This window comes from Streptomyces cavernae (genome assembly GCF_004023625.1).
Taxonomy (GTDB): Bacteria; Actinomycetota; Actinomycetes; order Streptomycetales; family Streptomycetaceae; genus Streptomyces; species Streptomyces cavernae.
In genome coordinates, this window is record NZ_RPDJ01000005.1 from 1 (window position 1) to 55,071 (window position 55,071).

The following is a 55,071-nucleotide window of genomic DNA, read 5'->3' on the forward strand; positions in this document are numbered from 1 at the left end:
CGCGATCAACGGCCCCAGCTACCGGCTCAAGAACCGCCTCAAAGCCATCGAACGGGACACCAACGTGGCCTGACCATTGGCCGCGTTCAAACGTACCGGCCCGGCCGCATCGGAGAGTACGCGGACAGCAGGGTTCGGAGCACCAGCGGAACGGGCGGTTGCGGCGGACGATGGTGCCGCAGCCAGCGCAGGGCGCGGACCGGAGAGGGTGGCGGGGAGTGCCCTGACGCGAGCGCGGGACGCGCTGGCGGTAGGCGATCAGGCGACACTGGCTGGAACACCACAGTGCTGCTCGGCCCTTGGCTCTTCGGGGGCGAAGGGGCTGGTAGCAGATGCTGCATCGCGTGTCGGTGAGCGCTCGTTGCAGGTCAGCAAGCGGGCGCCCGGTGACCAAAGCCAGTTTCTCGATGTCGGGAGGACCACCGGAGCCGGCTGCGCAGAGGTCAGAACGCAGATCAGCGGGCGGGAGGTGGTTGGCGTGCGCGAGACGGCGAATGTAGGAGTCGACGGTGTCGCCGTGGGCGGGACGAACATAGATCGGCAGACGCGGCGGCGGGACCTCGTTCATCGCCGGGCAGCAGTCTTTGGGGCAGGGCGGGCCGATTCGGCCGCGTAGTCCAGCGGGATGGCGTCGAGCCCTTCCTTGGTGACACGCTCACTGCCGTCCAGGATCGCGTCGATCGCGGCGCCTCGGATGGCGTGAGACAGCGCCCCGATCATCCCGTCGGTCCGGTTGTGCAGGTAGCGGTCCAGCTTGACCAGGCTGCGTGGCGGATGGTTGTGCAGGATCAGAGTGTCTTCCATGGTCGCGATCAGGCCCTTCCACTCGTCGCCGTAAGGAAACGGGCCCGTGGGCACAAGCGTGAAACGGCCCGCGATCTGGGCGCCCCGTCGGCCGACCAGCAGTTCACTGGTCTCCAGATCGATGCCCGCGTAGACGAACGTGGCGGGGATGCGCTCGGAGAAGTACTTCAAGGTGTCGGAGACTTCGGCGCCGGCCTGAGTCCTCTGCGAGATGTTGTGGATCTCGTCGACGAGCACGAGGCCGGTGCGGGTATCCGTGCGATCGTCCAGGGCCCCAGCAACTCGACGGCCAACCCCTCGGTGACCAGCTCCTGCCGCCACATCAGGTGAAACAGCACCGGCAACGTCACCAGCCGGTCCCCGGTCGCGTCAGCTCCAGCCATCAGGGATCGAGCACTCCGGAAGGACTCCCGAAGCCGCAGCGCAACAGAGGCGTTCCAGCATCGGGGATGCCGGTAGCGCGACAGCCATCGGACATTCGCCAACATCACCCGGTCTGGCTCGCCGATCCGTTCGAAGTCCCAACCAGCCTGAACGCAGGCCAGGCGTGTTACCTCGAACGCTTCGGCGTCCTTCGGCTTGTTTTCGACAGGTGATTTGGGCGCCAGTCGGGCGGTGAGCTTGGGCGCCACTTGGTTGGTTTTGATGCTGTGCGGGGCGGGTGGGGTTTCATGATCGGCAATGGGATTGGGCTCCACCCCGATCGGGTGAGATTTGGTCGTGTGCGTGCGTGGTGGGGGTGTTTCGTCCTCGGTGGTGGTGGCGGCTCGATAGGTTGGCTGTCCCGGGTCCCCTCGGGCCGGTCCCTGACAGGCTCGGCGCGGGAGGACCCGGCTCTTTTTCGATGCTGAGCTGAGGGATCGTGGGAGACTCGGGCCGCCTATTTCCCGAGTTGCTGCGGAGGACGTCTTGCGCCGTGTCGAACCCCAGGTCCGTCTCATCGCCCGGCCGGAGCTGGACTATGACGAGGTCGCCGACTACCTGGCCGAGGTCGGCGGGGAGAGCTGGCTGGAGCGGGTGGACCGTGGTGACCTGGATAATGCGCAGAACCTCGCTGAGTTCGCGGGCCGTATCTGTTACCGGTCCTGGGAACCGGGCCTGAACCCGAACGTGACGCGGATCCGGTCCGATCAGGGTGAGTACCTGCGCAACATTCTGGCCAGCGCGCATGGCTCGGTCCTGGAGCACGTGAGCTTCTCGTTTGTGCTGCATAACGTCAGCCGGGTTGCCACTCATGAGCTTGTCCGGCACCGCGCCGGCGCTGCGGTCTCGCAGGAGTCGCTGCGTTTCGTGCGCCTGGACGATCTGCCGTTCTGGTTCCCGCAGTGGGCCGAGCAGGACACCGAGCTGATGGAGCGTGCCACGGTTCTGCTGGAGCAGATGGAAGCCTTCCAGGGCTGGATGGCCGGGCACTTCGGTCTGGAGGAGGAAGGCGTGCGCTTCAGCGAGAAGAAGGCCAAGACCTCGTTCATGCGCCGGTTTGCTCCCGAGGGTGTCGCCACCGGCCTGGTGTGGACGGCCAATGTGCGCACCCTGCGGCATGTCATTGAGAACCGGACAGCGCCTGGGGCGGAGGAGGAGATCCGTCTGCTCTTCGGCAAGGTCGGTGAGCTGATGGCCAAGGAGGCCCCGGCGCTGTTCGGGGACTATCAGGTCCAGGACGGTGCCTGGATTCCGGGTTGGCGCAAGGTCTGAGCAGGGGGGGGCGGGAGCTGACACGGCGGCTGATGCCCCCTCAGTGCCCGGGGTCCCGGTGGGGCGTCAAAGCGACAGTGGTCGTTTCGACGCCCCCGGGACTGAGCGGGTTTCAAACGTTTCTGGCCTGCTCGGCTTCGGTGGTGGCGAGGCGATAGGAGTCGGTGCCGGTCTCGATGAGGGTGCACTTGAAGGTGAGGCGGTCGGCGACGGCCGCGCAGAGCCGCGGGTCGGTGAACGTCTTGTCCCACTCGCCGAACGGCGCGTTCGAGGCGACCGCGGTGGCCTTGCGTTCCTCGCGTTCGGTGAAGATCTGGAACAGCAGTTTGGCGCCCTTCTTGTCCAGGGTCAGGTAGCCGAATTCGTCCAGGCAGAGAAGATCGACTTTGGTGTATCGGGCGATGGTGGAGGACAGGTGCCGGCCCGCCTCGGCTTCGGCGAGTTCGTTCACCAGCGCTGCGGTGGTGGTGTAGCGGACGCTGAGCCCGGCCTCGGCCATCGCGGTGCCCACCCCGATCAGCAGGTGGGACTTGCCGGTGCCGGAGTCGCCGATCAGTACCAGGGGCCGGCCCTCCAGAGCCCAGGCGGTGCTCTTGAGCGAGCCGATGATCTCGGGCGTGACGTTGGGGTTGGCGTCGAAGTCGAAGTCCTCCAGCCGTTTGGGGCGGGGGAACCGGGCGGCCCGCACCAGCCGCTGTTTGCGGCGGACGTCGCGGTCCTGGCACTCGACGTCCAGCAGGTCGGCCAGGAACTGCTTGTAGGAGAACTGGTCCCGGCGGGCGGAGACCGTCAGCTCCTCGTAGCGGGCGCGGATGGTGGGCAGCCGCAGGGTCTTGCATGCCTCGTCGATCAGCGCGTCCTCGGGGTCGAGGTCCGGCAGCGGCATCCGGGGAGTGGGCGGCTGCGTCGCGGTGATGGTCATGCCGTGCCTTCCTTGCTTTCCTTGGCGGTGCTGGTGCGCTTGAGCAGCCGGTCGTACTTCGACACCGACGGTGGAGGCCGACGGTCGGAGGGCAGCGTGCGCCGTGTGAGCAGGGAGATCACCTGTCCGCCCTCCTCACCGCCTGGTGCCGGAGGCAGCGCGTCCTCCTCCGCGGCCGGTTCATCGGCATCCAGCGGACCGGGGCCTGTTGCGATCCCCGGCCGGCCATCGCTGTCGCTCTCCATGGCCTTGCGGGCCTCGATCGCGACCAGCTCAGCACTGCACGATTTCGCCCGCAGCACCGTCTCGATGCCCGCGACGACGGCAGCGGCGGGCAGTTGGCGGTGCAGCAGCAGGACCTCGATCAGGGCCCGGGTTCCCTCTCGCTCGCCGTGAGCGGTGCGGGCCGCAGCCCAGAGCGCCTCATGCGCGCTGGTGAACGTGCCCTCCTCGCGGGCCTGGGCCAGGGCGGCGGCCCCTGCGAACGCCCCGGGCTTGACCAGCAGGACTTCCAGGTAGTGATCGAGGATGTCGTGGTAGGTGTAGCGGCGGGTCAGCCTGGGGTGCCGGGCGACCACGGTGCGGCCGTCGAAGACCAGCACCTCGTTCGCCCGCAGCGACACCCTCACCTGCATCCCGATGAACCGGGCCGGGACCGAGTAGTAGCTCTGCCGCACCGTGATCCGCCCGTTGCGGTGGACCGTGGGCGTCAGGTCCTGCCCGCAGTCGTAGCCGTCGGCCGGGAGTGGGTTCATGTGCTCGCGCTCGGCCGCGAAGTCGAAGCCGATGCTGGTCGGGCGGCCCTGGACATGCCGGGTGTCCTCCGCCTCGTCGATCTCCGCGAGCGTGGCGTTCAGCTCCGCCAGCGAGTCGACCTGCGGAGGCGGAACCAGGTACTTGCGGCGGAACCGGCCGCCCTCGTGCTCGACGCCGCCCTTCTCATGGGCGCCCTCCTCGCCGGGCGTGCAGTAAAACGGCGTGACCCCGAACCACGACCGGAAACTCACCCACCGGGTCGACTCGTGCCGGTTGCGACCGAAGCACACCTGCTTCACCGCCGGCCGCAGGTTGTCGTAGCGGATGTGCCGGGACGGCACCGCTCCCAGCACCCCGAACGCCTCCAGATGCCCCTCCAGGAATGCCTCCTGCGAGGCACCGGCATAGACCCGGTGCACCGCCTTGCCCGAGTACGACATCCGCAAGGTGAACATCACACACTTCGTGCGCTGCCCGGCCAGGTCCACCCATACGTCCGCGAAGTCGACCTCAGCCTCTTCACCAGGACGTTTCTGCTGCGGCACCATGCCCTCCAGATGGCGTCGGCCTTCCTTGGCCTCCAGCACGAGCTGTGGGCGGCGTTCACGCACGTAGTCCCGGATCGTCGAGTACGACGCGAGATCGAAGTCGTACTCGACCGCCAGCCGCGTCTTGATCCGGTCAATGGTGTGCTTCTGCTTGCGCGGAGCCTCGATGTCCGACCGCAGCATCGCGTCGATTTCCGCCGCTACCGGGGTCAGTACCGACGCCCTCGGCGGCGGCTTCTTCCGCTCCGGTGGCACCGGCATCGCCAGCGCGTCCCGGACCGTCCGACGGCTCACCCCGTACCGCTTGGCCAGCGCCCGGCCCGACACCGACGCATCAGCACGCCGGTCACGACGAATCTGCTCAAACAGCCACGCACGCGACTTACCCACCCGGCCTCCTGACACGACCGTGGATTACCGGGCACAGACTGACGCGGCCAACCGGAGCAGTCGATCACATTGCTCCGAACGTGGCGTGTCGCGGCATCACCCGCCAAGTGGCGCCCAAACTCATTGCCCAAAACCGGCGCCCAAAGTCACCGCCGGAGCGGCCCCCAAATCACCTGTCAAAAACATTCGGCTCGATCCGCTCATCGTGACGGACATCGACCACCACCGCCGAGCCGTCCGTGCGGCGGACAAAATAGTCCGGGGTATGCCGACGCTCTCGCGCGCCGTCATGCCAGTGCAGCCAGAACGGCTGCGACGCAAGACCCTCCACCGTCGGATCGAAGTCCATCAGCAGGATCCGGTCCCGCTCCAACCACGATTCGAAGCCGACGTGCTGCTGAGTCGTGGCAGCCCAGTACCAGCCCGCAAAGCTCTTCTGGCCCCGAGGCCAGCGAAACGGCCGCACAGGCACGACGTGCTCGAAGCGGGCCGTCACGCATTCCCCCAGGGGACGCCGCTGGGGCCCATGGACCGCGTCCACGTAGGACAGCTCCAGATGGAGCCTCGGACCTTCCATTCCAGCCAGTACTGCCATCCTCCACCCCCAGCATCGTCGACCTGCACGCCTAGGTTCGGTGGCAAGAACCTGTGGAGGGCTGGGTTCGCTGTCAAACGACTCGATTGAGTGACAGCGGACACAAGTGCTGGACCGGAAGGGGTTGCCATACGAACAGTACCGATATATCGTTGACGCATCGCGACAGATCAACGATGGGATGGAGTGATTGCGATGCGTTCCCATGGACAGGAATTCGAGCCGGGCTTCGGGCCCGGACGTGGACATGGTCACGGCGGCCCCGGCCATCGGGGGCGAGGCGGCTTCGAAGGGCGACGGGCGTTCGGCCCCTTCGGTCCGGGCCCCGGGCCCGGCGGAATGTGGGGCGGACCCGGCTTCGGCCCGGGCCCCTGGGGTGGGCGCGGCCGGGGCGGACCGCGGGGCAGGGCGCGGCGCGGCGACGTACGTGCGTCGATCCTGGCGCTGCTGAAGGAACGGCCCATGCACGGCTACGAGATGATCCAGGAGATCGCCGAGCGTAGCGGCGGGGCGTGGAAACCCAGCCCGGGCTCGGTCTACCCGACCCTGCAGATGCTGGAGGACGAAGGCCTGATCGCCAGCTCTACCGAGGGCGGCAAGAAGCTGTTCTCGCTCACCGACTCCGGCCGCGAGGCTGCCGACCAGGGCGCGGACGCGCCGTGGGAGGAAGCCGGCCGAGGCATCGACTGGGAGGCGCTGAGCGAGATCCGGCAGGCCGGGTTCGGTCTGATGGAGGCGTTCGGGCAGGTCTGGAAGACGGGTAGCGCGGAGCAGCGCGAGAAGGCGCTTGCTGTCATCAATGAGGCCCGGAAGAAGCTGTATCTGATTCTGGCCGACGAGGACTGATGGCTTGGTCCAGCCCCGGGTCTGGCCCCGGCCTCGGGTCTGGCCCCGGCCCCGGGTCTGGCTTCGGCCTCGGGTCTGGCTTCGGCCTCGGGTCTGGCCCCGACCCCGGCCTCGGGTCTGGCCCCGACCCCGGCCTCGGGGCTGGCCCCGGCCCGGGTCTGGCTACGGCCTTGGATCTGGGCCCGGACTCGGATCTGGGCCCGGCGTCGGGTCCGGCCCCGACCAGCTCAGGGTCTGGCCCCGGCCTCGGGTCTGGTTTCGGCCTGACGGTGGCGGTGGGCCAGGTTGCTCCGGCTCTGGCCCTGGCGGTCCGGCCTCGGGTCTGGTTTCGGCCTGATGGTGGCGGTGAGCCGGCCGCCCCGGCTTCGGCTTCGGCCTGACGGTGGCGGTCAGCTGCCGCTTCGGCCCCGGCGCCCCGGCCACGGCTCTGGTTCCGGCTCCCGACTGACGGTGGTGGTGAGCCGGTCGCCCCGGCTCCGGCGCCCCGGCCCGGGCTCCCGCCTTTTGGTTCCGGGCCCCTGCTTCGGCTTCGGCCCGGTCGTGGGTTTCGGGTCGGGCTGGGTGCCGCGTGACGCCCTCGTGGGTTTCCGCGGGGGCGTTGTCGTGTGTCCGAGGTGGGGTAGCGGCTGGGCGTGAAGGGACGTGGGGTCAGGTCACCAGGCCGCCCAGTTTGCGGAGGGACTCGTTGAGTGCGGCCGTTGCCGAGTCCTTGAGCTTTCCTGCCATCAGCGACACGGCCGCACCCGTGAACTCGCCGTCGATGCGGACCGTCGTGGCCTCGCCCTCGGGGCTCAGCGTGTAGCGCGTCGCGACGTTCACCGACATCGGGCCCTTGCCCCGGATGGCCAGCGTACGGGCCGGCTCGAGCTCCTCGATGGTCCAGTTGACCTCTGCCGGGAAGCCCATCAGTTTCATGTTCTCCTCGAAGGTGCCCCCCACCTCGAGGGTGGCGGGGCCGCCCTTGGGGAAGCTGGTGTGCGTCGAGTTCCACTCCCCGTACGAGGAGAAGTCCGTCAGCTGCGCCCAGACCTTCTCGGCAGGCGCCTCGATGCGTGCTTCCGCGCTGACCTCGGCCATCCGTCCACCCCTTCACGTCGGGTGCTGCGCGCGGGCGCAGCATGCGGTGTCGCGGAACGTAGCCGCAGAGGCCGCAACATTCAATACTGATGAACCGTCAGGAAGTTTGGAAGCAGGGTTGGAGCAAGGCGGCGCGCCCCAAAGAGGGATAAATGCGGGATCTCCTTCGCAGGGATGAGGAACCGAGCGAGTAAGCACACCCTGCGTCGGACGCGAAGATGCTTCCGTACGCGGATGCGGCGGTGCGCCGGGGCTGATGGGGTGGGAGATGTGCGACCCCGTATTCCCCGTCAGCAGGACTCCGATCGTGGCTGGACGCCCGCGGAACCCGACGCCGGCCTCACTGACGAGCTGGCCTCGGTGGTCGCCGGTGCGCGTCGGCGGGCTATGCGGGACGGGGACCGGCAGATCGACACGGCCCATCTGCTGCACAGTCTGCTGGAGTCGGATCCGGAGGTGCGCGCGGCCTTCGACGGTGGACCGCATCTCGCACGGCTGCTCGGCTATCTCGTGCAGCGCAGCATCGGTTACGGACTGAGCTGGCAGGGCACGGTCGAGGACTCTGGGGCCCTGCCGGTGGTGACGGCGGATGCGGCGGGCTGGTCGCCCACGGCCGCCCGTGCGATGGAAGGCGCCCGTGATCGGGCCGTACGACGTGGCGGCGGGCCCGCCCGAGGTGTCGACCTGTTCGCCGAGGTGGTCGCGGACCGGGAGTCGCGGGCCGTCGAGGTGCTGCACCGGGCGGGGGTCGACGTGGGGGAGCTGACGGGGCGGATCGAGGGCTGACGCGGGAGCCGGCGCAACAAGGATCCGGTCCACCTGGCAAGACAGGTGTCATAGGGGATGACGCTACTGACGTCTGCTGGCATGATGTGGGCGGTGCGTACCTCTCGGAGCAACATGGGTCTGGGGCTGGCCCTGACGTCGGCCGTGGCGTTCGGCGGGTCCGGGGTCGCGGCCAAGCCGTTGATCGAGGCGGGGCTCGACCCGCTGCATGTGGTGTGGTTGCGGGTGGCCGGTGCCGCACTCGTGATGCTGCCGCTCGCCGTACGCCACCGCGCCCTGCTGCGCCGTCGTCCCGCGCTGCTCGCCGGGTTCGGTCTGCTCGCCGTGGCCGGCGTTCAGGCCTGCTACTTCGCCGCGATCTCCCGCCTTCCGGTGGGCGTCGCCCTGCTCGTCGAGTATCTCGGGCCCGCGCTCGTGCTCGGCTGGGTCCGGTTCGTGCAGCGGCGGCCGGTGAGCCGTGCAGCCGCCCTCGGGGTCGTCCTCGCCGTCAGTGGTCTGGCATGTGTCGTCGAGGTCTGGTCGGGGCTCGGCTTCGATGCGCTCGGCCTGCTGCTCGCCCTCGGTGCCGCCTGCTGCCAGGCCGGATACTTCGTCCTTGCCGACCACGGCAGCGACGCGGGTGAGGACGCGCCCGACCCGCTGGGCGTGATCGCGTACGGACTGCTCATCGGCGCGCTCGTGCTCAGCGTCGTCGCCCGGCCCTGGACCATGGACTGGTCGGTGCTCGGTGGCACCGCCGACGCGAACGGGACCGCGGTCGCCGCCTGGGTCCTGTTGGGGTGGGTCGTGCTGATCGCGACAGTCCTCGCCTACGTCACCGGGGTGATCTCGGTGCGGCGGCTCTCGCCGCAGGTGGCGGGTGTCGTGGCCTGCCTCGAAGCCGTGATCGCGACCGTGCTGGCGTGGGTCGTGCTCGGTGAACACCTCTCGGCGCCCCAGCTCGTGGGCGGAGCCGTGGTGCTGGTCGGTGCCTTCATCGCGCAGTCGTCGACGCCCGCGAAGGCCCCGGCGGAACCGGTCGTCGCGGGGAGCGCAGGGATGGGGAACGCGCAGGTGCGTGGGGAGGCGAACTTGTCCCGGGAGGTGAACGTGTCCGAGGCGAACGTGTCCCGGGAGGCGAGCGTGTCCGAGGACGCCCAGGCCGAAACGCGGTTGTCCGCCCGCCGCGGTTCCGCCTAGGCTGCCGATCATGCCTTCGACGCTCGTTCTTCCGCCTCCGGCCGCCTGAGGCGGGCCCTGCGCGATCCACGTCCGGCGCGATATCCCCGTGCGCGAGCCGCGCATAACTGGGCCTCGCGTGCGCGACCTTCGTGTGCGTGAGTTTCGCGTGCGCGACCTTCGCGTGCGCGAGCTGCGCGTGCCGGGCGACGAGCGGTGCTGCCCGCAGACGAAGTCCAAGGACCCTTCCGTACGCCCGAAATGACGGCCGTACGACGTGGTCCCTCCTGAACTTCTGCGTATCTGCGGAGAGAACACGTGTCGAACGCATCATTCGGCCAGCCCGTCGGGCGAGGCCTTGTCTGTCTGATCGTCGCCGGTGCCGCCTGGGGCACCGCCGGCGCCGCCGGCTCACTGGTCTACTGGACCAGCGACATGGGGCCGGTCGCCCTCTCCTTCTGGCGCTGTGCGGCGGGACTCGTCCTGCTGCTCGTCGTGCACCATCTCCTCCGGCGGATCCGGCCCTCCCGGCCCTCCCGGCCCGCCCGGCGCACCGGAGCGGTCCGGTCTGACCGGCCCGGCCGCAGGGCGCTGCGGGCCGGAGTCAGCGGTCTGGCACTGGCCCTCTTCCAGACCGCCTACTTCGCCGCCGTGGAAGCGACCGGGCTCGCGGTCGCCACCGTGATCACGCTCGGTGCGGGGCCCGTGCTCATGGCGCTCGGGGCACGGGCGGGCCTGGGAGAGCGGCTCGGCCGCGGTGGAGCCGCCGCCGTGGCCGGGGCCCTCGCCGGGCTGACCGTCCTGGGACTGGGCAGCGGAGCTGCGACAGTACGTCCGTGGGGTGTACTGCTCGCGCTCCTCTCCGCGGCCGGATACTCCGCGATGACACTGCTGACCCGCTGGTGGGGACGCAGCGGTGAGGTGGACGCGTCTGGCACGACCGTGGGGGCGTTCGCCGTGACCGCACTGTGTCTGCTGCCGCCGGCGCTGGTCGAGGGGCTGGTGCCGAACACGGCCCAACCCGCCCTGCTCATCGGTTTGTTGGCGTACATCGCCGCGGTTCCCACGGCCCTCGCCTATCTCCTGTACTTCGCGGGCGCGGCCGTGGTCCGGTCCGCGACCGTCTCGGTGATCATGCTGCTGGAGCCGGTGAGCGCGGCGGTCCTCGCGGTGACCGTACTCGGCGAACGCCTCACCTGGGCCACCGTCCTCGGCACCCTGCTGATGCTGGGCTCGGCCGCCGGACTGGCGGTGACCGAGGCCCGCCGGGCGCGCTGCTCACGACAGACGGTCACCGGGCGGATGGCGCGAGCCGCCGTCAGGCCCGGCCCCGGCGCAGCACATGCTCCCGAGCCGTCGTGTCGCGCGGGCCGCCCCGTGTCATGAGGCCCGCCACGATCCGGTCCCGAACCTCCTGAGGTCGATGGCCCGCGTACTTGAACTTCGCCTGGACTTCCGTCACTTCGAGGCGGAGACCGCGAATGCCGGTCAGGAGCCGGCCGTACGGGGCCTGGTCCGGCGCGGCCGGTGGCGAGCCGACCTCGGGCTGGAAGTGGGCGAGTTGCCGGTTGAGCAGGTCCGCCTTCTCCGTCGGCTCGTCGACCACTCGCGCGACGCAGTGGAGTTGGACCGCCGCGTAGAAGCTGGTGGGCACACCGTCCTCGGGCGGGGTGCCCACGGGCGCCTGCCAGAGACCGGGGACGAACACGTAGTCGTCGACCACGCTCAGCAGCACCGTCGGGTCAGCTTCCAGGGCGGGCCACAGCGGGTTGGGGCGTGCCAGGTGTGCGATCACCTCGCCCCGCGGACCGCCGGCCGGGTCGTAGCAGAAGTGCAGCGGCTGGACGTAAGGAGGGCCTCCCGGCAGCCCGTTGACGGCGAGCTGCCCGAAGTCGTGCGCGCTGAGCCTTCTCTGCACTAGCAACGTGCGCGCCCAACGAGACCGAAGGATTGGGTCGGGGCGGAGGAGTGGCCGCCAATCACGGTTCAGGGAACGGAACGTGCTCACTCCTCCATGCCGTGGGCTGGGTTCGCTCAGACGGGGAAGTGCCTGAGCAGAAATCGCATCGCACCCGTCAGGAGCCGTCCCAGACGCCCTGGATCAGGGTGTTTCCGTCCTTCTCCGGCAGGGGCTCTTCGGAGGCGGACAGCGGTTGTGCAGTCCTCGGGGCCAGCGCGCGGATGGAGGGGGTGGCGACCATGGCGAGGGTGGCGAGGAGGATGAGCGCGGCTGCCGCGTAGAGGGTGGCATGAAGGCCGAGGAGGAGTACGGCGGGTCCGGCGGCGAACTGGGCGAGCGGGAGCGCGAGGTAGGAGCCAAGATCGTCGTAGGCGTAGACGCGTGCAAGGCGGTCCTCGGGGATCTGCTCGTTGAGGGTCGAGTACCAGGCGACGCCGGCCTGTTCTACGCCCACGCCCGCCACGAAGTTGGCCACGACCAGCGCCCAGGTATACGGGGCGAGCGCGAGCAGCAGCGGGGTTGTCGCCGTCAGGCCCATCAGCGCGCAGCCGACCAGGATCGCGCGCCGGGGCTGCCAGCGCAGCGACAATATGCCGCCGGCGACCGCGCCGAGCGAGGATGCGGCGACGGCCAGGCCCCAGCCGGTGCGGCCGATGCCGGTGGTGTCGGCGACTGCCGGGCCGAGGACGGTGAACGAGGCGGTGATGCCGGCGTTGAGGAAGCAGAAGGCCACCACGATCACCCACACCCAGGTACGGGAGGTGAACTCTCGCCAGCCGACGCGCAGTTCATGCACCACTCCGGGGCTGGGCGCGGGCAGTGCGACCTGGACGCGGACCAGCGCGAAGGACGAGGCGGCGAGCGCGAAGCTGAGCGCGTCGACGGCCAGGCCCCAGCCGGGGCCGATCGCGGCGACCAGTACGCCGCCCAGCGAGGCGCCCACGATCGTCGCGCTGCTGCCCGCGATTCGGGAGAGTGCGAGGGCGGCGCGGCGGGACTCGGCGGGCACGGTCTGGGGCAGCAGGGCCTGGGCGGCGGGCTGGTAGCAGGAACTTGACGCTCCGTTGACCGCGGCGAGCACCATGAGTAGGGGGATGGCGGCGCTGTGGGTGAGGACCAGAGCGGCGACCACTGCCTGGCTCGCGGCGCTGACCACACTGCTGCCGACCAGCAGCGGGCCGCGCGGCAGCCGGTCCGCCAACACCCCGCCGTACAGAAGGAAGAGGATGCCGGTGAGGGAGTGGGCGCCGACCACCAACCCGAGCGAGCCGACCGAGCCAGTGGCGTCGAGCACGGCGAAGGCCAGTGCGATCGGCGCCACCCCATTGCCGAGCAGGTTGGCCGTCGTCCCGATGAAGAGGTGACGGAACGGGCGGTGACGCAGAGGCGCCAGGGCGGCAGACATGCGCCTGATCGTCGGGACTGGGCGGCACGGCCGTCAACGGGTTTTAGGACTGGCACCGGGCCAGGTGTGCGGCTGCCCACTCATTGGCACCCTGGCCGACGCCTCTGCGCGGGGAACCCTGGGATGCCCAGGGAAACGGGGCCGACTCGCTCGAAGCGCGTGGTCTGCTGACGTTTGCTGCGGAGGAAGGTCAGGGTCAGGTCGATGCCTTCGATCCGGTACCAGCGCAGCAGGTCGTAGCCGTAGCTGCGGCAGGTGAGCGGGCTGACGTCGCCGAGCGTGAGGTCCCGCAGATAGCTGCTGACCGGCTGGATCTCCCGGTCCGCGGCATCCATGACATACCACGGCAACGATGGCGTCGTACCCGCTACTACCGCACCTACGCGGGGCAGTTGAGCCCGCCCGTCAATCAAATCTCGATGAATTGAAGGAGCTTCATGCACACCGGAACTCTCCCGAGACGCAGCACTCCCGTCGAACCGATCAAGGAGTTAGTGCAGTCAACGGACCAGTGTTGCCACTCTGTCTCGTCGCGTGCGCTGTCCCAGGGATGGACCAGCATCACAGGGCCGCCAGGTAGTCCGGCAGACCGATGCCGGAAGCGAGGTCAGCCGACGGGGCCGGGGTGCCGTACCCCTTGCGCAGCGGGAGCACTCCGGCCCAGTGCGGCAGGCCGAGGTCCTCGGGTTCGTCGTTGGGGCCGCCGGTCCGCAGCTTCGCGGAGACCTCGCCGAGGTCGAGGCGGAGCACGGCGGTGGCGGCAAGTTCCTTCGGGTTCCCCGGCCGGGAGTCGTGGGAGCGGCCCGGCACCACATGGTCGACCAGCGCGTCGAGTGCCTCCCGCTTCTCCTCGGGATCAGTCACCTGATGAGCGGTCCCGTGCACCACCACGGAGCGGTAGTTGATGGAGTGATGGAAGGCGGAGCGGGCCAGCACCAGGCCGTCGACGTGGGTCACGGTCAGACAGACCGGGAGTCCCGGGTCGGCCTCGCCCGCCATGCGCAGCGGGCGCGAACCCGTCGAGCCGTGCACGTACAGGCGCTCGCCGACACGGCCGTAGAGCGTGGGCAGCACGACCGGTGCGCCGTCGCGTACGAAACCGAGGTGGCAGACGTACCCCTCGTCGAGGATCGAATGCACCAACTCCCGGTCGTACGCGGCCCTTTGGCGGGCGCGGGTGGGGACGGTGCGGTCGGTGGGGGTGTAGGCGGCGGGTTCTTCGGCCGCGGCCGGCCGTGTGGACGCCCCCGGGGCGGTACGCGGGGCGGGTGGCTCCGGCGTCGGCTCGGGCACGGTGACACTCGTCGGCTCCGGCATTGCGCACTCCTATTGCACTAGTGCATAATCTGTTTTGTGCTAGGAGATTATCGGATCGCTGGGCGGCGCGCAGCCGAGATTGCCGCCAGCGTTGAGGCCGGGGTGGGTTCCGGAGCTCTGGAGCCGGGGCAACTACTGCCGCCCATGCGGGAGTTGGCGAGCCGGCTCGGAGTGAATCCCAATACCGTCGCGGCTGCCTATCGCACGCTGCGCGAGCGCGGGGTCATCGAGACGGCGGGCCGCCGGGGCAGCCGGGTACGTGCCAAGCCGGCAACCACCGGCCGTGAGCGTTTCCGCGTGGATGTGCCGGCGGGCGTCCGGGATCTGTCGAGCGGCAACCCGGATCCGGCGCTGCTGCCGCCGCTGGCCGAGGCGTTCGCGGTGGCGGCCGCGCGGGGGGACCGGGCGCCGGTGCTGTACGGGGAGGCCCGGGTGGAGCCGGAACTGGCGCGGATCGCCCGGGCGGAACTGGAGGCGGACGGAGTGCCGGAGAGCCCCGTCGTGGTGACGTCCGGAGCGCTCGACGCCATCGAGCGGGTGCTGGCGGCCCACCTCAAGCCCGGTGACGCGGTCGCCGTCGAGGACCCCGGCTGGGGGAGTGTGCTCGATCTGGTCCCGGCGCTGGGGCTGCGCATCGTGCCCGTCGGGGTCGACGACGAGGGTCCGCTGCCGGACGACGTGGCCCGGGCCCTGACGGCCGGGGCGCGGGCGCTCGTCGTCACCTGCCGGGCGCAGAACCCGACCGGGGCCGCGATCGGGGCGGCACGCGCGCGTGCCCTGAAGGCCGTGCTCGCGGAGCACCCGGGGACGCTGCTGATCGAGGACGATCACGGGCACCGGATCGTCGACCTCACCCTGCACCCGCTCGCCGGAGCCACCCGGCACTGGGCGTTCGTCCGCTCGGAGGCCAAGGCGTACGGGCCCGATCTGCGGTTCGCCGTGCTCACTGGGGACGCGGTGACCGCCGACAGGGTGCAGGGGCGGCAGCGGCTCGGGCCCGGCTGGGTCAGCCATCTGGTGCAGCGGGCCGTGGTGGAGCTGTGGAGCGGCGGGTCCCTGGATTCGGCGGGGGTCGCCGCCGCGTACGGACGGCGACGGGACGCGCTCATCGCCGCGCTGGCGGAGCACGGGGTCGCCGCGCGGGGACGCAGCGGGATGAACGTGTGGGTGCCCGTCCCGGACGAGACCGGTGTGGTCGCCCGGTTGCTGCACGCCGGATGGGCGGTGGCGCCCGGGGCGCGCTTCCGGATCGGGGCGGCGCCCGGGGTACGGATCACCGTCTCCCGGCTCCTCCCCGAGGAGGCGGGAGAGCTGGCGAGGGCGGTGGCTTCGGTGGTGGGACCCGGGCCGGTGCTGCGGGATGTGTGAGGTGTGGGTCAACACCCCTTCGGCCGCCGCCTCTGCTGGGTGAGCGCCGCCCCCACCAGCACCACGACCGCTCCCACCGGCGTGGACCACGTCAGCGGTTCTCCCAGGATCGCCACGCCCGCCGCCGTCGCGATCACCGGGATGAAATACGTGACCATCTGGCCCGTCGTGGGGCCGGCCTCGGCGACCAGACCGTACTGGAGAAGGACGGCGAAGCCGGTACCGAGGACGCCCAGAGCGGCGACGGCCAGCAGCGGAACGAAGGGGAAGCGGTTCGGCACCGAGGTGAACAGCGGGGTGACCACGGCCAGTTGCGCCGTGGCGAGCAGCAACTGGGCGCCCGTCATGGACAGATGGGAGTCACTGCTGTCGGCGAGGGTGCGGCGGACGTAGATCCAGCCGATCGGGTAACTGAGCGAGGCCAGCAGCGCCATCGTCGTTCCCGCGGCATCCAGCCCGTGGAAGCCCTGCCAGGCACCGAGCACGGTGAGCACGCCCAGGAAACCGACGCCGAGACCGGCCACCCGGCGGCGGGTCGGCCGGTCCTCGGAGAGGGCGACCAGCGACAGGGCCATGCCCCACAGGGGTGACGTCGCGTTGCAGATCCCGGCCAGCGTGGACGGGATCGTCAGCTCCGCGTACGAGAACAGCGAGAACGGCAGTGCGTTGAGGAGGAACGCCGCGACCGCGAGATGGGCCCAGGTGCGCGCACCGCGCGGCAGTCGCTCCCGCTTCACCACCAGTGCGGCCGCGAGCACCGCGGTGCCGAACACCAGCCGCCCGAGGGTCACTTGGAAGGGTGCGTAGGCCTGGGTGCCCACCTTGATGAGGAGGAAGCTGAACCCCCAGATCAGGGACAGCACCCCGAAGCGGACGCGCCAGTCCAGCGCCGGGCCGCGGCGGGGGGTCACAGTGGTGGGGGATCCGTGCTGCGGCGCGGTCGCTGTGCTCATGCTCATAACGATCCCGAAGCCGATCTCGTAGCACAAGCGAGACTTGTCGCCAGGTACCTCGTAGCATCACTTACATGTTGAACCTGGAGCGCCTGCGTACCCTCGACGCCCTCGCCCGGCACGGCTCGGTGAGCGGGGCGGCCGAGGGACTGCACGTGACGACGTCGGCCGTGTCCCAGCAGATGGCCAAGCTGGAGCGCGAGGTGGGGCAGCAACTGCTCGCCAAGAACGGGCGCGGAGTCCGGCTCACCGACGCGGGCCGGCTGCTGGCCGAGCACGCCGCGCGCATCCTGTCCCAGGTCGAACTCGCGGAGTCCGACCTGGAGGCGCAACGCGGGCAGGTCGTCGGCGAGCTGCGGTTGTCCGCGTTTCCGACCGCCGCGCGGGGGCTCTTCCCCACGGCGCTCGCCGCGCTGCGCGCCGAGCATCCGGCGCTGCGGGTGCGCTCGCAGGAACTGGAGCCCGAGGCCGGGATCGCCCGGGTGGTCCGGGGCGATCTCGACCTGGCGGTGGTGCTCAACTGGTACAACAAGCCGCTGGCGCTGCCCGAGGGGCTGGCGAAGGCGGCGATCCTCGACGACGTGGCCGACATCGCGATGCCCGCCGGGCACCGGCTCGCCGAGCGTGCCGAGGTGGACCTCGCCGAGTTCGCCGACGACGAGTGGATCACTTGAAGCGAGGGCGAGTTCTGCCACGAGTGGCTGATGTACACGCTGCGGACCAAGGGCGTCGAACCGTGCGTCGGCCACCGCGCCGCGGAGACGCACACCCAGCTGGCACTGGTGGCGGCGGGGCTCGGCGTGTGTGTGATGCCGCTGCTCGGGCGGGATCCCGTGCCGCCGGGTGTGGTGATGGTGCCGGTGCGGCAGCGGGTGCGGCGGCATGTGTTCGTGGTGTGGCGTGCCGATGCGGATCGACGGCCGTCGATCCGGGCGGCGGTGAAGGCGCTGCGGATGGCGGGGGAGTCGGTCGGTTCGGCACGGCCGGGCGGTGCGGTGCGGTCGAGCGAAGGAGTCGTGCGGCCGAGTGAATGAGTGGTGTGGCCGGGGGCTGTGCGGTGCGGCCGAGCCAATGAGTGGTGCGGCCCGAAGTCTGCGCGGTGCGGCCGAGCGAAGGAGTCGGGAGTTGAGTTCGGTGGGCCGCGCGGCTGGGCTGCCCTGGGCGGGCGGCTGGGCTGCCCTGGGCGGGCGGGCCGCGCAGCTTAGTCTGCCTCGGTGGCCCGTGCAGCTGAGCCGCCTTCGATGTCCCGCGCAGCGAATTTCCGGCGATGGGCCGTGCAGGGGAGTTGCCTTCCGTGGGCCGCGGATGAGTCTGCCTCGGTGGGCCGTACAGGCCAGTGTCTCCGCGGTGGGCCGCGCGGCTGGCCGTCTTCGGTGGCCCGGGCAGGCCAGTCACCTTCGGTGGCCCGGGCAGGCCAGTCGCCTTCAGTGGCCCACGCAGGCCAGTGCCCGGTGGGCCGCACAGGGAGTGAACCTCAAAGCGACGACAGCTTGCGGAAGTCCCAGGAGGCGATCGTTTTCGGGGTCAGGCGGAGCCAGGCGTGCCGGCCGTCGTGCGGCATCTCCTCGAGGCCGAAGTTCTTCCGTGCGAACAGCCGTTCAAGCGGCTGGAGTTCCGGGTCGGGCGTACCTGTCCGCGGGGTTTCGCCCACGAACTCCACGGTCCCGGACAGTTCGACGCCGCGCAGTTCCCCGTACTCCTCGCCGGCGTCGATCGCGACAGCGACCCGCGGATCACGCCGCAGTTCGGCCCACCGCTTGCTGCGCGTGGTCGAGTACAGCCACAGTGAGGTACCGTCCCAGATGAACCAGAGCGGGCTGACGTGCGGGTCGCCGTCCTCCGACACCGTCGCGACACGGCACGTGCGCTGGGTGGCCAGGAACTCGTCCAGTTCCTCCGACGTCATCATGATCTTCCGGCCACGGCGTTGGGGAGCGGGCGTGTGAGCCGCTCCCTCCTCAGCCGCTTCCTCCGCAGCCGTCTTCTCCCCAGTAGTCTTCTCCGCGACCATCGGCTCCCCCTCTCCTCGCGTCATCTGACGGGGCATCAGAAAGCATGGGCCGTCTTCCACCCGCACGCAAGGGAAGCTACGCTCGGCCGCTCGCGAGAGGGGGGTCATGCCGTCACAGGAAGAGCTCAGCGTACTCCTCGACCCAGCGACCACCGTGCTGCTCACCGTCGAGTGCCAGCAGGGGGTCGTCGGCGTGGACAGCGCCCTGCCCGAGCTCGCCAAGGAGGCCCGTGCCTCGGGTGCGCTGGCCAATGTCGCCCGGCTGGTGGCCGGTGCGCACGAGTGCGGGGTCCAGGTGATCCACGCGGTCGCCGAGCGGCGGCCCGACGGCCGGGGCGCCAATCACAACGCGCGGCTGTTCCGCGCCGCGGAGCGGCTGCCGGTGCAGCAGCTGACGGGGAGCCGGGCGGTGCGCGTGGCCCCGCCGATCGAGGTGGCCGACAGCGACCTCGTGGTGCGGCGGCTGCACGGGCTGTCGCCGCTGGCCGGCACCGACGTCGATCCGCTGCTGCGCAATCTCGGCTGCCGGACGCTGATCGTGACCGGCGTCTCGGCCAATGTTGCCGTTCCCAACGCCGTCTTCGACGCGGTGAACCACGGCTATGTCGTCGTGGTTCCCGCGGATGCCATCGCGGGGGTGCCCTCCGACTACACCCCCGCGATGGTCCGCAACACGCTCGCCCTGGTTTCGACCATCACCTCGACGGACGGCGTGCTGTCCTGTTTCCGGCGATCGCACCGGGTCAGGCGAGGGTGATCGAGTCCCCGCTGACGGTGATCTTCGCTTCGGTCAGCCCGCTGGTCGCGGGGCCCTTCTTGACACTGCCGTCCGTGACGCTGAACTGGCTGCCGTGGGCGGGGCAGGTGATGACGCCCTTGTCCACGCTGTTCACCTTCTGCTGCTGGTGAGGGCAAACCACGGAGTAGGCCTTGAACTCGCCGGCCGTCGGCTGGGTGACGACCACTCCCTGCTCGGCGAACACCTTGCCGCCGCCCTCCGGAATGTCACTGGTCTTGGCCAGCGCGGCACCGCCGGAGGAGCCGGACGATTCGGAGGCGCCGGACGAGCCCGAGGTACCCGACGAGCTGTCGTCGGAGCCTCCGCACGCGGTCAGCGTGGCGGCGATACCGACCCCGCCCAGCGCTGCCAGGATGGTGCGACGACAGAGCGCGGGCGAAGACTGCAGCGGTTCGCTGGACATAGTGGCGGTCCCTTCCACAGATGTGCTGTGCGCGTGGTTGTGCAGATGTGCGTATGCGTAGATGTGCGTTGAGCCACCAAGGGGTACGAGATCGTCACCCCGGTAGTTCAGGTGGCCCGGGAATTGAGTGACTTCTTGATGAAATCGAGATCGAGACGTAGAAGGCTGTCTATCACGCCTTCCCGAGTCACCAGGTGCGTGGCGTCCGCCAGCGGGAGCACGGTGTGCGGCCGGCCCGCCGCCAGCAGTGCCGCCGAGAGGCGCAGGGTGTGCCCCACCACCACGTTGTCGTCCGCCGTGCCGTGCACGAGCATCAGCGGCCGCGTGAGCTTGTGCGCGTGGGCCACCAGGGAGCAGCGCTCGTAGTGGTCGTGATGCACGTCCGGATGTCCCATGAAGCGCTCCTTCCAGTGGGTGTCGTACAGCCTGAGGTCGGTCGGCGGCGCACCCGCCACGGCCGCGTGGAACACGTCGGGCCGGTGGATCACCGCGCCCGCCGCGAGATAGCCGCCGAAGGACCAGCCGCGGATCGCCACCCGGCCGAGGTCCAGGTCCGGGAAGAGCGCCCCGGCGGCGCGTACGGCATCGGCCTGGTCCTCGATCGCCGGCAGCAGCTGGTCGTGGTGGATGGCCGTCTCCCACGCCCGGTCGCGCCCCGGGGTGCCGCGGCCGTCGACGCTGAGCACGGCGAAGCCCTGCTCGGCGTACCACTGGTTCACGGCGTGGTACCAGGCCCTGGTCCGCATGACCGTCTGGAGGCCGGGCCCGCCGTAGGAGTGCACGACGACCGGCACCCGCGCGGCCCCCGGCTCGTAGGAGGACGGCAGGTACAGCGCCGCCCGCAGCTCCCGCTCGCCAAGCGTCAGGAAGCGGGGCCGTGCCTCGACCACGGGGCGCTCGGCCGGCACCTCGATGCGTCCGGCGGGCTTGCCGTCACGCAGGACCGTCACCGTGTGCCCGTCAAGCGTCCTGCTGTCCAGCACGACGGTGCCGCCCCCGACGGCCGCGGTGTGCACGCCCGGCTCGTCGGTCAGCCGGACGAAGCCGTCCTCGGGGTCGTACGTCCAGACGTGCGCCTCGGTCGGGTCCTCGCTCGCGGTGAAGAAGACCCGGTCGCCGACGGCACCGAGCAGGGCACGAACGTACATGCCTTCGGGTGTGCGTACCGAAGTGCCGGTCATCCTGAGGCCGCGCGTGCCCTCCTGCGTGGTCACCACCAGTCCGCACGCGGCCGTCCGGAGCGGTGATCCGGGCACGAACTCCAGCCAGGAGGCCTCCTGTTGGTGATGGAGGAGTCCGGTGGTGCCGGTCGCCGGGTCGATGCTCAGGATGTGCGCCGACCGCTGGTCGCGGGTCTGGACGACGGTGAAGGGGCCGTTGCCGTCCCAGCCCGCCTCGACGACGTACTCGAACGCCGGGTCCGTCCAGTCGGCCGCGGGGTGCCCGGTCGTGGCCCGGGCGGGGAGGCCCACCTCGACCCGGGTGCCGTCCAACCGGATGACGTGCAGGGAGAGTTCGGCGTTGACGGTGCCCGCGAGGGGGTAGCGGACCGCGCGGGGCGGACGGGTGGGGTCGGCCGGGTTCGAGATGTACCAGCGCTGGACCGGCGTGGTGTCGGCGCGGACAACGAGCAGGGCGTCCCCGGCCGGCGACCACCAGAACGAGTGGGCGCGGTGCACCGACTCGGCCGAGACATGGTCGGCGAGCCCGTACGTCACCTCCGGACCCTCCGGCTCGGCGAGCGCCCGGTCGTCCGTGCCGTCGATGTTCACGACGCGCAGCGCGCCGTCGGTGACGTAGGCGATGCGGGAGCCGTCGGGGCTGGGCCGGGGGGTGACGGCCGGGCCGGCCGTCGGGACGCGGCGGGGGGCAGGGCCGTCCGTGCGCACGATCCACACCTCGCCCGACAGCGCGAAGACAGCCGTGCGGACCGCCGCGTCCGTGGCGTAGGCGACGATGCCGGAGCTCTGCTCACGTGCCCGCTCGCGACGGACCAGCTCGGCCTCCGGGATCTCCTCGGCCCCGTCCGCGGCGGCGCCGAGCGCGAGCGGGTCGGCGAGCATCCGCTCGGTGCCGTCCTCGTGCAGCCACAGCCCGCTGACGGTGGACCGGCCGCTCCCGGTGCGTACGAAGAGCACCCGCTCGCCGTCCGGGGAGACGGCTAACCGGCCGGGCACACCGAGCGTGAAGCGTTTGGTGCGGGCGAGCTGGAGGGGCAGGTCCTCGTGGGCCGGCCGGTGGTCGGGGCCGGGTGCGCTCATGGGTGTTCCCTTCGTCATTCGTGTTCCTCTCGACGTGCTCGGACGGACGGACACACCCCAGTAACCTGGGGCGATGCTCAAGGAAGTCATCGCGACCCGCTACATCACGCCGTTGCGCGAGGGCGGCTCGCTGCCCGGCCTCGTGGAAGCCGACGATCTCCGGACGTACGTCATGAAGTTCACCGGCGCCGGACAGGGGCGGAAGACCCTCGTCGCGGAGGTCATCTGCGGTGAACTGGCCCGTCGGCTGGGCCTCAGGGTGCCCGGGCTGGTGACGATCGGGCTGGACCCCGTGCTCGGACTCGGTGAACCGGATCCTGAGGTGCAGGAGCTGCTGAAGGCGAGCGGCGGACGCAATCTCGGAATGGACTTCCTGTCCCGCGCGATCGGATTCGATGCGCTCGCCCACCGGGTGAGCCCGCGGGAAGCCGGGCGGACCGTGTGGTTCGACGCCCTGGTCAACAACGTCGACCGATCGTGGCGGAATCCTAACATGCTTGTGAAACAAGGGGAGTTGTGGCTCATCGATCACGGCGCCACCCTGATCTGGCACCACAACTGGCCCGGCGCCCGGGCCTCCGCCGCGAAACCCTATGACGCCTCCGACCACGCCCTCGCCCCCTTCGGCCCCGAAGTCGGCGCCGCCGCGGCGGAGTTGGCTCCACTGGTCACCGAGAAGCTACTGGCCGAGGTCACCGCCGAGATCCCCGACGAATGGCTCGTCGACGAGCCCGGCTTCGACACACCCGACGCGGTGCGCCACGCCTACGCGGAGCCGCTGCTGACGCGGGCCGCCGTCATCCACGAACGCATCGAGGGCATCGAGGGGGCCAAGTGACCGTGGGCAGCAAAGAAACCGAGGGCGCCGACAGTGCCGACGGTGCCGACGGCGCCGAGCGGGACGTCTTCGAGTACGCGCTGGTGCGGGTGGTACCACGCGTCGAACGCGGCGAGTGCATCAACGCCGGCGTGCTCGTGTACTGCCGCGCCCGGTCCTTCGTGGCCGCCCGGACGCATCTGGACGAGGCCCGGCTGCTCGCGCTGGACCCGGAGGCGGACATCGAGGGCGTTCAGGCTGCGCTGCGCGCCGTCGAGGGAGTGTGCGCCGGTGGCACCCGGGCCGGGCAGGCGGCGCACGACGACGCCGGACGGCGGTTCCGCTGGCTGATCGCGCCCCGTTCCACCGTCGTGCAGCCGGGGCCCGTGCACACCGGTCTCACCGCCGATCCGGCGGCCGAGGTGGAGCGGTTGCTCGATCTGCTGGTCAGGTAAAGAACCACAGCGGGCCGTCGGCCGTTGACACCGCGTGCCAGGGCTTCTAGCGTCACGTCTGGTCAAGGTACTAAGCGGTCGCTCATTTGATGGGGGACCGTGGGGCAAGGGCTTCCCTAGGCGAGGAGAATCAGCACATGTCCACCACTGAGCAGCGTGTCGCCGTCGTCACCGGCGCCGCGCGCGGCATCGGCGCCGCGACCGCCGTACGACTGGCCGCCGAGGGCCGTGCCGTCGCGGTGATCGACCTCGACGAGGCCGTCTGCAAGGACACCGTGGAGAAGATCACCGCCGCCGGCGGCAAGGCCGTGGCGATCGGGTGCGACGTCTCCGACGAGGCACAGGTCGAGGCCGCCGTCGCCCGTATCGCCGAGGAGCTGGGCGCGCCGACCATCCTGGTCAACAACGCGGGCGTGCTCCGCGACAACCTGCTGTTCAAGATGAGCGTGTCCGACTGGGACACGGTCATGAACGTGCATCTGCGCGGCGCCTTCCTGATGTCGAAGGCCTGTCAGAAGTACATGGTGGACGCCAAGTTCGGCCGGATCGTCAACCTGTCCTCGTCCTCCGCGCTCGGCAACCGCGGCCAGGTCAACTACTCCGCCGCGAAGGCCGGTCTGCAGGGCTTCACCAAGACCCTCGCCATCGAGCTGGGCAAGTTCGGCGTCACCGCCAACGCGGTCGCGCCCGGCTTCATCGTCACCGACATGACCGCCGCCACCGCGGCGAGGGTCGGTATGGGCTTCGAGGACTTCCAGGCTGCCGCCGCGACCCAGATCCCCGTGCAGCGCGTCGGCCACCCCGACGACATCGCCAACGCGATCGCCTTCTTCACGGGTGAGGCCGCCGGATTCGTCTCCGGTCAGGTGCTGTACGTGGCCGGCGGACCGCTCAACTGAGGCCGGGGAAAGAGCACATGACTTCAACGGAACTTCCCGAGTTGTCGGGCAGGGTCGCGCTCATCACGGGCGCCAGCCGCGGCATCGGTTACGGCGTCGCGGAGGCGCTCGTCGCGCGCGGCGACCGGGTGTGCATCACCGGGCGCAATGAGGACGCACTCAAGGAGGCCGTGGAGAAGCTCGGAGCCGACCGCGTCATCGGGGTGGCGGGCAAGGCGCACGACCAGGCCCACCAGGCCGCGGCCGTCGAGCGCACCATGGAGGCGTTCGGCCGCGTCGACTTCCTGGTCAACAACGCCGGCACCAACCCCGTGTTCGCGCCGATGGCCGAACTGGACCTCGAGGTCGTGCGCAAGGTCTACGAGACCAACGTCGTCTCGGCGCTCGGGTTCGCCCAGCAGACCTGGAAGGCCTGGCAGAAGGAGAACGGCGGCGCGATCGTGAACATCGCCTCCGTCGCCGGCATCTCCGCCTCGCCGTTCATCGGCGCCTACGGTATGAGCAAGGCCGCCATGGTCAACCTCACCCTCCAGCTCGCGCACGAGTTCGCGCCGGGCGTGCGGGTCAACGCGATCGCGCCCGCCGTGGTGAAGACCAAGTTCGCCTCGGCCCTGTACGAGGGCCGCGAGGCGGAGGCGGCCGCGGCGTACCCGCTGAAGCGACTCGGGATGCCGTCCGACATCGGCGGGACGGCGGCTTTCCTCACCTCGTCGCAGTCGGACTGGATCACCGGCCAGACGCTGGTGGTCGACGGCGGGATCTTCCTCAACGCCGGAGTCGGCTGAGCTGCGGGCGGGGCCGCGGGCCGGGGTCTCTCCGGGTCGCGGTCCGCCCCCCGCCGGGTCGCGACCAGGGTCGCGGGCCGGACCACCGGCCGGGGCGCTCGGACGGGCCGTCGGTTGGGACGACACCGGCCCAGGCCCGATCGCAGGCCGGAACGCCCGCCCAGTCCGGATCGCGGGCCGGGCGCCGGCTTGGACGGGTGTCGGTCGGGACAGCGCCGAGACTGTGCCGCAGGCCTGGACGGGGCGGCGGTCGCGGCCCGGATCGCAGGCCGGACCGCGGGCTGGGGCGCCGGCCCGGACGAGCCGTCGGTCGGACACCGGCCCGGACGGGTCGCCGACCGGGGCGGGTTCCGTTGCGGCTGGTCTGGGCGGACCTGTTGCGGCTGGTCGGGAGGGGTGCCGTTGGCCGGCGGTCGGGGTGGGCGTCGTTGCCGCGACCGAGGCGGAGATGCTGTTGTGACGGGGCCTGGCCCGGGCCCGGCCCGTGACGTTGCCGTCGGCCGGGACAGGTGATTGTTGTGGCTGGGCCGGGGCGGGCGCCTTGCCGTCGGCCGGGACAGGGCAGGTGGCGTTGTGGCGGGGACCGGTGTCGTCGCCGCCGGCGGAGGCGGGCGCTGTTGCGGCTGACCCGGACCGGTGCTGTCGCCGATGGCCGGCCGGGTGCCGTTGCCGTCGGCCCGGTGGGTGTCGTTGCTGCTGGCCCGGTGGGCTTCGGGGCGGCTGTCGGGTGGGGTCTCCGTGAAATTACCGCGCGCGGGACCGTCGGGTTCGTCGTGTGATATGCCTTACACGGCGGGCCTGCGGTGGACAGCTGAATCGCGTGCGTACCTCCAGAGCGCCATCCGTCGCGCGGGTCCGCAGGTCACGTATGCGTCTGTCAAATGCCCTGCTGGAACACCAGGCCGTTCCGGTCGGGCCCTGCGGTATCGTCTGCCGATCCTTGGAAAAGGGCAGATCGAGGAGTGTGCGCGTGTTCCACCGATATCTGCGTCATGTGGCGGCGATCGCCGCCATATCGCTGGTCGCAGGGTGTGACCTGGCGTCGTCCGGCGCCTCCGGCAGCGACGGACCGGTCGTCGTAGGTACGACGAGCGCCCCGAGCACGCTCGATCCGGCCGCTTCCTGGGACGGTTCGTGGGAACTGTTCCGGAATATTTACCAAACACTCCTCAGCTACCCGTACGGCTCCTCCGAGCCGCAGCCCGACGCCGCCGAGTCGTGCCGGTTCACCGACGGGTCGAGCACCGCGTACAGCTGCACGCTGAAGGAGGGTCTGAAGTTCTCCGACGGCACCAAGCTCGACGCGAACGCCGTGAAGCACTCCATCGACCGCATCCGGGACATCAACGTCGACGGTGGCCCCGCCGGACTCCTCGGCAGCCTCGACCGCGTCGAGACCAAGGGTGACCGCGAGGTCGTCTTCCGTCTCAACCAGCCCGACGCCACCTTCCCGTTCGTGCTGGCCACCCCCGCGATGTCGATCGTGGACCCGGAGGAATACCCGGCGAAGTCGCTGCGCGAGGACGGCCGGGTGACCGGGTCCGGACCGTACACGCTGCAGTCCTACGAAGAGGGCAAGCAGGCGCAGCTCGCGAGGAATCCCAATTACAAGGGTGTCGCGGACCGCCACAACAGCGAGGTCACGATCCGCTACTTCCAGGACTCCGCGTTGATGGTGAAGGCACTGCGGGACAAGGAGCTCGACATCGCCTTCCGCGGGCTGGCGGCCTCCGACATCATCGCGCTGGAGAAGGGCTCCAACGACGACGGTCTGCAGCTCATCGAGGACTCCGGCATCGAGATCAGCTACCTCGTGTTCAACCCGGACGACCCGTGGACCAGCAAGCCCGCGGTCCGCAAGGCCATCGCCCAGGTCATCGACCGCCCGCGCATCGCCCACGATGTCTACCAGGGCACCGTCGACCCGCTGTACTCCATGGTCCCCGCGGGGCTCGCCGGACACACCACCGGCTTCTTCGACGACTACGGAAAGCCCAGCGACTCCAAGGCCAAGAAGATCCTCACCGACGCCGGCATCACCGAGCGCGTCCCACTCACCCTCTGGTACACCACCGACCGCTACGGCTCCTCGACCGCGGTGGAGTTCAAGGAGCTCAAGCGCCAGCTCGAGGCTTCGGGCCTGTTCAACGTCACCATCAAGGGCGAGCCCTGGAAGACCTACGTGGACGGCTACCGGAAGGGCGAGTACCAGGTCTTCGGACGTGGCTGGTTCCCCGACTTCCCGGACCCCGACAACTTCATCGCGCCCTTCGTGGGTGAGAAGAACGCGCTCGGCACGCCCTACCCGGCCTCCGAGATCACCAAGGTGCTGCTGCCCGAGTCGCGTCGCGAGAGCGACCGCGGTGCCGTGGTGAGGCAGTTCGAGGAGGCGCAGGACATCCTCGTCGACGACGCGCGGCTGCTGCCGCTGTGGCAGGGCCGGCAGTACATCGCCGCCAGTGACGAGATCGCGGGCGCCGAGCGGGCCCTGGACCCGTCGACGATCATGATGGTGTGGGAGCTTTACCGCAAGGAGAGCTGGTAAGCGGTCCTTTCCGCCGGGGAGGCGGGTCATTTCCGGGGCTGGGGCCGATTGTCAGTGGCCGACGGTAGGTTCTGTGGCCGGAAGTGACCGTGTGTTTCGCGGTCGCTGAAGTGACCGCACACCGGAGGAAGTTGACGTGACCGACACCGCCATGCTGCCCGAGTCCTGGCGCGGCGTCCTGGGCGAGGAGCTGCAGAAGCCCTACTTCAAGGAGCTCACCGACTTCGTGGAGGAGGAGCGCGCGAAAGGTCCCGTCTACCCGCCGCGCGAGGAGGTCTTCGCCGCCCTCGACGCGACGCCGTACGAGCGGGTGAAGGTGCTCATCCTCGGCCAGGACCCGTACCACGGGGAGGGGCAGGGGCACGGTCTGTGCTTCTCGGTGCGTCCCGGTGTGAAGACGCCGCCCTCGCTGCGGAACATCTACAAGGAGATGAAGGAGGAGCTGGGCACGCCGATCCCGGACAACGGCTATCTGATGCCGTGGGCCGAGCAGGGCGTGCTGCTGCTCAACGCGGTGCTCACCGTCCGCGGTGGCGAGGCCAACTCGCACAAGGGCCGGGGCTGGGAGAAGTTCACGGACGCGGTGATCCGGGCGGTTGCGGGCCGGCCCGATCCGGCGGTGTTCGTCCTGTGGGGGAACTACGCCCAGAAGAAACTGCCGCTGATCGACGAGACACGGCACGTCGTGGTGAAGGGGGCGCACCCCTCGCCGCTGTCCGCGAAGAAGTTCTTCGGCTCGCGGCCGTTCACACAGATCAACGAGGCTGTGGCCCGGCAGGGGCACGAGGCCATCGACTGGCGGATTCCCGACCTTGGATGAGGGCGTTCCGCTCGAGGGCGGACGCGGCGGACGCGGCGGACGCGGCGGACGCGGTGTGGGGGTGCCCGGCGGGTCTTTGATCCGGTTGGCCCCCGGACCTTGATTCGGCAGGGACCCCTCACTCGGGAGGAGCCCTGGCCTGGGGGAGGGGCCTGGGCCCAGGGGGGCCGTGGCTCTCGGGGGGCGTCGGCCGGGCGAGCCCGCTCGGTGGTGTGGACGGTTCGGACGGTGGTGCCTGAGGGGGATTGTCGGTGGGTGCCGTTAGCGTCGGGAGGGACCCGGTGACGACGGCGGAGGGTGCGGTGACTGAGCGGCAGGAGCACACGGCGGGGGACGTCGTGATGACGCGGATCGGGCAGGCCGCCATGTTGCACCACGGCGGTGACCGGGAAGAGGCGCAACGGCGTTTCCTCGAGCTGTGGGGGGAGATCGGGGAGGACGGGGACGTGCTGCACCGCTGCACGCTCGCCCACTACATGGCGGACACCCAGGACGACCCGGAGACCGAACTGGCGTGGGACCTGAGGGCGTTGTCGGCGGCTCACGAGCTGACCGTCGACCGAGTGGGGGAGCACCACGCGTCGCTCGCGGTGCGGGCGTTCTATCCGTCCCTTCATCTGAGTCTCGCCGCCGACTATGTGAAGCTCGACCGTCCCGAGGCGGCCCGCAGCCATCTGCGCGAAGCGCGCGGCGCGGCGGTCCACCTCGTGGACGACGAGTACGGGGACGGCATCCGGGCGGCCATCGGGCGACTGGAGCTGCAGCTGGGGGAGAGCTCGGAAGGAGACAGGCTGGGGCCGCCCCGGCAGGGCGAGTAGGGGGCGCCCCGGCGCGGAACGGTCCCGCGCGTTGGCGTGGGAGGGTCCCGCGCGTTGGTGTGGGAGGGTCCCGCGCGTTGGCGCGGAACGGTCCCGCGCGTTGGCCCCTTCCGGTCAAGGCCCGCCGGTCGAAGCTCGTGTCAAAACCGGCCGGTCAAAGCTCGCGTCGACGCCCGCCGGTTGAGGCCCGCGGGTGAGCCAGCGCCCGCGGGTCCATCAACGTCCCCCGGTCAACGTCCCCGGTCAACGTCCCCCGGTCAACTCACGTCCGGTCATCGCCCGTCCGGTCAACCCCCGTACATGCGCCTGCAGATGACCGCCTCCGGGCTGTCCGGAGCCCAGCCGCCGTACATTTCGCCCAGTGCGCAGACGCCCAGAGTGTCCGGCGCCGACGGCACGGCCGTACGGGGTTCGGCGCGACGGGGCATCGAGCGGGGTTCGGGGGGATGAGGAGCGCGACGGGGTGCGGCGGGCGGGGGCGGTGGTGCGGGCGCCGGGCGGTGGGACACGGCGGGTGTCGGTGCGGGAGGCTCCGGCGGTGGGCCGACGCGTCCCAGTGCCTCACGGGCCGGTCCCGGCATCACCAGTCCGGAGCGGCCGGCAGGGCTCTCCTTCGGCGGATGGAAGGAGGCGGACGGCGCGGCGGGGGCGAGCGGGCGCTCGACCGTCACACAGCCGGAGACGGTCGAGACGGCCACGGTGACCAGGATCGTTGCGGTGGTGGTCGTTCGGTGCACCCGGGCAACTCTGCTGCCTCAGGCCCCCTTTGGGGAGCGGACGGGCGGGGGGATGCCTCGCACGGGTGACACGGGACGGTCGAAGCTGACCTCGCGGCCGGCAACCCCAGGAGTCTCAGGTGCCCGTCGCCCCGTCGATCCGCTCCCTCACCAGATCGGCGTGCCCGTTGTGCCGCGCGTACTCCTGGATCATGTGGACGTAGATCCAGCGCAGCCTGTAGACCCGGCCCTGCGAGTCCTTTCCCGTGGTGAGGTCGTCCAGCCCGTAACGGCCCGTGGTTCGGCGGGCCGCCTCGATCTCCCGCTGCCAGGTTGTGTACGCCTCCGCCCAGGTGTCGTCCGGGGTGGGGTGGAACTCACCGTCCCGGTCGGCGTCGCTGTAGTAGAGCGGCGGCAGCGTTTCGCCCGCGAGGATCTTGCGGAACCAGACCCGTTCCATCTCGGCCATGTGCCGCACCAGCCCGAGCAGGGACAGTTCGGAAGGTTCCACGGCCGCGGTCCTGAGCCGCGGGTCGTCCAGGCCGGCGCACTTCGCCGCGAGGGTCTGCCGGTGGAAGTCCAGCCAGCCCTCGAGCAGGGGCCGTTCGTCGCCGGTGGGCGATGGGATACCGCGCTCCCTCGTCATGCCCCGATCCTTCCCGCCGGGCCCGGCACGCACCAGCGGATTTCACCCGCCCAGCATCCCCCCGAGCAGTTCGCGCAGTCCCGCGCGCACCTCCTCCAGGCTCGGCACGGAGGTGTGGAAGGAGCCCGCGACGCACGAGTACATCAGCCCGTCCGTCCACGCCACCAGCGACAGCACGTGCCGCGCCGGGTCGGGTGAGCCGGCGGCCCTGAGCAGCGTGGTCAGTGGGTCCCGGAAGCGCCGGCCGGTCGTGTCGAAGAACGTCCGCAGTTCCGGCCGCCGCGTCGCCTCCAGAGACAGTTCATAGCGGGCGAGGAGCAGGTCACGGTTGCCGGTCAGTGAGCGGTGCACGGCCAGGGCCAGCCCGGCGGCGAGCGCGTCGGGCCCGCCGCGCGGGTCCGGCATCTCCGCCACGTCGAGCACCTGCGCCTCGCGCTCCGCCAGCCGGCGCACCGCGGCCTCCAGCAGCGCGAGCCGGGTCCGTGCGTGGTTGGACGTGGACCCCTGCGGCAACCCGGCCGCCTCGTCGACCGCGCGGTGCGTCAGGCCGCGCATACCGCGTTCGGCGAGCAGGGCGAGCGCGGTGTCGGCGATGAGCTCGGCGCGGGTCCGGGGGGCGGGACTTTCGGTCATGGGCTCCAACCTACCGCTGTCACTACATCTGTAGTATCGTCGGAAAAGGGTTACTACAGGTGTAGTGCGAGCGGGCGACCAGGAGGAGTCATGGCAGAGCCGCAGCGCGCCGTCGTCGTAGGGGGCGGCATCGGAGGCCTGACCGCGGCGGTGGCCCTGCGGCAGCGGGGCTGGCGGGTCACCGTCCTGGAGAGGTCGGCCTCCCTCGAACCCGTCGGCGCCGGTATCTCCCTGGCCCCCAACTCCCTGCGCGCCCTCGACGTCATCGGCCTCGGTGACGAGATCCGCGACCTCGCGGCCTGGCAGGGCGACGGCGGACTGCGCAACCCGCGGGGGCGCTGGCTGTCCCGTACGGACGCTTCGGCCGCGGCCGAACGCTTCGGTGGCCCGCTGGTGCTGCTGCACCGGGCCACCCTCGTCGACGCCCTCGCGGCACGGCTGCCCGACGGTGCCGTCCGGACCTCCGCCGTCGCGAGCCTCGCCGACCCCGGCGACACCGACCGTCCCGCCCGCGTCATCACACCGGCGGGAGAGCTCGAGGCCGACCTGGTCGTCGGCGCCGACGGCATCCACTCCGCCGTACGCCGGGCACTGTTCCCGGATCACCCTGGAACCGTCTACTCCGGATTCACCACCTGGCGGGTCGTGATCCCCGTCCCCGGTGTGGCGTTCGCGTCGCACGAGACCTGGGGCAGCGGCCGCATCTGGGGCACGCACCCGCTCAAGGACGGCAGGGTCTACGCGTACGCGGCGGCCATGACACCCGCCGGGGAACGCGCGCCCGACGACGAGAAGGCAGAACTGGTGCGCCGCTTCGGTGACTGGCACGACCCGATCCCCGCCGTCCTCGCCGCCGCCCGCCCCGAGGACGTCCTGCGGCACGACGTGCACCACATCGCCGAGCCGCTGCCCGCCTTCCACCGCGGCCGGGTGGCCCTGCTCGGCGATGCCGCGCACGCCATGCCGCCGACCCTCGGCCAGGGCGGCAACCAGGCCATCGAGGACGGCGTCGTACTCGCCCACCACGCCGTCGTACTCGCCCACCACGCCGTCGTACTCGCCCACCACGCCGTCGTACTCGCCCACGATGCCGGAGCCGGCGGCCCCGGCCGAGTCGGCGGCCCCGGTGACGCTCGCGGGACCGGGGCCGCCCGCGGCTCCGGCGACATCACCGGCCTCGCCGCCTATACCGCCGCCCGACGGCCCCGTACCACGGCCATCACCCGCAAAGCGGTCGCCACCGCCCGGCTGAACATGATGCGCGGCCGGCTGCGCACCGCCCTGCGCGACACCGCGGTCGCCGCACTGTCCAAGGCCGGCCCGTCCTTCGTGCTGCGGAGCTTCGACGACATCGCCGGCTGGAGTCCCCCGGTGCGGCCGTATGCTTCCGTCGAGGCGGGAGCGGACAACCGCCGACGAACCTCTGAGGAGACTCCGTGAAGGTCGGCTGCATCGGACTCGGCGACATCGCGCAGAAGGCCTATCTGCCCGTCCTGGGCACGCTGCCGGGGGTGGAACTGCACCTCCACACCCGGACGCCCGCGACACTCGACCGGGTCGGCGACAGCCTGCACCTCCCTGCGGCCCGCCGCCACACCGACCTCGACGCGCTGCTCGCCCAGGACCTCGACGCGGCCTTCGTGCACGCCCCCACCGAGGCCCACCCGGAGATCGTGACGCGACTGCTTCAGGCCGGTGTACCCACGTACGTCGACAAGCCGCTCGCGTACGACCTCGCCGACTCCGAGCGTCTCGTCCGGCTCGCCGAGGAGCGCGGCATCGGCCTCGCCGTCGGCTTCAACCGGCGCTACGCACCCGGCTACGTCCAGTGCGCCGACCATCCGCGCGAGCTGATCCTGATGCAGAAGAACCGCATCGGCCTGCCCGAGGAACCGCGCCGGATGATCCTCGACGACTTCATCCACGTCGTGGACACCCTGCGGTTCCTGGTACCGGGAACCGTCGACGACGTCACCGTACGGGCCCGGGCCGAGCGCGGGCTGCTGCACCACGTCGTCCTGCAGCTCTCGGGCGAGGGCTTCACCGCGCTCGGCGTGATGAACCGGCTCAGCGGCTCCGCCGAGGAGATCCTGGAAGTCTCCGGCCAGGACACCAAACGGCAGGTGGTCAATCTCGCCGAGGTCATGGACCACAAGGGCCAGCCGACGGTGCGGCGGCGCGGCGACTGGGTTCCGGTGGCCCGCCAGCGCGGCATCGAACAGTGCGTGCTGGCCTTCCTCGACGCCGTCCGCGCGGGAAAGGCACTCAGCGCCCGTGACGCGCTGGCGACCCACGAACTGTGTGAGCGGGTGGTGCGGGCGGTTCAGGAGCGGTCTGCCTGAACCGTATGGCCCGTACGCCCTCGGTGATGCCCAGACCCAGCAGGATCAGCAGCGCCGCGTGCACCGGCCAGTCACCGAACCGCACATAGGGCGTGGTGCCGTCGGCCAGCGGCACCTCGTACACCTCCGAGGTGCTGGAGTCCGTACCGAGCCAGGGTCCGGTGCGTGCGCCGCCGGGGCCGTAGACGGCGGAGACGCCGGTGAGCGTCGCGTGCACCATCGGACGGCCGGTCTCGGCGGCCCGCAGCGCGGCGAGCGAGGCGTGCTGCTCGGGGGCCCAGCTCCGCTGGAACGTCGACGTCGACGACTGGGCGAGCAGCACCCGGGCGCCGTCCTCGGTGAGATGGCGGCTCATGTCGGGGAACGCCGACTCGAAGCAGACCATGGGGCCGATGCGCAGGCCCTGCCCGGTGTCCATGACCACCTGCTCGGTGCCGCGCCTGCGGTCCTCACCGGCCGCCTTGCCGACGGAGGTGGCCCAGCCCAGCACGGAACGAGCTGGGACGTACTCGCCGAAGGGCACCAGCCGCATCTTGTCGTAGCGGTCACCGGTGGGACCCTCCGGGCCGACGATCACCGAGCTCTTGTAGATGCCCGGCAGGTCGGAGCGGCGTGCGTCCACGTTGACCAGGATGTCGGCGCCGGTCTCGCGGGACAGCTCGGTGATCCGGTCGGTGAGGTCGGAACGGTCCGCGAGGTCGAAGCCGACACTGCTCTCACCCCACACGATCAGGTCCAGGTCCTGCCCGACGAGGTCGCGGGTGAGCCGTTCCTCGCGGGCGAAGCGGTTGTCGGCGCCGGCCACGATGCCCGCCTGTACGACGGCGATCCGCACCCGGCCGTCCGTCCCTGGCACCGGCGACCACATCCAGGCCGCCGAGGCCGCGGCGGCGGTGGCGACCAGTGCGGCGAGCGCCGGGACCCGGAACCGTCGTACGGCGACGAGCACGGCGACCGCCACATTGACCGCCACCACCAGGAAACTCAGCAGCCACACCCCGCCGACCGAGGCGAGCCGCAGCGCGGGCGTCACCTGCCACTGGGTCGCCCCGAGCAGCCCCCAGGGCCCGCCGAGGCCCTGCCAGGAGCGGACGAGCTCCACCATCAGCCAGCCCGAAGGCAGCACGAAGAGCGCGGTGACGACCCGGCCCCGCGAGGGCACTCCGCCCAGGTACCGGCGCACCAGCAGCCCCCAGGGCGCCCACAGCGCGCCCAGCAGGGCCGCTATCACGAAGGTGAACACGTGCAGGCTCGGCAGCAGCCAGTGGTGCACGGCCAGCATGAAACCGAGGCCACCGAACCAGCCGTCGTAGGCCGCCCGCTTCCGGGTGGGGGCGGTGCGGACCAGCAGGATCCACGGCACGAGGCAGACGTAGGCGAACCACCACAGCGAAGGCGCGGGGAACGCCAGCATGGGCAGCGCGCCCGCCAGCGCGGCGACGAGATGGCGCCGCCAGGTGGAGGTGAGCCAGTCGTCGGGCAACTTCATGCAGCGCCTCCCTCCCCGGTGCGTGACTCCAGTGTGCGCGCCCCGGACGATCTCCGACAGGCGGCCGCCGGTCAGCCCGCCGGTCAGCCCGCCGGTCGGCCTGCCGGTCAGCCCGCCGACCGGGGAACCTGGCGCCACTTCTCCTGGACGGTCACCTGGCGCAGCCGCCAGCCGTCGTACGTACGCAGCAGCCCGAAGGCGTAGCGGCCGCCGCACACGAAGTCCGGCGCGGTGGCTCCGTCGTCCTGGGCCGGCCCGCTTCCCGCGAACCGCATCGGGTTGACGTAGTCCGCCTCGACCCGTGCCGTATCTCCGGTGTCCTGTTCCAACAGGCCGAAACGTACCCGGCGATTGACGATCAGATGCTGGCGCATCGCGAAAAGTTCCATGGAACGGGAGAGCCACTCTGCGACCTGGTCCGGATCGCCCTCGACACCACCGGCCGACCGGTAGTCCGCGCGCCCGTCCGGCGCGAAGAGCCGCCGGTACCCCTCCCAGTCCCCGTCGTCCACGGCCACCGCGTAGTCGGTGATCAGTTCGTCGACGGCAAGCCGGTCCATCACGGTGGCGAGCTCTACACGCTGCGTCATCGGCTCAGTGTTGGGCACGGAGGCGACGGGGCCAAGAGGCGTGCAGCGACGAACAGGTGGGCGTGGCGACGAGTAAGTGGAGCGTGCGGCTACGAACAGGTGGAGCGTGCGGTGACGAACAGGTGGAGCGTGCGGCGGCGAACCGGCGAATCCCGTCCGGATCCGGCTCGCCTTCCTCGCCCTCAGGCCATAGCCTTCCGGCGTGGACTCGAGGAAGCCGGTGGACCCCGAAGCACTCATCACCCACTACGGCCTGCAGCCGATACCCCAGGAGGGCGGTCTCTTCCGGGAGACCTGGAAGGGGCCCGAGCGCCCGGACGGCGGACCCGAGGGGACCGCGATCGTAGCCCTGCTCACGGCGCACGACTACTCGGCCCTGCACCGTCTCCCGTATGCCGAGACCTGGCACTTCTACCTCGGTGACCCGCTGGAACTGTTGCTGCTGGCACCGGACGGCACGGCGCGCACGGTTGTCATCGGCCCCGATGTCCTGGACGGCCAGCACGTCCAGTACACGATCCCGGCCAGGACCTGGATGGGCGGTCGCGTGGTGGCGGGCGGCGCGTGGTCGTTCTTCGGCTGCACGATGGCGCCCGGATTCACCTACGACGGGTACGAGCACGGCGACGCCGCCGAGTTGACCGCCCGCTACCCCGACCAGGCCGACCGAATCAGCGCCCTGTGCCGACCTGCCTGAGCGGTCTCCCGCCGGGATGTGGGGCATGACGGCGGTCGAGTCACAGGTGCTTCGGGGGAACCACTGTCACCGGGTTTTCGCTGCCGTGATCGCCTGGCGCAGTGCCTGCAAGAACGCGCGGCCGTCGGCGTCATCGCCCAGCGCGACGTGGTAGGAACCACGTTCGGGCCGGCCCGACCAGGGCGCGGTGATGTTGACGCCGCTGTCCTCGGGCACCCGGAGGCGGCCGGCGACCCGTTCGGCCAGTGCGCTGTGCGGAGACACGGCCAAGTCGTCCAGCCGGGCGGAGAGCACGACGGTGCCCGTGGACGTCCGGGTCACCGCCACCACCAGGTGGTGGGGGGTGAACAGGGCCGTCGTGTGATGCTCGGGATCCGGGTCGGCCAGGCCCTTGAGGCGGGAACGCAGAGTCGGCTTGTACAGGCGGGTACTGACAGTGGCACAGCAGGCGACCGCGTTCGCGAACACGTCACCGAGGAGCTGGGTCTCCGCGTGGGCGGCGATCGCGTCCCGTACGCCCGGCTCGATCTCGTCCGGCCCGCAGTGTCTGCTGCCGCGCTTGTACAACCGCTCCATTCCGGCCCCTCCCTGACCTCGTCCGTCACGTCGTTGGTCTGTTCCGTGAACGCGACAGGCTGATCTGCTCAGTGGGGGGCGGCCAAGTCTTTCACGGTGAGGCAGGGCTGGGGCAGGGACAGGGACGGGCACAGGGAAAGGGAAGGAGCGGGGAAAGGGAAGGGCCCGGGGAAAGGGAAGGGCCCGGGGAAAGGGGATGGAGCGGGGACAGGAGTGCGGGCCGCGGAGTGGTCTGGTCAGGCCGCCTCGATGACTTCGCCGCGGATGGCGGCGGCCCACTTCACTACCAACGCCTCGTACTCCGCCCGCTCCTGGGTCGACAGGGAGCCGCCCGAACGCATCCAGAGCGCTCGGATCTGCTCGTTCAAGGCGGCCGCAGACCGCACGGAACCAGGGTGGGTGAGTTCGGGGGACATGTGCACAAGCGTAGGCCCCGGAACTGAGCGTGCGCTACCGGTCTGCTGTCACTTGCGTATGCGCTTGCTCACTCTCCGTCCGAACGATGGCTGACGCGGATGAGAAGCGGCTGGTCAGGGCCGGTACCCGCGGCCTTGGAGCGGGTGCGGGGTCCTCCGGTGCCCGGTCGAAGAGTCGCGCAAATCACCCTGGAATCCATCGAAACCACACAGTGCGGCGGCCTGCGGGAGCGGCAGAACCGCGTTGTTCCGCGTGGTTGGGGCCGGGGTTGTGGTCAAGTGAGCACTTTCCGTGCGTCTTTCGCGCTCGCCGCCATAGTGCTTCTAGAGCAGAGGCGCAACGCTGTGGCGCCATGAAGCAGCGGATCGACGGCGTGACGCCGCCCTATGAGCCGGAGACAGAGCAGGCCCTGCGCAGATGGATGCCGCCGGGAGTCACGGTGGACCCCCTGATGCTCTTCAGGGTCCTCGTGCGCCATCCCGACCTCGCGGCGAGCATGCAGCCGCTGGGCAGTCGGCTCCTCATGCACGGCCGACTCTCCGACGCCGACCGCGAGTTGGTGATCAACCGGGTCGCCGCCCGTTCTGTGTGCGCGTACGAATGGGGTGTGCACACGGCGGTCTACGCGGAGGCCGCCGGGCTCACCCAGGAGCAGATCGCCCTCACCGCGACCGGCGCACCGGACGACGCTGCCTGGTCCCCGCGCCAACGGGCTCTCCTGCGCGCCGTGGACGAACTCCACGACACCGCCCGCCTCTCGGACCCGGCCTGGGCCGAACTGCGCGCCCACCTCGGCGAGGAGGAGTGCCTGGAGTTCCTGGTCCTGGCGGGCTGGTACCGCACGATCGCATACGTCCTGAACGGGCTGCGGATCGAACCGGAGCCGTGGGCAAGGGAGTTCCCGCTGGAGCGGGAGGCTTGACCGCACGTTGGGCCCGTGCACAGCGCCGTGTCTGAGGCGCGATGAGGGTGACCGCCCGCTGGTCAGCCCGCCGACTCCGCCGCGTGCGGGCTCAGCACACCCATGCTGACCAGCGCGATGATGACCGCGCCGAGCGCGATGCGGTAGTAGACGAACGGCATGAAGCTCTTGTGGGAGATGAACTTCATGAACCAGGCGATCACGGCGTAACCGACCCCGAACGCGATGACCGTCGCGAAGACGGTCGGACCCCAGGAGACATGGCCGCCCTCGGTCGCGTCCTTCAACTCGAAGAGACCGGAGGCGAGAACGGCCGGCATGGCGAGGAGGAACGAGTAACGTGCCGCGGCCGCACGGGAGTAGCCCATGAAGAGTCCGCCGCTGATGGTCGCGCCGGACCGGGAGACGCCCGGCACCAGAGCCATCGCCTGGGCCAGGCCGTAGAGCAGGCCGTCCTTGACGGTCAGGTCGTCGAGCTGCTTGCGCTGCTTGGGGGCCCGGTGCTTCCCGCCGGCCTCGTCGCGTGCCGCGAGGCGGTCGGCTATGCCGATGACCACGCCCATGACGATGAGCATCGTCGCGGTGATCCGCAGATCGCGGAACGGTCCCTCGATCTGGTCCTTGAGAGTGACTCCGAGCACACCGATCGGGATGGAGCCGACGATCACGAGCCAGCCCATCCGGGCGTTGGGGTCGCTGCGCATGTCCTTGTTCGTGAGCGAGCGGAACCACGCCGAGAGGATGTTGGTGACGTCCTTGCGGAAGTAGATCAGCACCGCGGCCTCCGTACCCAGCTGGGTGATGGCGGTGAAGGCCGCTCCCGGGTCCTCCCAGCCGGAGAAGGCGGCTGTCAGGCGCAGATGCGCGCTGGAGGAGACCGGCAGGAATTCGGTCAGCCCCTGGACGAGTCCGAGGATGAGGGATTCAAACCAAGACATGAAGTTTCGTGATCCAAGCGCTGATCGTGAGGCAGGCGGGGGGAGAGGGGCATGCGGGCGTGCCGCGGTTCGCGGTGATCAGGAATTGTTGAGGGGCCAGACTAGCGTCCTCATGCGACAGCCCAGTCACAGGGGCTTCGCGAGGACGCCGGTCCCCGCGGTGTGCTGCGGCTTTCTTCCGGCGGTGATGCCGGCGGTGGTGCCGGTGCCGGTTCAGCGGGCCCGAACGCGCCCGGAACGGGCGCCTCGTGAGCCGCGCGGGGACGACTGACGCCTCGGTCACCGGCTCCATCGGGGCTTCCCGCTGGACCTGCTCGGCGCCCAGGCTCAGGGGCACGATCGGCTCCCTGCTGGTCCGCAGCCTGCCCGGGCCCGGCCCGCTCACCCCACCCCATCGGCCCGTACCCCGACCGCGGTGCCCGTCGCCTCCCGCATGGCACGCACTGGCGGGTCGACGTCGCGGCGCAGTGCGCCGGCGGCGTGACGCGGTACATCGCCGGGTCGGTGTCGCGCAGCAGCTCACCGGCGCCGGCGCGGGCCGCGCGGGGGGCGAAGAGTAAGGGCGCGTGGAGCTGTAAGCGCCGCAGACGCGGCAGGACGTCGTCCCGCACGGCCGGCCGCAGGGCGGCGGTTCTCTACCGCTTCGCCAGCACGGCCGCTCCCGGCCCGCCCAGCCGGGACAGGGCCGCTGTGTGCCGACCGGAGACGAGGAGCAGCAGGGCGGCGATCGGGCCCTCGACCACGGCGTCGCCCTCCCCGGCGGACCAGTCCGTGTCGGTGGCCACGAGGCGCAAGCCCCGCAGTCGCTTGCGGGCGTGGAAGGGGAAGCCCATCCGCCAGACGTGCTCGGTGGAGTGGCGCGCGGCCTCCGGCGGCATGACGCGATCGATGCCGAGCGGGACGGCGATGTCCTGGCCGTGGACGAGGACGTCCATCATGGCGTCGGCGAGGTTCTGGCCCGGCGCGAGGCGCCTGGATCCCGATGCCGCCCGCAGGTCGGCCAGGAGGTCGGCCGGGGGGCGGGTCCCCTCCCGGCGCGTGACGTTGTCGACGAACCGGTCGAAGTTGCCGCGGGCCCGGATCACGTCCAACAGCACCGGCGCCAGCCGGGCCCGCGGGGCGAAGCCGAGATGAGCGGCCACGTCCCGCACGGTCCACCCCTCGCACAGCGACGGGCACGCCCACTGCTCAGGGGGCAGCGACATCAGGAGGTCGGCCAGGTCGGCCCGCTCCTCGTCGATGACCCTCCACATCGCCGCCTTCTCCATGCCCGCCATGACCGCCCCCAGAGGTGAAGTCGAGCGCGTTACTCTGACCAAGGTAGTCAGATTCTCTGTCTACCTTCCAGTCCAAATTAGTCAGAGCCTCTGACTAGTGTCAAGGAGTCGCAGTCGCATGGCCGACGAGGTCAACATCGGAATCCTGCTCTTCGTCGCCTACCGCGCGATGGAGAACCGGGCCTTCGCCGCTGTCGCCGCGGCGGGGTACGAGGACATCACCCCGGCCCAAGGCAAACTTTTGCAGCGCGTCAACGCGGGCGGCTCCCGCCTCAGCGAGCTCGCCGAGGCCGCCCAGGTGACCAAGCAGACCGCCGGCTACCTGGTCGACCAGTTGGAGCGCGGCGGCTATGTGGAGCGCTGCCCGGACCCCACCGACGCCCGGGCCCGCCTCGTCCGCCTCACCGCCAAGGCGCGCGAACTGATCCCCGTCGGCGATGCGGCGGTTGCCGAGGTCGAGGCCGAGTGGACCTCCTACCTTGGTAAACGCAGGATGGAGCAGCTCCGCGACACCCTCACCAGGCTCCGCGAGATCACCGACCCGTACATCGACCGCTGATCCGTCGACCGCTGATCTGCACATGAACCGCTGACCCGTACATCGACCGCTGACCCGTTCATCGAGCTATGACCCGTACATGAACCGCGGAACGCGGCCGTCGACCGCTGAGCGCGGCCGTCGATCCAGGCCGCCGCACTCGGCCGAGCGTGATCCCGGCCGACCGCCGACTGCCGACCGCCGACCGCCGACCATGATCCCCGGCCGGCCGCCGCACTCGGCCGACCGCGATTGCGGCCGCAGCATTCGGCCGGCCACGACCCCGGCCGGCAGTGTGATGGAAAGGGAGGGGCCAAGATGCCCGAATACTCACTCGCTCTGAGTGATGCGGAGATCGCCCGCTACCAGCTCATGGCCGAAATGGCGGAGCAGAGAGAACGCGGCCTCTGGACCGCGGCCGGAGCGGTCCCCGGAGCGCGGATCGCCGACGTGGGCTGTGGACCGGGGGCCATCGCAGCGCGGCTGGCGGCCATGACCGCTCCGGCCGGCGCCGTTTGGGCCGTCGACCGGGACAGCGGCGCCCTGGCCGTCGCCGAGGCACTCGCCGAACGATCCGGCGTGCGGTTGCACACGCTGACGGGTTCCGCCGACGCCACCGGGCTGGAACCGGGAGTGTGGGACCTGGTGATGCTGAGACACGTCCTGGCGCACAATGGCGGGCGCGAACAGGCGATCGTGGATCACCTCGCCGAGCTGGCCAAGCCCGGCGGTGCGGTCTACCTGGCCGACATCGACGCGGACTCCTCCCGCGTGCGCGGGACCACCGACCCGGTGTTCCAGGAGATGGAGGACCGCTACCGCGAACTGCACCGTCTCCGGGGCAACGATCTGACCGTCGGCACCCGGCTCGACGAACTGCTCACGACGGCCGGCCTGGACGTCGTCGCCTTCCAGGGACACATCGACATCGTCAAGCCACCGCCGGGCATGCGCGGCCCGGTCTGGGCGGCCCGCGACGCCCTGGTCGCCGACGGTCTGGCCACCCATGACGACATCACCCGCTGGGACGAGGCGTTCCGGCGAGCCGAAGGGGACGGAACCGGGATCAGGTTCTTCGCCGCCGTATTCGTCGCCTTCGGACGGCGCCCAGCTCCTTGATCCGCTCGGGAGGTCTCGGGAGGTCTGGGGAGTTGCTGCTTCCTCATCGGCACCGAAGAGCCCCGTCACCGGCACCCGCCGGCCCCCTCACCCTCACCCATCAGGTCTCACTGTCCAGAACCCCCACGGAGCTAACCCCGCCCCCCGGGGTGTTGACCATCCCCACGACGGCCACATAACTTGCGAACGGAGGGAAAGCGCTTGCTGTTCGAGTCGATGGAGTGCTGATCAGGTACATGAGTGGAACCACCAGCAGGTCAACGCCCACAACCGCCAGCGAGAGCGCAGAGGGGCCGCGCAGGTTCGAGGGCCGTCGCATCAAGGCCGCCATCGTGGGCGCCGGCGCCATCGGGCGCGGCAGCCATCTGCCGGCGCTCGCCGAACTCGCCGCAGCGGGAGAGGTGGAGATCGTCGCCGGGGTCGACATCGACTCCGCCGCGGTGGAGAAGCTCTGCGCCGACGGCGGCATCCCGCATGCCTACACCGATCTGGACCGCATGCTCCGGGAGCAGCGGCCCGACCTGGTCACCATCGGCACTCCGCCCACTCTGCACCTGACGCAGAGCGTCGCCGCGCTGCGGTCCGGCGCCTGGGTCTGGTGCGAGAAGCCGCCGGTGCTGTCGCTCGCCGACTTCGACGCCGTAGAGGCCGAGGAGGGCACGGACGGCGGACCGTACGCGTCGATCGTCTTCCAGCACCGGTTCGGCTCCGGCACCCGGCACGTCAAACGGCTCCTCGCCGAAGGGGCTCTGGGGCGGCCGCTGGTGGCGCACTGCCAGACCACCTGGTACCGCGACGCCGCCTACTACGCGGTGCCCTGGCGCGGGCGCTGGGCCACGGAGGGCGGCGGGCCCGCCATGGGTCACGGCATCCACCAGATGGACCTGCTGCTCGATCTGCTGGGGCCGTGGAGCGAGGTCCGGGCGATGACCGCACGGCTGGTGCACGACGTGGAGACCGAGGACGTCTCGACGGCCCTCGTCCGCTTCGAGAACGGGGCCCTGGCCACGATCGTGAACAGCGTGCTCAGCCCGGACGAGGTCAGCCGCATCCGCGTCGACTGCGAACTGGCCACCGTCGAGCTGACGCACCTGTACGGCCACAGCAACGACAACTGGCGCATCACCCCGGTGCCGACGGCCCCCGAGGCGGATGTCGCGGTGTGGCGCGACTTCGGGCCGGACGTGCCGAGTTCGCACCTGGAGCAGCTGCGGGAGCTGATCGCGAGCATGCGCGCCGGCGAACGGCCGCGCAGCAGCGGCGCCGACGGACGGACCAGCCTGGAGCTGATCAGCGCCCTCTACAAGGCGGCGTTCACCGACACGACCGTCCGGGCCGGGGACATCGGGCCCGGCGATCCGTACTACACCGTCCTGCACGGCGGCGCCCCCGGCTGGGCCCCCGCCGCGACCGAGGAGGCGACGGCATGACCGGCCTGCGCATGGTCCACGCCCACGGCGACCGCATCACGGTCACCGAACCCACCACCGGCGTGGAGCTCTTCGCCTACGTCTACCGGCCGGAGGCCGCCTGGGAGGCTCCCAAGCCGTATCTGCACCCGATCCGCACGCTCGCCGGGGACGTCGTCACCGACTACCGGCCCAACGACCACCGCTGGCACAAGGGCCTGCAGATGACGGCCTCGCATCTGTCCGGATCCAATCTGTGGGGCGGCAACTCCTACGTGCACGGCGAGGGCTATCTCGCGCTGCCCGAGCGGGTCGGTTCGATGGCCCACGTCACCTTCGAGGAGGTCGCCGCCGACGACTCGGGTGCGGTGATCGCCGAGCGGCTCACCTGGCACCCGTACGACGGGACGCTGTGGGCCGACGAGGAACGCCGGATCGAGGTCCACGACGTCGACCCGGGCGCCGGTTCCTGGGCGCTGACCTGGACCAGCGCCGTCACCAACCGGCGCGACGAGCCGCTGCGGTTCGGCAGCCCGACCACCGCCGGGCGGGAGATGGCGGGCTACACCGGTCTGTTCTGGCGCGGTCCGCGGGCCTTCCGGGACGGCCGGATCACCGGGCCCGAGGGGGAGGGGCCGGAGCTGATGGGGCAGCAGGCGCCCTGGATCGCGTACTCGGGCGAGCACGACGGCACGGACGGGCACGCCACGCTCGTCTTCGCCCACGCGCCTGAGAACGACCACACGGGAGCCGGGGGCGCCCATCCGGCGCACTGGTTCGTGCGCAACGAGCCCTTCGCCGCGGTCGCGCCCTCCTGGGCCTTCTTCGAGGAGTTCGAGCTCGCCCCCGGCGACACCCTCACCCGCCGCTACCGGGTCGTCGTGGCGGACGGGGAGTGGGAACGTGGGGACGTGGAGAAGTACCTGGCGGACCACCCGTGGTGAGCCCGGCCGGTGTCGGCGCCTTCACCGGGCTGCCCGGAGGCGTCGCGCTCTCGCACCTGTCCGTGTACGACTGGCCGGCCGTCGACGGCGTGTGCGGCGGCACCCCGCACATGCACCTGACCTGCTCGGAGGCGTACGTCGTCACCGGCGGGCGCGGCGCGGTGCAGACGTTGACGGCCTCGCGGTACGAGGTGACACCGCTCGAGGCGGGCACGGTCGCCTGGTTCACGCCCGGCACCATCCACCGGCTCGTCAACGAGGACGAACTGCGGATCACCGTGCTCATGCAGAACAGCGGGCTGCCGGAGGCCGGGGACGCCGTGCTCACCCTGCCCCCCGAGTACCTGACGGACCCGGAGACATACGCCCGCGCCACCGTCATCCCCTCGGACGCCCCCGAGGCGGAGCAGGAGCGGGTCGCCCGGGCCCGCCGGGACCTGGCCCTGGAGGGCTACCGGGCGCTGCGCGCGGCCGACGGGCCCGAGCCGCTGGCCGCCTTCCACCGGGCCGCCGCCGCGCTCGTACGGCCGCGGCTCGCCGAGTGGCGCGAGCGGTGGCGGAACGGGGCCGAGGCCGCCGCAGCGGCCACCGGGGCGCAGCTCGACCGGCTGGAGCGAGGCGACACCGGGCACCTCGCCGATGCCGTCGTACGCGCGGAACAGCCGTCCGCGCACGGCAGGTTCGGGATGTGCGGGCGACTCGACGTGTACCGGACGTGAGCCGGTCGGTCAGTCCGTCGAGCCGGAACGGAGGTGGTGGCGCTTGCACCACGCCACTACCGCCCCGGCCAGCCCGGTCACCACGATGAACCCCATCGCCAGCAGGAACGCCGGTGACATCGGCGTCGAGGCACGGGCGCCGGCGACGACGTAGGCGGCCGTGTTCGGGATCGACCCCAGAGCGGTGGCCAGCAGGAACGCCGTCGGGCTCATCCGGGAGACGGCCGCGCAGTAGTTCGCCGCCCAGAACGGCACTCCGGGGAAGAGCCGGACCGCCATCATCGAGCGGAAGCCATGCCGGCTGAGCTGGCCGTCCGCGGCCTTCAGCCAGCGGGCGCGCAGCAGCGGGCGCAGCGCGTCCTGGCCCAGCACCCGGCCGAGCCCGAAGGCCAGCCCGGCACCCAGCACCGTGCCTGCGAGCGATGCCGCGATGCCCACCTGGGACCCGAAGAGCGCGCCCGCCGCGATGTTGAGGATCGGGCGCGGCACGAACGCGACCGTGACCAGCGCGTACGCCACGGCGAACAGGGTCACCGCGGCGGCGCCCTCCATCTGGGGCGGCCAGCCGTTCGTGATCAGCCGCTGAGGCTCGAAGAGCAGCACGGTCGTCGCGGCGGCCGCGAGCAGCGCGACCAGCAGCGACAGCCGCGACCACGGCGAGAGCACGACTCTCGCCCAGCGGGTGGCGAACTGTTGCTGACTCGGCGGAGCCGGAGCGGACTCCGTGGCCGGTGTTGTCGTCGCAGGTGCCGTGGCGGCCGTGGGAACAGCCGTGGCAGTGGCCGTGGGGGTGGTGGCCGCGACGGTGCCCCCAGAGCGGATGGTGGCATCGAGCATTCGGCGACAGTAACCGACGCATGTGTGTGATCGCCGTATGGTCCGTCGCACCTCGGTCACAGGATCCTGAACGCCGGGTGCGGGCGGGCGCGCCGACCGCCGTCCCCGAACTGCCCGTTCACGGCCTCACCATGCACGTTTTGCCACGTCGGCGTGTGAGTAGTCTCTCCTCCGCCCACGACGGCGACATGGCGGGAGTCACTGCTTCCGGGCCCTGGACACCGCGAACGCCGTGACGGCGAACAGCACGCAGACCGTCAGCGAGCCGAAGAAGAGCACTTCGACCCATCCCGGGGTCGCGCCGGTGACCGTGCCGTCCTCCGCCACGCACGCGACCTCCGGGGGGAAGCCGCTCCTTCGCACGTCACCGCAGAAGTTGGGCAGGTCGTCGTTGATCACATACGCGTTTGCCCAGGCCAGGAACAGGGCGCAGAGGAACACGACGAACGAGCCGAGACAGACGCGCCACAGCGGGTGCCGGCCCTCCTGCGGTAATCGGGCGTTCCGGTCCCGCGGCGATCCGGTCTTGGTGGAGGGAGGTGTCATGCGCCGCAGCGTATCTCCCGTGGTGTTCCGCACCGCTGACCACCCGTCAGCCCACCCGTACAAAAACCATTCGACGCCGCCGGATCCGTCGACGATGATCTACGGCATGTTCCGGCACACCTTCGTCCTCGCAGCATCCGCGGTCGCGGATGCCCCGAAGGCTGCCGTTCTGATCTTCCTGGCCGCCACCGACGGCGCCCGAAGCTGACCCTCCCCGGATCGTCCGGCGGACCCCGCAGGGGGAGGGTCGGCAAGTACCCGGGGTCCCCGTCCTGCTGTGCGCCCTGCCGAGCAGGACCATCACTCCTGAGGCTTCGAGGTAATCAGCCATGCCCAAAACCGCATACGTGCGCACGAAACCGCATCTGAACATCGGCACCATGGGCCATGTCGACCACGGCAAGACCACCCTGACCGCCGCCATCACCAAGGTCCTCGCCGAGCGGGGTTCCGCCGACGGCACCGGCGCGGGGACCGGTACGACCAAGTTCGTCCCGTTCGACCGCATCGACCGAGCGCCGGAGGAGGCGGCGCGCGGCATCACCATCAACATCGCGCACGTCGAGTACGAGACCGACACCCGGCACTACGCGCACGTCGACATGCCCGGCCACGCCGACTACGTCAAGAACATGGTCACCGGGGCCGCGCAGCTCGACGGGGCGATCCTCGTCGTCTCCGCGCTCGACGGGATCATGCCGCAGACCGCCGAACACGTGCTGCTCGCCCGGCAGGTGGGCGTCGACCACATCGTGGTCGCGCTCAACAAGGCCGACGCGGGCGACGAGGAACTGAGCGACCTGGTGGAGCTCGAGGTCCGCGAGCTGCTCACCGCGCACGGCTACGGGGGCGACGCCGTACCCGTCGTACGGGTCTCCGGGCTGAAGGCCCTGGAGGGGGACCCGCGGTGGACGACCGCGATCGAGGCGCTGCTCGACGCCGTGGACACCTATGTGCCCATGCCCGAGCGGTACGTCGACGCGCCGTTCCTGCTGCCGGTGGAGAACGTGCTGACGATCACCGGCCGGGGCACGGTCGTCACGGGCGCCGTGGAGCGTGGTGTGATCCGCGTCGGCGACCGTGTCGAAGTCCTCGGCGCGGGCCTGGAGACCGTCGTCACCGGCCTGGAGACGTTCGGCAAGCCGATGGACGAGGCGCAGGCCGGCGACAACGTGGCGCTGCTGCTGCGCGGGGTGCCGCGGGACGCGGTGCGCCGCGGGCACATCGTGGCGGCGCCCGGCAGTGTCGAGCCCAGGCGGCGCTTCTCCGCGCAGGTGTACGTGCTGTCGGCGCGCGAGGGCGGCCGTACGACGCCGGTGTCCACCGGCTACCGGCCGCAGTTCTACATCCGCACCGCGGACGTGGTCGGCGACGTAGACCTCGGCGAGGCTGCGGTGGCCAGGCCCGGTGACACCGTCACGATGACGGTCGAGCTGGGCCGCGAGGTGCCGCTGGAGCCCGGTCTCGGCTTCGCGATCCGCGAGGGCGGCCGGACGGTCGGCGCGGGAACGGTCACCGCGGTCGGCTGAGCGACGCGGGTGCCCGCTCATACGGGGGGCGGGCACCCGCTCGTGCACTGCGGGGGCGGGCACCCGCTCGTGCGCACGCCGGGGTCAGTGTTCGCGCAGCGCCGGGTCGACCTGCCGCAGCCGCAGGTCCTCCAGCGTCTCGATCTGGCGCATGGCGCGTTCGAGGAGCCGGTCGAGCTGGTCGGGGTCGAGGCGGTCGTCGTCGCCGCTGATCCGGCGCAGCGCGCGCCAGGCGGCGGCCTTGCCCTCCACGCCGATCCGCAGCAGCTCCAGCTCCAGAAGAGTGCTGAGCGGGGAGCGGTGGATGAGGTTCCCGTTGGGCTTCAGCCGGCCCAGCCGCTCGGCGAACCGGCTCGCGTAGACCTTGTACCGCTGCACGGGTACGTCGAGCCGGCGCATGATCTCCAGCAGGCTCGCCCGGTCCTGGGCGATCTCCGCCGCGATCGGCCGGACGGTCTCGCCGACCGCCGAGCCGCGGTTCGCCTGCGCCAGGTGCCGGGCCCGTTCGGTACCCAAGGTGGCTCCGGCCAGGTGATCGTTGAGATAGATGCCGAGCCGATCCACTCGGAGTCCGCGGGTGCGCGGTCGGTGGGTCGTACCGGCGCTTGATCGATCGCTCATGGCACCTTCCCTTCACGATCCACATCGGTGATGCGTGCTGCGTCCCGCGGCGGTCAGCCGCCGAACCGGCGATTCGCACCGAGTACCCCGCTTTACGGGGAAATATCGCGCTGTGCCGGCCGTCGCGCTGGGGTACGCAAGCCCGCCCAGGGCCTTTCTGCGTCGCTTCCCGCGTTGCGGACCCGCCCCGAAGGAAGTGCGGACGCGCGCCGTCCCGCTCGGCACGCGCCCGCAGAGACCCGGCCGCCGGGTCCCTGGGCCCCCCGGACCGCCGCGCCCAGGGAGGCCGGCCGGTCCTGGTCCCTGGTCCGGCGGAGCCGGAGCAACTCGTGAGCTTGTCGGCGACCCGTCAACCGCTGACGGAGCATCAAAGCGCGGGCCATCCGCAGGGATTCGAGCTCCATGAACCCGATCGATCCGGTTTCGACGTCTTTCACAGCCCGATTCGACGCCTTGCACGGCCCGTCGGGAGCCGGAACGGGTACCCCGGGCGTTGCCGGGCAAACCGGGCACCCGAGCTGGGGCGACGGCACAATGGACCTGTGGAAGAGCCGATACCCGTGACGCGGGACGTCGATCACGGGACCGCCAAGCTCATGCCGGACGTCGACCGGGACCGGGCCTGGCTGCTGACCGTGGACGGGGCGCCGCAGTCGTACGTCGACCTCGACGCCCCCACGCATCTGGAGTTCGAGTACGCCCAGCGGCTCGGGCACGTACTGGAGGTGGTCGCCGAGCCGGGCCGGGCGCTCGACGTGCTGCACCTCGGCGGCGGGGCGCTCACCCTGCCCCGCTATCTCGCCGCCACCCGGCCCGGTTCACGGCAGCACGTCGTGGAAGCCGACCGCGGACTGCTGGAGCTCGTCGTCGCTCATCTGCCCGTGCCCGAAGGCTCCGGCATCACCCTGCACGCGGCCGACGCACGGGCATGGCTGGAAGCCGCACCGTCCGACTCGGCGGACGTGCTGATCGCCGATGTCTTCGGCGGCTCACGTGTCCCCGCCCATCTGACTTCCGTCGCGTACGCCCGGATCGCCGACCGGGTGCTGCGCCGCGACGGGGTCTATCTGGCGAACCTCGCCGACGCCGCACCCTTCGCCTTCCTCCGCTCCCAACTGGCCACGTTCGCCACGGCCTTCGAGGAACTCGCGCTGATCGCCGAACCGGGCGTGCTGCGTGGCCGGCGCTTCGGCAACGCGGTCCTCGTAGCCTCGCACCGCCCCCTCGACATCGCCGCGCTGATCCGCCGCACCGCCGCCGACACCTTTCCGGCCCGGGTCGAACACGGCCTGGCGGTACGCGACTTCATGGGAGCGGCGGCGCCCGTCCGGGACGAGGACGCCGTACCGTCACCGGAGCCGCCGGACGGGGCGTTCGGGATCGGGTGATCCCGGGGCAAGGGCGTCTTCGCGCGCGGACTCGGCGAACGGGACGACATGTCCGGTGCCCGGCCGGCCGTCCGTGCGTCCGTAGCGCGCTCGTGTCGGCGCTACCGGGGCGTCAACACACAGAACTCGTTGCCGTCGGGATCGGCCATCAGCACCCGGCCGGCCTCGCTCTGGCCGGTGTCGATTCGAGTCGCCCCGAGGGACAGCAGACGCTCGACCTCTGCCTGCTGATCACCGTCGACAGACGGAGCGAGGTCGAAATGCAGCCGCTCCTTTCCTGTCTTCGGCATCACCGGCGGACCACCCCAGGTGATCTTCGGGCCGCCGTGCGGTGAGCGGATCGCGGTCTCCTCGTTCTGATCCCAGACCAACGGCCACCCCAGCGCTTCGCTCCAGAAGTACCCGACTTCCTGCGAACCGTCGCAGGCGAGCGCTCCGATGAAGCCGCAGTCCGCGAGGAAGTTGTTGCCCGGCTCGATGACACAGAACTCGTAGCCCTCGGGGTCGGCGAGCACCACATGACCCTCCTCCGGAAGCTGGCCGACATCGATGTGCCGTGCGCCGAGTTCCAGCGCCCTCGCCACGGTCTGCTGCTGGTCCTCCAGGGACGTACTCGTCAGGTCGAAGTGCATCCGGTCCTGGCCGGCCTTCGGCTCCCGGGTCGGAACGAAACGGATCCGGAACCCGGTGTCGTCACTGGGCAGGAGTGCGACGCCGCCGTGCGGATCGTCGGCCGTCTCCCAAGCCAGCAGCCCGGACCAGAACCGTGCGAGATGCAGCGGCCGGCTCGCATCGAAGCAGACCGCGAACAGTTGACAAGTCATTCCCTGCGCATCCCCCATCCGCTGACCAACCGCTGTGTCGTCAGGGCGCCTTGTCAGCCCCTCGGCCGGAAGCCTAAGGGTGAGCCGACGTCACTCGCAGCCGGGTTTTCCGACGGCGGCCGGACCGGGAGTGACCAACGGGGCAGGCAGCGAACGTTCTTCGCCGGGCCGTGTCGTAGCCTGTTGGCCATGTTGCGCCGTTTGCTGGCTCTGCCGTGGATACACACGGCGTACGACGTGGCGATCGCGCTGTTCGTCGTCTGGACGGCCTGGAGCTACGACACGGACGAAGACTTCCTCATCGGCTGTGCGATGGCGCTCGCGGTGGTGTTCCGGCGGCGTCGGCCGATGACCGTGATGTGCGTGGTCTCCGCGCTCGCGCTCGTCCAGTACCTGGTGGCGTCCGACCTGGCCGTGTACGACGTGGCGCTGTTCGTCGCGATGGTCTCGGTGGTCACCCATACCCGGACGATGTGGCACGCCTACGCGGCAGGCGCGATCGTGCTGCTGGGCGCGGTGGTCGCTTTCGGCGGGCTGCTCCCCGACGCGGCGGTGACCGAGAGCCTCGGCGACATCATCACCTTCGGTGGTGTATGCGCGGCCCTGTGGATGACCGCGATGGTGCTGCGGACCCGTCGGCTGTATGTGGCCACTCTGGAGGACCGGGCCGCCACTGCCGAACGGGAGCGTGAGCACCTGGTGCAGCTCGCGGCGGCCGAGGAACGCGCCGAGATCGCCCGGGAGTTGCACGATGTGGTGGCCCACAGCCTGGCGGTGATGATCCTGCAGGCCGACGGGGCCGGTTACGTCCTCAGGTCGGACCCCGACCGGGCCGGTACCGCGCTGAAGGCCATCGGCGACACCGGCCGTGACGCGCTGGCGGACATGCACCGGATCGTGCGCGTCCTGCGCGGCGGCCGGGCCTCCGGCCAGGGCGAGGCTCAGGACGCGGACGCCGACCGCCGCCGGGTCTCGCTGGACGATCTGGAGACGGTGGCCGAGCGTGCCCGCGCCGCGGGACTGAAGGTGACCCTGGAGATCGAGGGTGACCGGGGCGGGCTGTCGACGGCGGACGAACTGACCGTGCTGCGGGTCGTGCAGGAGAGTCTGACCAATGTGCTGCGGCACGCCGGTCCGGGCGCGGAGGTCACCATCACGCTGCGGTTCGACGAGGACGTGGTGGTGATCGGTGTGCTCGACGACGGAGCCGGCAAGCTGGCCGGTTCCCGGCCCGCATCGGACCGGGGCACAGGCGGGAACGGCCTGGTGGGCATGCGCGAGCGTGTGGAGGTGTCCGGTGGCAGTTTCACCGCCGGGCCGCGCCTGGGCGCGGGATGGCAGGTCGACGCGAAGCTGCCGGTGAGCCGACAGGCCGGCAAGCCGGTCAGGACGACGGGATGAGTGAGATGAGCGGACCGATACGTGTGGTCGTGGTGGACGACCAGCCACTGATCCGGGCGGGATTCGCCATGGTGCTGGCCGCGCAGAGTGACATCGACGTCGTGGGCGAGGCGGAGAACGGCGCGGACGCCCTGCGGTTGCTGGCGGGCACCGAGGCCGATGTCGTCATCATGGACATCCGCATGCCCGTCATGGACGGGGTGGAGGCGACCCGGCGGCTCAGTGAACTCCCCGACTCGCCCAAGGTGTTGGTACTCACCACCTTCGACACCGACGAGGACGCCTTCGCCGCGCTGGAGGCCGGCGCGAGCGGCTTCCTGCTGAAGAACACCCCGCCCGAGGACGTCGTGGGGGCGATCCGGGTGGTGGCGGCCGGCGAGTCCGTCGTCGCCCCGCGCGTCACCCGCCAGCTCCTGGACCGGTTCGCGGGCAAGCTGGCGCCCACGCCCCGCCATGACGAGCGGCTCGATCTGCTGACCGCGCGCGAACGAGAGGTGCTCGAGCTGATCGCCGAGGGCCTGTCCAACAGCGAGATCGCCACCCGGCTGTTCATCGCGGAGGCGACCGTGAAGACCCACTTCGGGAAGATCCTGACCAAACTGGACCTTCGCGACCGGGTGCAGGCCGTCATCTTCGCCTACGACTCCGGCCTCGTGGCCCCCGCGGGCTGACCGACCCCCCGGCCGGAGGAGGCGGGACTGCGACCGTGGTCGTAGTCCCGCCCTCCCCTCCCGGTCGCAGATGAGCGGCGCGGAGATCAGGTTCTGAACCGATGTGCCGCGACGCCCGGTCTTCGAGAATCAACCGTGTTGATCGACGAACGGTCGACAAACAACTCGGAAGAAATTCTCGGAGGTCGTCATGACTGCTGTCGCAAGCCCGCGCAAGAACAAGGGAATTGTATTCGGCGCCGTCGCGCTGGTCATTGCCGCGGTGGTCGCGGCAGGGGCCGGATATTTCTGGTGGCAGGAGCGCAATGAGGCCAGCCAGGCGTCCAAGGCCGACTGCGCGCTGGCGCAGCAACTCGTCGACTCCGTGAAGGAAATCCCCGGTGACAAGGCCGGTATCGAGAAGTGGGAGAAGACTGCGCAGCAGGGCAGGGCGCAGCTCAAGGACGGATACCTCGCCGCCCCGATCTCGAATTACCACTCGTTGGCGGCCATGAAGGCGAAGGGCGAGGAAACCCCGGCCGGCAAGAGGGTGACGCAGCTTTCGGACCAGGCCAACGAGCACTGCGCGGACGCCCTTGTCACGCTCACATTCCCTCCACTTTCCTCCTGACGTGGTCGCGGGAAGAGACTGGGAGCGCATTGCCATGAAGCAGCGAACGGAAATGCCCGCGCCCGATGGCGAGGCCATTGCCACGGCCGTGGATCTGGTCAAGACCTATCGGCAGGGGGGAGAGACACACGTCAGGGCCCTGGACGGGGTGACGGTCGGTTTCGCCCGCGCGAGGTTCACCGCCGTCGCCGGCCCGTCCGGCTCGGGCAAGTCCACGCTGATGCACTGCCTGGCCGGGCTCGACTCGGCCACCTCGGGCCAAGTGATCCTGGACGGCACGGAGTTGACCGGGCTGTCCGAGCGGTCGCTGACCCGGGTGCGGGCGGAGAAAGTCGGCTTCCTCTTCCAGTCGTTCAACCTGCTGCCGCAGCTGACGGCCCTGGAGAACATCGCGCTGCCGGCCACCCTGTCCGGCAGGAGCCTGGACCACGACCTGCTCGACCACCTCGTGGGCGTGCTCGGCATCGGCGCCCGGATGTCCCACCGGCCCGGCGAACTGTCCGGCGGACAGCAGCAGCGTGTGGCCCTGGCCCGGGCCCTGGTGACCCGGCCCGCCGTGGTCTTCGCCGACGAACCCACCGGCAACCTGGACTCGCGGTCGGGCACGGAGGTACTGGACCTCCTGCGCCGTTCCGTGCGCGACCTGGGCCAGACCGTGGTCATGGTGACGCACGATCCGCATGCCGCCGCCTACGCGGATCGGGTGCTAGTCCTCGCCGACGGACAGATCGTCGACGACGTCGACGTCTCCACCGCGTCCGGCGCCGATGTCATCCGGGGGATACAGGTCGTGGGGAGGGCCGGATGAACGCGAAAAGCCCCACGAAGAGCCCGCACAACCCCACCAAGAGCCCACACAACCCCACGAACAGCCCCTCCTGGCGCGCGAGCGTCCTGGGATCGCAACTGGCCGAACTGCTCCGGCGGCCCGGCCGGCTCCTGACGACCGGCCTGTCGGTCCTGGTGGCCGCCTTCGTCGTCTTCGCCACGGTCATGGCCCAGCAGATCACCGTGAACACCACCCTCGACCGCTTCCGCGGCACACCCGAAGCGACAGCCATGGTCGCGACCCCCGGCGGCGAGGCACCCGCCCTCAGCGCCGACACGCTCCAGCAGATCCGCGCGCTGCCCGGTGTGGCCGAGGCCATCGGCCGCACGGACTCCGGCGCACCGATCGTCGGTCCGTCCGAGCGCTGGCTCGAGCTCCACTCCGACCCCGGCACCGGGCCGCTGTCCCAGGTGCGGCTGGTGAAGGGAAGCTATCCCGACCGCGCCGGCGAGATCGCGGTCAACCGCCGGGCCGCCGAAGAACTGCAGCTGACCCCCGCCACCCGCACGACCCTCCAGGTCCCCGACCGCAGGAACCCGGAGAAGACCGTCAAGGTCACCGTCACCGTCACCGGTGTGGTGACGAGCACGGCCACCGCCGAACAGCAGTCCGGCGGTTACACCACCGACGCGCACATCGGGCGCCTGGCT

Annotated in this window: 57 protein-coding genes and 2 pseudogenes (1 of these 59 only partly in view); 32 read left to right on the forward strand and 27 right to left on the reverse strand. The window is 70.7% G+C overall.

The window, feature by feature from the left end:
* Positions 1-564: 564 nt before the first annotated feature.
* Positions 565-1,062, reverse strand: a pseudogene (locus EF387_RS14555) (ATP/GTP-binding protein); the annotation flags it as partial.
* Positions 972-1,745, reverse strand: coding sequence for a TnsA-like heteromeric transposase endonuclease subunit (locus EF387_RS14560; RefSeq protein ID WP_128376978.1), 774 nt, complete (start codon positions 1,743-1,745; stop codon positions 972-974). The gene EF387_RS14560 and the pseudogene EF387_RS14555, both read right to left, overlap by 91 nt.
* Between EF387_RS14560 and thyX the strand changes: the two genes are divergently transcribed.
* Complete coding sequence (gene thyX, locus EF387_RS14565; protein WP_128376979.1) at positions 1,714-2,499, forward strand: FAD-dependent thymidylate synthase; 786 nt, start codon at positions 1,714-1,716, stop codon at positions 2,497-2,499. The two genes, EF387_RS14560 and thyX, sit on opposite strands and share 32 nt — an antisense overlap.
* 112 nt (positions 2,500-2,611) lie before the next feature.
* On the opposite strand, the gene istB is transcribed toward thyX, so the two are convergent.
* From istB to EF387_RS14580, 3 genes are all read right to left on the reverse strand, one after another.
* Positions 2,612-3,385 (reverse strand): IS21-like element helper ATPase IstB, encoded by a 774-nt coding sequence (gene istB / locus EF387_RS14570; RefSeq protein WP_202918282.1) that lies wholly within the window; start codon positions 3,383-3,385, stop codon positions 2,612-2,614.
* 32 nt (positions 3,386-3,417) lie between these two features.
* A complete protein-coding gene (gene istA / locus EF387_RS14575) occupies positions 3,418-5,115 on the reverse strand; it encodes an IS21 family transposase (RefSeq protein WP_238431522.1) in 1,698 nt (565 codons plus the stop codon).
* 169 nt (positions 5,116-5,284) lie between these two features.
* The gene (locus tag EF387_RS14580; RefSeq protein ID WP_338058109.1) at positions 5,285-5,611 is read right to left on the reverse strand and encodes a TnsA-like heteromeric transposase endonuclease subunit; all 327 of its coding nucleotides are present in this window, start codon (positions 5,609-5,611) and stop codon (positions 5,285-5,287) included.
* 294 nt (positions 5,612-5,905) lie between these two features.
* Between EF387_RS14580 and EF387_RS14585 the strand changes: the two genes are divergently transcribed.
* Positions 5,906-6,556 carry a PadR family transcriptional regulator gene (locus tag EF387_RS14585; protein ID WP_128376981.1) on the forward strand — a complete coding sequence of 217 codons (651 nt, stop codon included), beginning with the start codon at positions 5,906-5,908 and terminating at the stop codon, positions 6,554-6,556.
* Positions 6,557-7,204: 648 nt separating this feature from the next.
* Here the strand turns inward: EF387_RS14585 and EF387_RS14590 are convergent.
* Complete coding sequence (locus tag EF387_RS14590) at positions 7,205-7,633, reverse strand: type II toxin-antitoxin system Rv0910 family toxin (protein ID WP_128376982.1); 429 nt, start codon at positions 7,631-7,633, stop codon at positions 7,205-7,207.
* A 270-nt stretch (positions 7,634-7,903) separates the two neighbouring features.
* On the opposite strand from EF387_RS14590, the gene EF387_RS14595 reads away from it, so the two are divergent.
* From EF387_RS14595 to EF387_RS14605, 3 genes are all read left to right on the forward strand, one after another.
* Positions 7,904-8,419, forward strand: a complete 516-nt coding sequence (locus EF387_RS14595) for a Clp protease N-terminal domain-containing protein (protein WP_238431523.1) — start codon at positions 7,904-7,906, stop codon at positions 8,417-8,419.
* Positions 8,420-8,503: 84 nt separating this feature from the next.
* The gene (locus EF387_RS14600) at positions 8,504-9,598 is read left to right on the forward strand and encodes an EamA family transporter (protein WP_238431548.1); all 1,095 of its coding nucleotides are present in this window, start codon (positions 8,504-8,506) and stop codon (positions 9,596-9,598) included.
* A gap of 297 nt (positions 9,599-9,895) precedes the next feature.
* Entirely contained in the window at positions 9,896-10,963 is a 1,068-nt protein-coding gene (locus EF387_RS14605) for a DMT family transporter (protein WP_128376984.1), read from the forward strand.
* On the opposite strand, the gene EF387_RS14610 is transcribed toward EF387_RS14605, so the two are convergent.
* The 4 genes from EF387_RS14610 to EF387_RS14625 form a co-directional block, all read right to left on the reverse strand.
* A complete protein-coding gene (locus tag EF387_RS14610) occupies positions 10,896-11,495 on the reverse strand; it encodes an FMN-binding negative transcriptional regulator (protein ID WP_238431524.1) in 600 nt (199 codons plus the stop codon). The two genes, EF387_RS14605 and EF387_RS14610, sit on opposite strands and share 68 nt — an antisense overlap.
* Before the next feature lie 157 nt (positions 11,496-11,652).
* Complete coding sequence (locus tag EF387_RS14615) at positions 11,653-12,942, reverse strand: MFS transporter (protein WP_128376985.1); 1,290 nt, start codon at positions 12,940-12,942, stop codon at positions 11,653-11,655.
* 80 nt (positions 12,943-13,022) lie between these two features.
* Positions 13,023-13,277, reverse strand: a complete 255-nt coding sequence (locus tag EF387_RS14620; RefSeq protein ID WP_128376986.1) for a hypothetical protein — start codon at positions 13,275-13,277, stop codon at positions 13,023-13,025.
* 226 nt (positions 13,278-13,503) lie between these two features.
* Positions 13,504-14,259, reverse strand: a complete 756-nt coding sequence (locus tag EF387_RS14625) for a pyridoxamine 5'-phosphate oxidase family protein (RefSeq protein WP_128376987.1) — start codon at positions 14,257-14,259, stop codon at positions 13,504-13,506.
* A gap of 36 nt (positions 14,260-14,295) precedes the next feature.
* Between EF387_RS14625 and EF387_RS14630 the strand changes: the two genes are divergently transcribed.
* Positions 14,296-15,627, forward strand: a complete 1,332-nt coding sequence (locus EF387_RS14630) for an aminotransferase class I/II-fold pyridoxal phosphate-dependent enzyme (RefSeq protein WP_128376988.1) — start codon at positions 14,296-14,298, stop codon at positions 15,625-15,627.
* 8 nt (positions 15,628-15,635) lie between these two features.
* Here EF387_RS14630 and EF387_RS14635 read toward each other — a convergent pair whose 3' ends face one another.
* Positions 15,636-16,580 carry a DMT family transporter gene (locus tag EF387_RS14635; RefSeq protein WP_420802570.1) on the reverse strand — a complete coding sequence of 315 codons (945 nt, stop codon included), beginning with the start codon at positions 16,578-16,580 and terminating at the stop codon, positions 15,636-15,638.
* Between the two features lie 74 nt (positions 16,581-16,654).
* On the opposite strand from EF387_RS14635, the pseudogene EF387_RS14640 reads away from it, so the two are divergent.
* Positions 16,655-17,614: pseudogene (locus EF387_RS14640) on the forward strand (LysR substrate-binding domain-containing protein).
* A gap of 440 nt (positions 17,615-18,054) precedes the next feature.
* Here the strand turns inward: EF387_RS14640 and EF387_RS14645 are convergent.
* A complete protein-coding gene (locus EF387_RS14645) occupies positions 18,055-18,489 on the reverse strand; it encodes a pyridoxamine 5'-phosphate oxidase family protein (RefSeq protein ID WP_238431549.1) in 435 nt (144 codons plus the stop codon).
* Between the two features lie 208 nt (positions 18,490-18,697).
* On the opposite strand from EF387_RS14645, the gene EF387_RS14650 reads away from it, so the two are divergent.
* Positions 18,698-19,348: a cysteine hydrolase family protein gene (locus EF387_RS14650; protein WP_128376991.1), complete on the forward strand. Its 651-nt coding sequence runs from the start codon at positions 18,698-18,700 to the stop codon at positions 19,346-19,348.
* On the opposite strand, the gene EF387_RS14655 is transcribed toward EF387_RS14650, so the two are convergent.
* Positions 19,335-19,793: a Rieske (2Fe-2S) protein gene (locus EF387_RS14655; protein ID WP_128376992.1), complete on the reverse strand. Its 459-nt coding sequence runs from the start codon at positions 19,791-19,793 to the stop codon at positions 19,335-19,337. The two genes, EF387_RS14650 and EF387_RS14655, sit on opposite strands and share 14 nt — an antisense overlap.
* A 107-nt stretch (positions 19,794-19,900) precedes the next feature.
* Positions 19,901-22,054 carry a S9 family peptidase gene (locus EF387_RS14660; protein ID WP_128376993.1) on the reverse strand — a complete coding sequence of 718 codons (2,154 nt, stop codon included), beginning with the start codon at positions 22,052-22,054 and terminating at the stop codon, positions 19,901-19,903.
* Between the two features lie 73 nt (positions 22,055-22,127).
* Between EF387_RS14660 and EF387_RS14665 the strand changes: the two genes are divergently transcribed.
* The 7 genes from EF387_RS14665 to EF387_RS14695 all read left to right on the forward strand — a co-directional run bounded on the left by EF387_RS14665 (position 22,128) and on the right by EF387_RS14695 (position 29,193).
* Positions 22,128-22,892: a HipA family kinase gene (locus EF387_RS14665; RefSeq protein ID WP_128376994.1), complete on the forward strand. Its 765-nt coding sequence runs from the start codon at positions 22,128-22,130 to the stop codon at positions 22,890-22,892.
* 2 nt (positions 22,893-22,894) lie between these two features.
* Positions 22,895-23,326 (forward strand): DUF3037 domain-containing protein, encoded by a 432-nt coding sequence (locus EF387_RS14670; protein ID WP_202918291.1) that lies wholly within the window; start codon positions 22,895-22,897, stop codon positions 23,324-23,326.
* Positions 23,327-23,463: 137 nt separating this feature from the next.
* On the forward strand, positions 23,464-24,225 hold the full coding sequence (gene fabG / locus EF387_RS14675) for a 3-oxoacyl-ACP reductase FabG (protein ID WP_128376996.1): 762 nt from the start codon (positions 23,464-23,466) through the stop codon (positions 24,223-24,225).
* 17 nt (positions 24,226-24,242) lie between these two features.
* The gene (locus EF387_RS14680; protein ID WP_128376997.1) at positions 24,243-25,010 is read left to right on the forward strand and encodes an SDR family oxidoreductase; all 768 of its coding nucleotides are present in this window, start codon (positions 24,243-24,245) and stop codon (positions 25,008-25,010) included.
* Positions 25,011-25,974: 964 nt separating this feature from the next.
* The gene (locus EF387_RS14685) at positions 25,975-27,555 is read left to right on the forward strand and encodes an ABC transporter substrate-binding protein (protein WP_420802571.1); all 1,581 of its coding nucleotides are present in this window, start codon (positions 25,975-25,977) and stop codon (positions 27,553-27,555) included.
* A gap of 136 nt (positions 27,556-27,691) precedes the next feature.
* Positions 27,692-28,375 carry a uracil-DNA glycosylase gene (locus tag EF387_RS14690; protein ID WP_128376999.1) on the forward strand — a complete coding sequence of 228 codons (684 nt, stop codon included), beginning with the start codon at positions 27,692-27,694 and terminating at the stop codon, positions 28,373-28,375.
* A gap of 302 nt (positions 28,376-28,677) precedes the next feature.
* Entirely contained in the window at positions 28,678-29,193 is a 516-nt protein-coding gene (locus EF387_RS14695; RefSeq protein WP_162467143.1) for a tetratricopeptide repeat protein, read from the forward strand.
* A gap of 287 nt (positions 29,194-29,480) precedes the next feature.
* Here EF387_RS14695 and EF387_RS14700 read toward each other — a convergent pair whose 3' ends face one another.
* The 3 genes from EF387_RS14700 to EF387_RS14710 form a co-directional block, all read right to left on the reverse strand.
* A complete protein-coding gene (locus EF387_RS14700; protein ID WP_128377000.1) occupies positions 29,481-29,930 on the reverse strand; it encodes a hypothetical protein in 450 nt (149 codons plus the stop codon).
* A 115-nt stretch (positions 29,931-30,045) separates the two neighbouring features.
* Complete coding sequence (locus tag EF387_RS14705) at positions 30,046-30,555, reverse strand: DinB family protein (RefSeq protein ID WP_128377001.1); 510 nt, start codon at positions 30,553-30,555, stop codon at positions 30,046-30,048.
* Positions 30,556-30,597: 42 nt separating this feature from the next.
* Positions 30,598-31,188 carry a TetR/AcrR family transcriptional regulator gene (locus EF387_RS14710; protein ID WP_128377002.1) on the reverse strand — a complete coding sequence of 197 codons (591 nt, stop codon included), beginning with the start codon at positions 31,186-31,188 and terminating at the stop codon, positions 30,598-30,600.
* A 90-nt stretch (positions 31,189-31,278) separates the two neighbouring features.
* Here EF387_RS14710 and EF387_RS14715 point away from each other — a divergent pair, with 90 nt between their 5' ends.
* Positions 31,279-32,628 carry an FAD-dependent oxidoreductase gene (locus EF387_RS14715; RefSeq protein ID WP_238431525.1) on the forward strand — a complete coding sequence of 450 codons (1,350 nt, stop codon included), beginning with the start codon at positions 31,279-31,281 and terminating at the stop codon, positions 32,626-32,628.
* Positions 32,625-33,530: a Gfo/Idh/MocA family protein gene (locus tag EF387_RS14725; protein ID WP_128377003.1), complete on the forward strand. Its 906-nt coding sequence runs from the start codon at positions 32,625-32,627 to the stop codon at positions 33,528-33,530. The genes EF387_RS14715 and EF387_RS14725 overlap by 4 nt, the downstream gene beginning before the upstream one ends.
* On the opposite strand, the gene lnt is transcribed toward EF387_RS14725, so the two are convergent.
* The gene (gene lnt, locus EF387_RS14730; protein ID WP_128377004.1) at positions 33,454-35,019 is read right to left on the reverse strand and encodes an apolipoprotein N-acyltransferase; all 1,566 of its coding nucleotides are present in this window, start codon (positions 35,017-35,019) and stop codon (positions 33,454-33,456) included. The two genes, EF387_RS14725 and lnt, sit on opposite strands and share 77 nt — an antisense overlap.
* A 107-nt stretch (positions 35,020-35,126) precedes the next feature.
* The gene (locus EF387_RS14735; protein ID WP_128377005.1) at positions 35,127-35,609 is read right to left on the reverse strand and encodes a nuclear transport factor 2 family protein; all 483 of its coding nucleotides are present in this window, start codon (positions 35,607-35,609) and stop codon (positions 35,127-35,129) included.
* A gap of 220 nt (positions 35,610-35,829) precedes the next feature.
* Here EF387_RS14735 and EF387_RS14740 point away from each other — a divergent pair, with 220 nt between their 5' ends.
* Positions 35,830-36,306: a cupin domain-containing protein gene (locus tag EF387_RS14740; protein ID WP_162467150.1), complete on the forward strand. Its 477-nt coding sequence runs from the start codon at positions 35,830-35,832 to the stop codon at positions 36,304-36,306.
* Positions 36,307-36,372: 66 nt separating this feature from the next.
* Here the strand turns inward: EF387_RS14740 and EF387_RS14745 are convergent, their stop codons facing one another.
* Positions 36,373-36,882, reverse strand: a complete 510-nt coding sequence (locus EF387_RS14745; protein ID WP_128377007.1) for a hypothetical protein — start codon at positions 36,880-36,882, stop codon at positions 36,373-36,375.
* 236 nt (positions 36,883-37,118) lie between these two features.
* Entirely contained in the window at positions 37,119-37,298 is a 180-nt protein-coding gene (locus EF387_RS14750; protein WP_128377008.1) for a hypothetical protein, read from the reverse strand.
* A gap of 353 nt (positions 37,299-37,651) precedes the next feature.
* Between EF387_RS14750 and EF387_RS14755 the strand changes: the two genes are divergently transcribed.
* Positions 37,652-38,221, forward strand: coding sequence for a carboxymuconolactone decarboxylase family protein (locus EF387_RS14755; RefSeq protein WP_128377009.1), 570 nt, complete (start codon positions 37,652-37,654; stop codon positions 38,219-38,221).
* Positions 38,222-38,283: 62 nt separating this feature from the next.
* On the opposite strand, the gene EF387_RS14760 is transcribed toward EF387_RS14755, so the two are convergent.
* Entirely contained in the window at positions 38,284-39,159 is an 876-nt protein-coding gene (locus EF387_RS14760; protein ID WP_128377010.1) for an undecaprenyl-diphosphate phosphatase, read from the reverse strand.
* A 635-nt stretch (positions 39,160-39,794) separates the two neighbouring features.
* Positions 39,795-40,436, reverse strand: a complete 642-nt coding sequence (locus tag EF387_RS14770; protein ID WP_238431526.1) for a maleylpyruvate isomerase family mycothiol-dependent enzyme — start codon at positions 40,434-40,436, stop codon at positions 39,795-39,797.
* A 118-nt stretch (positions 40,437-40,554) separates the two neighbouring features.
* On the opposite strand from EF387_RS14770, the gene EF387_RS14775 reads away from it, so the two are divergent.
* The 5 genes from EF387_RS14775 to EF387_RS14795 all read left to right on the forward strand — a co-directional run bounded on the left by EF387_RS14775 (position 40,555) and on the right by EF387_RS14795 (position 45,165).
* Positions 40,555-40,995 carry a MarR family winged helix-turn-helix transcriptional regulator gene (locus EF387_RS14775; protein WP_128377012.1) on the forward strand — a complete coding sequence of 147 codons (441 nt, stop codon included), beginning with the start codon at positions 40,555-40,557 and terminating at the stop codon, positions 40,993-40,995.
* Positions 40,996-41,292: 297 nt separating this feature from the next.
* The gene (locus tag EF387_RS14780) at positions 41,293-42,093 is read left to right on the forward strand and encodes a methyltransferase domain-containing protein (protein WP_128377013.1); all 801 of its coding nucleotides are present in this window, start codon (positions 41,293-41,295) and stop codon (positions 42,091-42,093) included.
* Positions 42,094-42,329: 236 nt separating this feature from the next.
* Positions 42,330-43,523 carry a Gfo/Idh/MocA family protein gene (locus tag EF387_RS14785; protein WP_202918264.1) on the forward strand — a complete coding sequence of 398 codons (1,194 nt, stop codon included), beginning with the start codon at positions 42,330-42,332 and terminating at the stop codon, positions 43,521-43,523.
* Positions 43,520-44,446: a DUF6807 domain-containing protein gene (locus tag EF387_RS14790; protein ID WP_128377015.1), complete on the forward strand. Its 927-nt coding sequence runs from the start codon at positions 43,520-43,522 to the stop codon at positions 44,444-44,446. The genes EF387_RS14785 and EF387_RS14790 overlap by 4 nt, the downstream gene beginning before the upstream one ends.
* A complete protein-coding gene (locus tag EF387_RS14795; protein ID WP_420802572.1) occupies positions 44,440-45,165 on the forward strand; it encodes a cupin domain-containing protein in 726 nt (241 codons plus the stop codon). Before EF387_RS14790 ends, EF387_RS14795 begins: the two co-directional genes overlap by 7 nt.
* Before the next feature lie 9 nt (positions 45,166-45,174).
* Here the strand turns inward: EF387_RS14795 and EF387_RS14800 are convergent, their stop codons facing one another.
* Both EF387_RS14800 and EF387_RS14805 read right to left on the reverse strand, forming a co-directional pair.
* On the reverse strand, positions 45,175-46,002 hold the full coding sequence (locus tag EF387_RS14800; RefSeq protein WP_128377016.1) for a TVP38/TMEM64 family protein: 828 nt from the start codon (positions 46,000-46,002) through the stop codon (positions 45,175-45,177).
* A gap of 198 nt (positions 46,003-46,200) precedes the next feature.
* Complete coding sequence (locus tag EF387_RS14805) at positions 46,201-46,548, reverse strand: hypothetical protein (RefSeq protein ID WP_128377017.1); 348 nt, start codon at positions 46,546-46,548, stop codon at positions 46,201-46,203.
* 19 nt (positions 46,549-46,567) lie between these two features.
* Here EF387_RS14805 and EF387_RS14810 point away from each other — a divergent pair, with 19 nt between their 5' ends.
* Both EF387_RS14810 and tuf read left to right on the forward strand, forming a co-directional pair.
* Positions 46,568-46,756, forward strand: a complete 189-nt coding sequence (locus tag EF387_RS14810) for a hypothetical protein (RefSeq protein ID WP_128377018.1) — start codon at positions 46,568-46,570, stop codon at positions 46,754-46,756.
* 121 nt (positions 46,757-46,877) lie between these two features.
* On the forward strand, positions 46,878-48,077 hold the full coding sequence (tuf, locus tag EF387_RS14815; RefSeq protein ID WP_128377019.1) for an elongation factor Tu: 1,200 nt from the start codon (positions 46,878-46,880) through the stop codon (positions 48,075-48,077).
* A gap of 84 nt (positions 48,078-48,161) precedes the next feature.
* On the opposite strand, the gene EF387_RS14820 is transcribed toward tuf, so the two are convergent.
* Positions 48,162-48,698: a hypothetical protein gene (locus EF387_RS14820; protein ID WP_128377020.1), complete on the reverse strand. Its 537-nt coding sequence runs from the start codon at positions 48,696-48,698 to the stop codon at positions 48,162-48,164.
* Positions 48,699-49,240: 542 nt separating this feature from the next.
* Here EF387_RS14820 and EF387_RS14825 point away from each other — a divergent pair.
* Positions 49,241-50,086 carry a spermidine synthase gene (locus tag EF387_RS14825; protein WP_238431527.1) on the forward strand — a complete coding sequence of 282 codons (846 nt, stop codon included), beginning with the start codon at positions 49,241-49,243 and terminating at the stop codon, positions 50,084-50,086.
* Between the two features lie 101 nt (positions 50,087-50,187).
* Here EF387_RS14825 and EF387_RS14830 read toward each other — a convergent pair whose 3' ends face one another.
* The gene (locus EF387_RS14830; RefSeq protein WP_128377021.1) at positions 50,188-50,910 is read right to left on the reverse strand and encodes a VOC family protein; all 723 of its coding nucleotides are present in this window, start codon (positions 50,908-50,910) and stop codon (positions 50,188-50,190) included.
* Between the two features lie 189 nt (positions 50,911-51,099).
* On the opposite strand from EF387_RS14830, the gene EF387_RS14835 reads away from it, so the two are divergent.
* The 5 genes from EF387_RS14835 to EF387_RS14855 form a co-directional block, all read left to right on the forward strand.
* Positions 51,100-52,311, forward strand: coding sequence for a sensor histidine kinase (locus EF387_RS14835; RefSeq protein ID WP_162467144.1), 1,212 nt, complete (start codon positions 51,100-51,102; stop codon positions 52,309-52,311).
* Complete coding sequence (locus tag EF387_RS14840) at positions 52,308-52,982, forward strand: response regulator (protein WP_202918265.1); 675 nt, start codon at positions 52,308-52,310, stop codon at positions 52,980-52,982. Before EF387_RS14835 ends, EF387_RS14840 begins: the two co-directional genes overlap by 4 nt.
* A 190-nt stretch (positions 52,983-53,172) precedes the next feature.
* On the forward strand, positions 53,173-53,592 hold the full coding sequence (locus EF387_RS14845; protein ID WP_128377023.1) for a hypothetical protein: 420 nt from the start codon (positions 53,173-53,175) through the stop codon (positions 53,590-53,592).
* A gap of 34 nt (positions 53,593-53,626) precedes the next feature.
* The gene (locus EF387_RS14850; RefSeq protein WP_128377024.1) at positions 53,627-54,400 is read left to right on the forward strand and encodes an ABC transporter ATP-binding protein; all 774 of its coding nucleotides are present in this window, start codon (positions 53,627-53,629) and stop codon (positions 54,398-54,400) included.
* Positions 54,397-55,071, forward strand: the 5' portion of a protein-coding gene (locus EF387_RS14855) for an ABC transporter permease (protein WP_128377025.1). It continues 1,983 nt past the right edge of the window; the window shows 675 of its 2,658 coding nt (coding positions 1-675); it begins with the start codon at positions 54,397-54,399; its stop codon lies off the right edge, out of view. The genes EF387_RS14850 and EF387_RS14855 overlap by 4 nt, the downstream gene beginning before the upstream one ends.

What these genes read in the sequence shown, in the direction of transcription:
- EF387_RS14560 (WP_128376978.1), bottom strand. Translation starts at nt 1,745, where the DNA reads ATGAGACGGACCTGGGGTTCGACACGGCGCAAGACGTCCTCCGCAGCA.
- istB (WP_202918282.1), bottom strand. Translation starts at nt 3,385, where the DNA reads ATGCCGCTGCCGGACCTCGACCCCGAGGACGCGCTGATCGACGAGGCA.
- EF387_RS14585 (WP_128376981.1), top strand. Translation starts at nt 5,906, where the DNA reads ATGCGTTCCCATGGACAGGAATTCGAGCCGGGCTTCGGGCCCGGACGT.
- EF387_RS14590 (WP_128376982.1), bottom strand. Translation starts at nt 7,633, where the DNA reads ATGGCCGAGGTCAGCGCGGAAGCACGCATCGAGGCGCCTGCCGAGAAG.
- EF387_RS14600 (WP_238431548.1), top strand. Translation starts at nt 8,504, where the DNA reads ATGTGGGCGGTGCGTACCTCTCGGAGCAACATGGGTCTGGGGCTGGCC.
- EF387_RS14615 (WP_128376985.1), bottom strand. Translation starts at nt 12,942, where the DNA reads ATGTCTGCCGCCCTGGCGCCTCTGCGTCACCGCCCGTTCCGTCACCTC.
- EF387_RS14620 (WP_128376986.1), bottom strand. Translation starts at nt 13,277, where the DNA reads ATGGATGCCGCGGACCGGGAGATCCAGCCGGTCAGCAGCTATCTGCGG.
- EF387_RS14625 (WP_128376987.1), bottom strand. Translation starts at nt 14,259, where the DNA reads ATGCCGGAGCCGACGAGTGTCACCGTGCCCGAGCCGACGCCGGAGCCA.
- EF387_RS14635 (WP_420802570.1), bottom strand. Translation starts at nt 16,580, where the DNA reads ATGAGCACAGCGACCGCGCCGCAGCACGGATCCCCCACCACTGTGACC.
- EF387_RS14645 (WP_238431549.1), bottom strand. Translation starts at nt 18,489, where the DNA reads ATGATGACGTCGGAGGAACTGGACGAGTTCCTGGCCACCCAGCGCACG.
- EF387_RS14650 (WP_128376991.1), top strand. Translation starts at nt 18,698, where the DNA reads ATGCCGTCACAGGAAGAGCTCAGCGTACTCCTCGACCCAGCGACCACC.
- EF387_RS14655 (WP_128376992.1), bottom strand. Translation starts at nt 19,793, where the DNA reads ATGTCCAGCGAACCGCTGCAGTCTTCGCCCGCGCTCTGTCGTCGCACC.
- EF387_RS14660 (WP_128376993.1), bottom strand. Translation starts at nt 22,054, where the DNA reads ATGAGCGCACCCGGCCCCGACCACCGGCCGGCCCACGAGGACCTGCCC.
- EF387_RS14665 (WP_128376994.1), top strand. Translation starts at nt 22,128, where the DNA reads ATGCTCAAGGAAGTCATCGCGACCCGCTACATCACGCCGTTGCGCGAG.
- fabG (WP_128376996.1), top strand. Translation starts at nt 23,464, where the DNA reads ATGTCCACCACTGAGCAGCGTGTCGCCGTCGTCACCGGCGCCGCGCGC.
- EF387_RS14680 (WP_128376997.1), top strand. Translation starts at nt 24,243, where the DNA reads ATGACTTCAACGGAACTTCCCGAGTTGTCGGGCAGGGTCGCGCTCATC.
- EF387_RS14705 (WP_128377001.1), bottom strand. Translation starts at nt 30,555, where the DNA reads ATGACGAGGGAGCGCGGTATCCCATCGCCCACCGGCGACGAACGGCCC.
- EF387_RS14710 (WP_128377002.1), bottom strand. Translation starts at nt 31,188, where the DNA reads ATGACCGAAAGTCCCGCCCCCCGGACCCGCGCCGAGCTCATCGCCGAC.
- EF387_RS14715 (WP_238431525.1), top strand. Translation starts at nt 31,279, where the DNA reads ATGGCAGAGCCGCAGCGCGCCGTCGTCGTAGGGGGCGGCATCGGAGGC.
- lnt (WP_128377004.1), bottom strand. Translation starts at nt 35,019, where the DNA reads ATGAAGTTGCCCGACGACTGGCTCACCTCCACCTGGCGGCGCCATCTC.
- EF387_RS14735 (WP_128377005.1), bottom strand. Translation starts at nt 35,609, where the DNA reads ATGACGCAGCGTGTAGAGCTCGCCACCGTGATGGACCGGCTTGCCGTC.
- EF387_RS14745 (WP_128377007.1), bottom strand. Translation starts at nt 36,882, where the DNA reads ATGGAGCGGTTGTACAAGCGCGGCAGCAGACACTGCGGGCCGGACGAG.
- EF387_RS14750 (WP_128377008.1), bottom strand. Translation starts at nt 37,298, where the DNA reads ATGTCCCCCGAACTCACCCACCCTGGTTCCGTGCGGTCTGCGGCCGCC.
- EF387_RS14755 (WP_128377009.1), top strand. Translation starts at nt 37,652, where the DNA reads ATGAAGCAGCGGATCGACGGCGTGACGCCGCCCTATGAGCCGGAGACA.
- EF387_RS14760 (WP_128377010.1), bottom strand. Translation starts at nt 39,159, where the DNA reads ATGTCTTGGTTTGAATCCCTCATCCTCGGACTCGTCCAGGGGCTGACC.
- EF387_RS14770 (WP_238431526.1), bottom strand. Translation starts at nt 40,436, where the DNA reads ATGGCGGGCATGGAGAAGGCGGCGATGTGGAGGGTCATCGACGAGGAG.
- EF387_RS14775 (WP_128377012.1), top strand. Translation starts at nt 40,555, where the DNA reads ATGGCCGACGAGGTCAACATCGGAATCCTGCTCTTCGTCGCCTACCGC.
- EF387_RS14780 (WP_128377013.1), top strand. Translation starts at nt 41,293, where the DNA reads ATGCCCGAATACTCACTCGCTCTGAGTGATGCGGAGATCGCCCGCTAC.
- EF387_RS14785 (WP_202918264.1), top strand. Translation starts at nt 42,330, where the DNA reads ATGAGTGGAACCACCAGCAGGTCAACGCCCACAACCGCCAGCGAGAGC.
- EF387_RS14790 (WP_128377015.1), top strand. Translation starts at nt 43,520, where the DNA reads ATGACCGGCCTGCGCATGGTCCACGCCCACGGCGACCGCATCACGGTC.
- EF387_RS14800 (WP_128377016.1), bottom strand. Translation starts at nt 46,002, where the DNA reads ATGCTCGATGCCACCATCCGCTCTGGGGGCACCGTCGCGGCCACCACC.
- EF387_RS14805 (WP_128377017.1), bottom strand. Translation starts at nt 46,548, where the DNA reads ATGACACCTCCCTCCACCAAGACCGGATCGCCGCGGGACCGGAACGCC.
- tuf (WP_128377019.1), top strand. Translation starts at nt 46,878, where the DNA reads ATGCCCAAAACCGCATACGTGCGCACGAAACCGCATCTGAACATCGGC.
- EF387_RS14820 (WP_128377020.1), bottom strand. Translation starts at nt 48,698, where the DNA reads ATGAGCGATCGATCAAGCGCCGGTACGACCCACCGACCGCGCACCCGC.
- EF387_RS14830 (WP_128377021.1), bottom strand. Translation starts at nt 50,910, where the DNA reads ATGACTTGTCAACTGTTCGCGGTCTGCTTCGATGCGAGCCGGCCGCTG.
- EF387_RS14835 (WP_162467144.1), top strand. Translation starts at nt 51,100, where the DNA reads ATGTTGCGCCGTTTGCTGGCTCTGCCGTGGATACACACGGCGTACGAC.
- EF387_RS14840 (WP_202918265.1), top strand. Translation starts at nt 52,308, where the DNA reads ATGAGTGAGATGAGCGGACCGATACGTGTGGTCGTGGTGGACGACCAG.
- EF387_RS14845 (WP_128377023.1), top strand. Translation starts at nt 53,173, where the DNA reads ATGACTGCTGTCGCAAGCCCGCGCAAGAACAAGGGAATTGTATTCGGC.
- EF387_RS14850 (WP_128377024.1), top strand. Translation starts at nt 53,627, where the DNA reads ATGAAGCAGCGAACGGAAATGCCCGCGCCCGATGGCGAGGCCATTGCC.